Raw genomic sequence first — 57,671 nt, 5'->3', positions numbered from 1 at the left:
TTCCGCGCACCGGCGTACCACCGTGACCGGACCGTGCAGTCTTTCGAGACCCCCAACCAGGTCCTCACGGCTTTGGCCGACGGTGACGACGGGAATGTTCATCGGGCGCCGCCCGGGTTCCAGACGACGGATATCTTTGCCTCATTTGCCTGGGCGCCCAGCAAGGCAGGCATCTGCTTGTCCTCGACCAGGACCATGAGCACGGTGGTTTTCGACGACCCAAGCGCGGTGGACCCGTTGGCGACCTCTGCAATTTCCGCTCCGGGAAGGATGAGCTTGGGCTCGGTGAAACCGTTTTTCGCGTCGGGCTGGGCCACCCAGACGTCTACGCGGGCACCGGCGACTGCCTGCGAGGGCAAAGTCTGCTCGACATTGAGGGCAACGGGCTTTCGGTTCAGCTGGTCCACCGCACCAAGGCTCGCCCGGGGAACAAGCTGGTCCTTTCCAATCCTCTGCATGGCGACGACATCCTGGGGCAGGCCGGCCTCCACTGTGATGTAGTGCTGTTCCGTGTCGCCCAGCCGGACCTTGGCGCGCACCACATTCTCCGGCGTCAGGCGCTCGCCAACAGCAATGCCCTCCCGCGCGGCGTAAACCTCGGTGGTTCGGTCTGCGCTGCCCACCAGGAAGATGACCCCCGCGATGGATGCCAGGACCAGGAGGATGCCCACCAGCAGCCGCGGGTCCTTCCACGAAGGGCGCTTCAGCCGTGGCGCAGTGGTGCTTGAATCAGGAACCATACCGTTCTCCCCCTAGGTACACCGGACCTGCCCGCTCTGGCCGGACTTCTCATTGTTACCGCAAGGCCACGCGAACAAAAGTCAATTATCCAAATACCGCCAAACTGTGGATAACAGGCACATAAGATGCCAGTTGATGGCAAAATGGATGCATGCCAAGGTTCCTCACGCTTGCAGATGTCGCAGAGCAACTCCAGATCAACTCCCCTGCCGCATACGCCTTGGTCCGCAGCGGCGAATTGAAGGCCATCCAGGTCGGCGGCCGCGGGCAATGGCGGGTGGAAGAGAAGATGCTGGAGCAATACATCGAGGAACGCTACGCCGAGGCCAGCCGCATGATTCAGGAGTCACGCTCCAAGTCCGTTTGACGCCTCACCCCCTTCACAGGTCCACGGCCGGAGTCAGCCGGCCTTGGGCGACCTGATCATGGCCAGGACAGTGAAGGGGATTGCTGACACTTCACGGACACTCCGGCTCCTCCGCACCTCTCCGGGAGTGACCGAGGCCAGGTCTATATAGTCCCTGCCGACCCGGTCGATAACGCCGGCCAGCCGCAGTGCGCCGCCTCCCCCTGAAATGGTCACGGACAGTTCCGCACGGTCGCGGGCAAGGCCACGGAGGGCGTGGGCAAGCCCAATTGAGCGGCGGACCGGTGAGTTTTCCGGCAACGCGTGCCTACCGAGCCCGACGTACCGCGCCGCAGCAGCATAGGGGATGAGCACTTGGTGCTGATCTTCGTCGAGGACCAGTGCGTCCGCTCCGGCATGCCTGAGTTCCCCGCGCGCTGATTCTCCACAAAGCAGGTAAACGCCGATGCGGCACCCGACGGCCGCACGCAACCGGTGCTCGAGCGGAACGCTGACCATCTCAGCCCGGGTCCGCTCGTTGATCTCGCTGTCAAGCGCCAGTCGGTCGGCCTCCGCGAACTGGCTTTCCATGTCGTTGAAGAGAGCATCCCAGCGCATCCCGACAGAGTAGGGTGCCCTGCCCGGTCAGTCAACGGCTTCGCCTTTTCCTCTCCAACGTATGGACAAATGCCAATGGTTCACAGCAAACTTGGTCAAGTGGCATCAAACAGCATCAAACCGCATTAAAGGAGTAGTAATGGCACGTTCCAAAGAGGCGGGGTGGTCCAATGCCGTCATGGCTCTGGCCCTTCTGGCGTTGGGCATTCTGCTTTGCTTCCTGGGGGTTGGCCTGCTTGGACAGTGGCAGACCTCGGCGGCCCGCAACCAGGAAGCACCCGTCGGCGTTCTTTTAGGGGCGGCCGCGGCGGCGGCCGGCTTGGGCCTTCTGCTGTGGTGGGCCTTCTCGATCCTGGCCGCAGGTGCGTCGGTTTTGCTGGAACACCTCGGACGACGGCGTGCGGCGGCTGCCGCGCGCAGGCTGTCTCCCGCCTTTATGCGGCGGGCGGTGGTTGCCGCCCTGTCGCTGCAACTTGTGGCAGGAGCCGCGGCGAATGCCGCGCCGGCCACACCTGGGCCTGAGTGGACGCCGACCCAGGCATACGCAGCGTCAGTTCCATCGGACCCTGCGGCCCTGGGCACTGCTGAGGGGCGAGGCAGGACCCTTGGCGCTGGCGGTACGCAGGTCCCAACGCCAACGGTTGTTGCGGACGACGCGCCAGGAGCGCTTGAAGACCCTGCGACGGCGCGCAGTTCACGCAGTGAACCTCCTGACGCCACACTCGACCCCGGCTGGCAGCCAGCTCCCCCGATGGTGGAACCCGGTTTGCTGGTGGGACCGCAAACGAGAAGTACCTCCGGTCCAGACTCGGGTGGCGAGGGAACCGCAGTAACCGTAATCGCCGGCGACACGCTATGGGACATCGTGGCCACCTATCTGGGACCGGAGGCATCCGACGTGGACGTAGCCCTTGAATGGCCGCGGTGGTATGCAACAAACCGCGCCCTAATCGGCGGAAGTCCTGACGTCCTGCTTCCCGGCCAAATACTGCAGGCGCCTGCGGCGCCGTAACCAGGGCCACTCGGCCCGGGTGCCTTTCGCCAATTCCGGCCGGCGGCCTTACCGGCAGGCCTGCCACACTCCATCAAACGATTTGAACCAGGAGAACACAATGACTGCAGCGACATCTGTCGGGACCGTCCAGGGGATTGACGCCACCAGGGGAATCGGGGGGAGGGGCATGGTGCAAAGGCGCCCTGCGCCGGCACCGGGGGCCCAGCCTCCCGGGGTGAAGCCAGCTCTGCAGCCGGTCAATGAGGCGGCGGAAGTCAGGGCGATCACGAGGGGGACGATCCAGGCCGCCATGGAAGTCCTGGCCGGAATCCGACCCGTCCACCAGTTGGCGCGGCGCCTTGATCCCCGGTGCCTGGCGTCCCTGCAGCACCGGGCGGCACTGATCAGGCGCGAAATAACGAGGACTGGAAACCCTGCGCTGGCCCGGCTGCACCGGAACTCGACGGTCCGCTCGGTGCGGTTATGTGAGGTGGCCGACGGAATCTATGAGGCCAGCGCCGTGGTGGTGGATGATGTACGCGCCTGTGCCGTTGCTGTCCGGCTTGAGCGCAGCAAACAGGTATGGCGGATAGTTGAACTCGTCATCGGCTGATTCTTTTGGGGACGGGCATTGGCGGAGAACAACAGCGAGGCGGCAGCAAGCAGGGCAGGGACGCTTCCGTCCCTGCCCTGCTTGCTGCCGCCAATGCTTCCGGCGGGGTTGCCGGTGTTGCTAACGCTTTTTCTTCTTCGCCGGCCGTTTCGCGGCATCCTGGGCTGCTGCCTTGGCAGGGTTTCCGGAACGTCCGCCCCCGGACCGGGTTTCCACCCGGGTCTGCGTTCCACCGCTCTCAGAGGGAGCGGTGTACTGCAGTTGGGCAGGCTTCTCCGGAGCTTCCAGGCCGGCAGCGCGAACCTGGGGGTCCATGTGCTCGGTGTGGCCCCCCGCAGCGTCCTGCACAACCACATCCTGGGCAGGGGTCACTTCCACCTCAAGGTTGAAGAGGAAGCCAACACTCTCCTCCCGGATGGCTTCCATCATGCTTTGGAACATCGCGAAACCTTCGCGCTGGTACTCCACCAGCGGATCGCGTTGTGCCATGGCCCGCAGGCCGATGCCCTCCTTGAGGTAGTCCATCTCGTAGAGGTGTTCCTGCCATTTCCGGCCGATGACAGAGAGCACCACGCGGCGCTCAAGCTCGCGCATGCTTTCGGAACCAATGACCTCTTCCCGGGCTTGGTACACCAGGCGGGCGTCGGAAAGGATTTCCTCCTTCAGCATCTCCACGGTGACCCTGGACTTGCCGCCGGCCTCTTCGATGATGTCTTCGGCGGTAACGCTGACAGGGTAGAGCGTCTTGAGGTTTGTCCACAGCTGGTGGAAGTCCCAGTCGTCGCCGTTTCCTTCTGCGGTTGCGGCGTCGATGAGGGCCGTGATGGTGTCCTCGATGAAGAACTGCACCTTTTCGTGCAGGTCGTCGCCCTCAAGGATGCGCCGGCGGTCGCTGTAGATGGCCTCACGCTGGCGGTTGAGGACGTCGTCGTACTTCAACACATTCTTGCGCTGCTCGGCGTTGCGGCCTTCCACCTGTCCCTGGGCGGAAGCGATGGCCCGCGAGACGAGTTTGGATTCCAGCGCCACGTCGTCCGGGACGGAGCTGTTCATCAACCGCTCTGCGGCCCCGGAATTGAAGAGCCGCATCAGGTCATCGGTCAGCGAAAGGTAGAAGCGCGATTCGCCGGGGTCGCCCTGTCGGCCGGACCGGCCGCGGAGCTGGTTGTCGATGCGGCGTGACTCGTGGCGTTCGGTGCCAAGGACATACAGTCCCCCGAGGTTCAGGACTTCCTCGTGTTCATCCTTCACGGACTGCTTGGCTTCTTCGAGGGCAGCGGGCCAGGCGGCCTCGTACTCTTCCGAGTTCTCCTCCGGGTCCAGCCCCCGCTTGGCGAGCTCGGCGACGGCAGTGAATTCGGCGTTGCCGCCGAGCATGATGTCGGTACCACGGCCGGCCATGTTGGTGGCCACGGTGACGGCGCCCTTCCGCCCTGCCTGCGCGACGATGGCAGCTTCGCGTGCATGGTTCTTGGCGTTCAGGACCTCGTGCCGGATGCCCTCCTTGGCCAGGAGCTTGGACAGGTACTCGCTCTTTTCCACGCTGGTGGTGCCAACCAGGACGGGCTGGCCTTTTTCGTGCCGTTCGGCGATATCGCGAACCACGGCGTCGAACTTGACAACTTCGTTCTTGAACACCAGGTCCGACTGGTCGATCCGCTGCATGTCGCGGTTGGTTGGAATGGCCACAACACCCAGCTTATAGGTGCTCATGAACTCAGCTGCCTCAGTTTCAGCGGTACCCGTCATGCCCGAAAGCTTGCTGTACATGCGGAAGTAGTTCTGCAGCGTCACGGTGGCCAGCGTCTGGTTCTCGGCCTTGATCTCGACGCCTTCCTTGGCCTCGATCGCCTGGTGCATGCCTTCGTTGTAGCGGCGTCCGGCCAGGATGCGGCCGGTGTGCTCGTCAACAATGAGGACTTCGCCATCCAGGATGACGTAGTCCTTGTCCCGCTTGAACAGTTCCTTGGCCTTGATGGCGTTGTTCAGGAATCCGATCAGCGGGGTGTTCGCGGATTCGTAAAGGTTGGTGATGCCGAGGTAGTCCTCGACCTTTTCGATCCCGCTCTCCAGGACGCCGACGGTGCGCTTCTTCTCGTCGACTTCGTAGTCCTTCTCGGGCTGCAGCCGGAGCACGACTTTTGCGAATTCGCTGTACCAGCGGTTGGTGTCGCCCTGGGCCGGGCCGGAGATGATCAGCGGCGTCCGTGCCTCGTCGATCAGGATGGAGTCGACTTCGTCGACGATGGCAAAGTTGTGCCCGCGCTGGACGAGTTCATTCCGGTCCCAGGCCATGTTGTCGCGCAGGTAGTCGAAGCCAAACTCGTTATTGGTTCCATAGGTGATGTCTGCCGCGTACTGCTGGCGGCGTACGGCCGGATCCTGGTTGGCGAGGATAACGCCGCTGGTCAAACCAAGGAAACGGTACACGCGGCCCATGAGCTCGGACTGGTATTCAGCGAGGTAGTCGTTAACGGTGATCACGTGCACGCCCTTGCCGGTGAGGGCGTTCAGGTAGGCGGGAGCGGTCGCCACCAGGGTCTTGCCTTCACCGGTCTTCATTTCAGCGATATTGCCCAGGTGCAGGGCGGCGCCGCCCATCAGCTGGACGTCGAAGTGGCGCATCCCCAGGGTGCGTGAGGAGGCTTCCCGCACGGCGGCAAATGCCTCCGGAAGCAGGTCGTCGAGTTTCTCACCGTCCCGGTGGCGTTCGCGGAGACGATCGGTCTCCTCACGCAGCTCGGCGTCGGTAAAGGTCTTGAATGAGTCTTCGAGGGCGTTGATGGAATCGGCATAGTTCCGCAGCTGCCGGAGTGTTTTCTTGTCACCCGTGCGGAGAATTTTTTCGATAAGTGATGCCACGTGAAGATGCTCCCAGTCTGATGCCGCCGAATTCTGGCGTGTTCAGTCTACGGGAGAGACACGCAGCCGGTGCCCCTTTTCCCTCAGAGCGGATACTCCCTACAGGCGTGCCAGCTCCCGGGACAGAACCACGGCGAGGTCGCCTGCCTCCCCCACTTCCACCTCCGGCAGGCCAAGCCATTGGCCCATTAGCTTCAGCTCGGCAGCGAGTTCGACGGCGGTGTCCACCGGCGCGTCCGGCTCGGCAAAAGCGGACCTCACCAACAGCCGGCCGCCAGCCCTGTCCGCTTTCAGGTCGACCCGTGCCACGATGCGGTCCCGGAGAAGGAAGGGCAGGACGTAGTATCCGAAGCGCCGTTTTGGCTCGGGCGTGTAGATCTCGATCCGGTAATGGAACCCGAACAGTTCCCACAGGCGTCGGCGCTCGAAAACCAGGGAATCGAAGGGGCTCAACAGGGCACGGCCGGTGGCACGCCGTGGCAGTGTCGCTTCCACGTGCCGGAAGACGTCCCGCCCCCAGCCAGTGACCGTGACAGGTTCCAGCCTGCCTTGCTGCACGAGGTGCTCCACGGCCTGGGCGGTTGCTTTGACCGGGGTCCGGAAGTAGTCCGCGAAGCAGCGGATGCTTCCGATTCCGTGCGCCAGCGCGGCAGAATCGGTGAGCCGCTGGAGTGCTGCCGTTGGGTCCACGTCCCGGACTTCAGGAGCCGGGGACGGCAGGACCTTGGATGTCAGCGTGTACCTGCGCTCGAATTGCCCGGTCCTGGAGGCCGCCGATATCAGGCCTTCTTCAAAGAGGTCTTCCAGCACGCGTTTCACTGCATTCCAGTTCCAGCCCCAGTTAACCGACTGTTTTTCCTCCACGTGGCCAAGCCGGGCTGTCAGTTCCGAGGCGGTCATGGGCCGGGACCGGGCAAGGACTGCCAAGATCCGGGCAGCGACGTCAGCGCGGATCACGGGGTCCAGCCGGGAGGCGCCCACCCAGGACCGCTTCTGCCATGGAATCAGGTCGTGGTAATGCTCCGGCCGGATATAGCTCGCTTCGTGGGCCCAGTACTCCAGCATACGGCGGGGGTGGCTGGCTGACATGCGTTGCAGGATGTCGCGGTCGTAATTGCCAAGCCTGGAATAGAAGGGCAGGAAATGACTCCGGACCAGGACGTTGACGGAATCGATCTGGACGAGCTGCAGTCGGGCAAAAGTACGGCCCACCGTCCGTGCTGTCACGGGGCCAGTGGGCCGTCCTTTATGGAGTCCCTGTGCTGCCAGTGCGATCCGCCGGGCCTGGTCAAGGCTCAGCGTTGCTGACAATTGAGTCCTCTCTGGCGGTGGTTTAATCCACCTTATGCGTTAGCGGCGGCGTCATCCGAGCGGTAGGCCAGGACCTTTTCCTCCACGGCAGTGTCCCCTGGCTCGCATTCGTGGTCCAGGGTGATGACTCCGTAGGTCCAGCCGCGGCGGCGGTACACGACGGACGGCGTGTTGGTCGCCTTGTCCACGAAAAGATAGAAGTCATGGCCGACGAGCTCCATGTTGTCCACGGCATCGTCGAGGGTCATTGAAGCAGCGGGAAAGACCTTGCGCCGGATCAGTACCGGCGAACTCCCGGCCGGGATGTCATTCTCGACATCGTAAGGGGATTTTTCTTCCGGTGCCTGCGCGGTTTCGCTCCTGCGGTTGGCTTCAAGGTACAGCGGTTCGTGCGCGCTGGCTGGTTCAAGGGTGGCTGTTGCTTCACGGACAGCCTTGGGCGTGTGGCGGCCGTGGTGGACCTTCTTACGGTCCTTTGCCCGCCGGAGCCGTTCAAGCAGTTTGTTGTAGGCGAGGTCAAAGGCGGCAAATTTGTCTGCGGCGCTCGCTTCGGCACGAATTACGGGGCCCCGGCCCAGGACTGTCACCTCGACGGTCAACTGGTCGCCGGTCTGCCGGGCATTGGTCTCCTTGGAGACTTTCGTATCGACCCGCTGGATCTTGTCACCCAACGATTCGATCTTTGCGATCTTTTCCCCGGCGTATTCGCGGAACCGGTCTGAAACTGTCAGATTTCGTCCGCTGATCATAAACTCCATGGTGCCCTCCAAATGACTTCGGTGACACGACGGCGGCACTTCCATGGGCCGGGCTGCCTGACAGTCGAGCCCCTCTCCGAGCCGCCATCGAAAGGTACATTCTGTTCTTGGTACCCACCTCAGACGTTAGTTCATAGCCACCCGTTATTCATCCTTTCCCGGTTTATTTTTTTCTAAGTCATGGTGGTTCACTGGCCGTACCGCGGGTACCGCCTCCGGGTCCGGCGCGTCGGGTGGGCGTGTCGCCGCCAGCACGACAGCGCCCCTCACCTGGGCGCCGGCAAGGTGCAGCGCCCGGGCCGCTTCGCCAAGGGTGGCGCCGGTGGTCAGGACGTCGTCGATGAGGATGCAGGGGCGTCCTGCGACCTTTTCCCGGACAGTGGATCTGACCTGCATGGACCCCCGGACCCGTTGTGACCGGGCTCCCCGACCCAGCCCCTTTTGACCCCCCAACGCTTCCCGGCTGACAAGCCCCTTGCACCGGTCCGGAAAGCGGCGTCCGGATGCCGGGGCCTTACGCAGGACATCGGCGACGTCGAACCCCGGCAATTGCCGTGCCGCCTGCTTCAGCAAGAGGTGGACGGGACTGAAACCCCGGTTGACATACGCGGACGTGCTGGTGGGCACCGGAACCAACAGGAACCCGGTGCCGCCACGTGCTGCTGCCCTGACTGCCGAGGCCAGCGCGCGGCCAAGGCTTTTGGCAAGCTGGTGCTGCCCATGCCGCTTGAACGACAACAGCCCCTGTGCCAGTTCGTCGCGGTACACACCTGCTGCCACCACCGGCAGCATGACGGTCCCCGCAACGTCCATCAGGGCCGGCGCCCCCCTTTCGGCGCGGAAGGGCTGCCTGGTCAGCTGCCGGAGGCGGCCGGCGCAGGATGGGCAAAGGCTGTGGTCCTCCGATCCGCAGCACACGCAGTCCACCGGGACCGCCAAAGCGAGGAGTTCTTCCGCAGCACCGGTCACCCAGTCGAGAAGGCGCAGGAAGGCCGCCTGGTGCTCAGCGCGGTGCAGTGCCGCCGAGGGCGGCGGCGGGCAAAGATCGGGATCGATGACCCGCCTACGATTGCGGCCGCGATCGGCTGGATCCTTTCCTGGCTTCATACCGTCCACCGTCCCACTGTGGACCAGATCCAGGGGCAGCGGGCAGCCAGCCGGCGGCTATGTGGACAAGACGGGATCCCAACCCGACGAAGCGCTGCGCTGCCTGCACGTTGCCAGCTCGGGGGCAGAAGAGGATCAGCCCGGGAATGCCGGATCGATGGGCCCCTTGATTTGCGGCGACCAGCCATTGCCGAGGCGCTGGAAGATCCCTTCCCCGGACTGCACGTAGAGGTCGTCGGCGCCATTTCCGGCGCTGATGGCGACCAGGCCCGGCCAGGGAGCCAACTGCTGCGGCTGCCCGGAAGTCAGGGACAGAAGTTCCGGCGTGACATTCGTACCGGCGGCCCCCTTCATGACCGCCACGGTGGTGCCGTTCACCCAGACGCCTTGGTCGGGATCACTGGAAGCCACCAAGGTGATGGGCACCGTCAGCTCCCGCGGTGTGCCGTCCCCGGCCCGGATCACGCCCGCTACCTGTACCTTGGACTTGCCGTTTTGTTCGGAAATGACCAGGGCGCGCACCCCGTCGCGCGAGATACGGAGTTCCTTCACCGTGCGGCCGGCGAGCCAAGCGGGTGCCATCGTTACGGACGGGACTGCTGCTCCTTCCGCCACGCCGGCGGGGTGGAAGGCCACCACTTCGGTGGCACCCGTGGCGCCCGGCCCCGCTGTCCATACCCAGTCGCTAAGACTGATGGACGGCCGGCTGAGGGTGCTCCTGGTGGTCAGGGAACGCGCAGGTTGCCCTGGGCTGATGCTGTACAGCGTGGTTCGGCCGTCGTTGAGGAAGGCCGCAGTCTGCGAGACCGGAGACTCGGCAGGATACCGGGGATTGAGCGCTGAAACCGGCTGCATGTCCGGCAGCGGCGACACCCGGTTGTTCTCGTACCGCACCAGTTCATTACCGCTAATGGCGATCTGCCGCGACGGCACGGTCTTGTCCAGCACCGGCGGAAGGACACTCCCGTTGTCCTCCACCCGGACCAGGTCCTGGTTGGCGCGCAGCTCGACATTGACCACGTCGGGCTGGCTTCGGAACGTCAGCGTCAGCTGCATCTGCATGCGCAGCCGGTCCTCGGCCGATGTTTCCGTCAGTTCCTTGGCCGTCAGGTCCACCTGGGCCGCCCCGGACACGACGGGCACCGATTCACGGGCCAGCTTGATCCCGGAGGGAAAAGCGCTGGCGACGGCGCCGCGCAGGTATGGAGCAGGGCCGGCCAGCAATGCGCTAGTCATGGCCTTGACGGTCTTGTTCTTCAGGAACCAGCGGACGTCGGGGACGGCGTAAGTGAAGGTGGGGTCGTAAAAATAGATGGGGTAGGCGCCGTAGATCACCTTGAACGTTTCCTCCGCGATGGCTGTCCCGTCCGGAATCGCGGAGATCCGCCACTCCCCGTCCACCTGCGTCACCGTCACGGGAATACGTTCCACTGTTCCCGGCGGCGACTGCGTGGCGATGCCGTCCGCGTTCACCGTGTAGGAGACGTCCAGTTCGTAGTTGAAGACGTTCTCGGTGCCAGTGGGGACAACGCGGGCCTCCCGGTACACCAGGGCGCGCTTGTCCGGTTTCCAGGACACTGCCGATGCCTGCGTCAGGTATTGGCGGGCCACCGCGTAGTCGTCCTCGTAGCCGCTGCCGGCCCGGTAGAAGTAGTCGATGATGGTTTCCGGTGATGCGCCCGGTTGTGGCGCCGCCGGCAGGAACACCGGTGCACTGACGTTTCCCGCGCTGCTTTCGCTGCTCTTGCCCACCGGGCCGGACGTGGGGATCCGCGCGCAGCCCGACAGCAGGACGATCAGCAGCGCCAGCAGCGCCGCCGGGTACCTGGCGTGGCGCGCTGCCGCCTTCATGGTGTCTCCTCGGGTGCCCGCACCGGAGCAGGCCTGGCGGTGCCTGTTTGGAGCACCAGCATGTTCTTGTAGTCCTGTTCCGCCGGGATGCTTCCCGGCGCTCCCGGGATGGTGGCGTCCTTTGGTTCCAGTTGGACGGGCGACTCGGCGATCACGGCATCCTGCCGCAGCGGGAGGGTGAGCCGGAAGTTGGCACCATCCCCCTTCCTTCCCCAGGCCTGCAGCCAGCCGTGGTGCAGCTTTGTGTCTTCCATGGCGATGGACAGTCCCAGGCCACTGCCGCCGGTGGTGCGGGCGCGGGCGGGATCGGCACGCCAGAACCTGTCGAAAACCCGGGCAGCCTGTGCCTGGTCCATGCCAATGCCGTGGTCCCGGACCGCGACGCCGACGGCAGTTTCATTGGCCGCGACGGTGACCGTCACGGGTTTGCCCTCACCGTGCTCGACTGCGTTCAGGATCAGGTTCCGCAAAATCCTGTCAATCCGCCGCGCGTCCATTTCCACGATCATCGCCCCTTCGGGGGCAGCGAAAATGATTTCGGAGCCATACTCCGCGGCTACGGGTGCCGCTCCTTCAATGACGTGGGCGATCACCTGGAGCAGGTCCTCCGGCTCGGCATCCAGCATTGCCACGCCCGCATCGAAGCGGCTGATTTCAAGGAGGTCGGAGAGGAGGGACTGGAACCGCTCCACTTGGTTGTAGAGCAGCTCTGCGGACCGCTTGTTGATGGGGTCGAAATCATCACGCGCGTCATAGAGGACTTCTGCCGCCATCCGGACGGTGGTCAACGGCGTCCGCAATTCGTGCGAGACGTCGGAGACAAATCGCTGCTGCATCTGCGAAAGCGTTGCCAGTTGCGTGATCTGCTCCTGCAGGCTGGCTGCCATGTGGTTGAAGGAAGCGCCAAGGCGCGCCACCTCGTCCTCGCCCTTGACCACCATGCGCTCCTGCAACTGTCCGGCTGCCAGCTTCTCGGACACCATGGCGGCGTGGCTGACCGGGCTGACCACGTTGCGGGTGACGTACCAGGCTACGGCGCCGATCATGAGGACCAGCACGGCACCGCCGGCCCACAACACGCTCTGGATTTCGTTGAGCGTCTGCTGGGCGGTATTCAGGTCATAGATCAGGTAGAGCTCGTACACCGTGCCGTTGAAGGTCACTTTGTTCCCGACGGCGATTCCCGGCCGGTCCTCGGTGCCCACCGGGATGACCGTGGAGGCCCAGTACTGGTCCTTGCCGGAGTCCTGGACTGCCTTCCGCAGGTCCGCGGGGATGACACTGACGGTCAGCTGGTCGGAGGCGCGTGACTCCACCCAGCGGTTCCGGGGCTTGGTCTGGTTGGGCATCGCTTCGAAGACGTAGCGGCGCTGGATGACCGAACCACGGCCTTCCACGGCGCTCAGCGTGTCCGAAACCAAGGTGATAACGCTGGACTGGTCGGTGACCTGGGCGCCGTCGAACGTGTCCTGTACCTGCTTGACGTTGTAACGGGTCTCCGACTCTGCCTGGGTCAGCCGCTCCTGGAAGAGGTTGTTGGCGATCTGGTTGGACAGGTATGCGCCTACGACGGCAAACGAGGTCACGGCCAGCATGAGGGTGGTGAGGACGGTACGGAACTGCAGGGACCGGCGCCAGCGCTGCTGCAGGGCGCGGCCCAGGTACCTCAGGCCGGGAAGGAAGCGGCGGACGCCCGTGCGGACCAGGCGTGCCACGCGCAGGGCGACGATCAGGGCACGCCGCTGCCAAATCCTGGCCCTGAAGCCCACATGCCTGAGGACGGGAGTGATGCCATCCCGGGGACCGGGCGCGCCCTGTGAGCCAGCGTCCTGTGAGCCGGATCCCTGCGATGCAGCGTCGGGTGCGGCGCCGTCGCGGGGCGCGGTGTCCCCCGCGACGGCGTCCTGGCCCGCGGTGTTCCGGTCCATGCCGGCAACGACAGAGTGCGGGATTGTGCGCTGGTCCGGTTCCCCGTCCCGCGCGGAGGGGTCAGACCCCTGCTTTATAGCCGACACCACGCACCGTCAATACAACTTCCGGGGCTTCCGGGTCCTGCTCGATCTTGGACCGCAGTCGCTGGACATGGACGTTGACCAGCCTGGTGTCTGCAGCATGGCGGTATCCCCACACCTGCTCCAGCAGCAGCTCCCGGGTGAAGACCTGCCAGGGTTTACGGGCCAGTGCCACCAGGAGGTCGAATTCCAGCGGGGTCAGGGAGATCCGCTCATTGCCCCTGCTGACGGTGTGGCCGGCAACATCGATGGTGATGTCTGCGATGCGCAGTGTCTCGGGCGCCTTCTGGTCCCCGGGGCGAAGGCGGGCCCGCACGCGCGCCACCAACTCGGCGGGCTTGAAGGGTTTGGGCACGTAGTCATCAGCACCGGACTCGAGTCCGCGGACGACGTCGGAGGTATCCGACTTGGCGGTCAGCATGACGATGGGCACGTCCGACTCGCCGCGGATTTGCCGGCAGACCTCGATGCCGTCCATGCCGGGAAGCATGAGGTCGAGCAGGACCAGGTCCGGCCGCGATGACCGGAAGACGTCCAGCGCCTGGGCTCCGTCCGCGCAAAAGACCGGCTCGAAGCCGTCATTACGGAGGACAATTCCAATCATCTCGGCCAGCGCTTCGTCATCGTCTACCACCAGAATGCGTGCCTTCATAGCTATATATTCCCTTATCGAAATGGGTTTGTCCTGTTGAGCGGCTTCCGGCATGGCGGGAGTACTAGGCCGTCCGACGCCGGAACTATAGTCTTGGGGTCATGTCCCGCGCTGCCGGTGCGCACCTTCCGGCGGCTGGTACGGGGCGGGCAGACTGGTATTGGGGGAGGAATCAGTGTCACCACAGGAGTCGGGGCCCGGGGAACCCAGGCAGGAGCGGCCGCGGGATGCACCGGACGGCAGCACGCCCGTGTCGGCAGGCATGCCCGGACCGGAGACGCCAGGACCCGACGCGCCCAGGCCCGCAACGCCCAAACGAGGCGCGGGTGCATGGAACCAGCCGTGGGCGCCGCCCGGGCACCAACCCCACGAAGGCCAGCAATCACAGTCCGGGCAGCAGTCCCCTTGGGAGAAGCAGCAGCCATGGCAGCAACGGCCTCAAACACAGCCGTGGCAGCAGACGCCCGGCCAGCAACCGTCCGCGAATAACCCGTACGCCGGCGGCCCATACCCCGGCGCCTCCCCCTCTGGAAGCCAGACATACGGCGGGCAGACCAGCGGCGGGCAGCCGCCTAATGGTTCCCCTTACAACGGGTCCCAGTACAACGGCTCTGCCTATCCCGCTGCGCCTTATGGGGCATCGCCTTTCGGGGCATCACCGTATGGAGCAACCCCGTATGGGGCGTCACCATACGGGGCCTCACCCGGCGGTCAGCCGCGCTATGTAGCCCCGCCGAAGCCGGGGATCATTCCGTTGCGGCCCCTGATGTTCGGGGAAGTCCTCGACGGATCGTTCCAGGCCATCAGGCGCAATGCCAAGGCAATGCTCGGGGCCGGTTTGCTGGCGCAGTCATTGTCGGCCATCCTCGCTGCGGTAGTCACAGCGCTCCTTGCCACTTCGTCGGGCTCCGTCGGGGCCTGGGCTGAAACGGCCAGCAGCGCCGAACTCACCTCCCTTGGGATCGGTATGATGGCTGGCTTTGCCCTCCTGTCCATCTTGTCGGTGTTCATTTCCGCCATCCTCCAAGGCGCCATGGTGGTGCCTGTGGCGCGTTCCATCCTGAACCGGCCCACCGGCTTCCGGCGCATGCTGTCGCTGGCGCGGCCAAGGTTCGGCGCACTGGCCGGGCTGGCGGCGCTGATGGTGGCGGCGGTTCTGGCCACCATGGCGCTCTTTGTCGCCATCATCGTTTTCCTGTTCTCCAACGTCCGGGGCGCGGCCGTGCTGCTGGTATTCCCCCTCATGCTGGCTTTTGGCGTCGCGGTTGCGTGGGTGGCGGTCAAGGTCGTGGTGGCGCCTGCCGCCGTCGTCATCGAAGAGGTTGGAGCCTTTGCCGGAATCCGTCGTTCCTGGGAATTAACCCGGGCTAACTGGTGGCGGATCCTGGGCATCACCTTGGTGGTGGCGGTCCTGGTGGGGGTAATCACCCAGGTGGTCCTGATTCCGGTAAGCCTCCTGCCCACGTTCGTGTCCGGTGTGGTCTCGCCGCACGGCGGCAGCGGGCAGGACGCCACAATGGGCGTTGTCATGGGTGTGGTCACCGCGGTGATCGGTGCCCTGGTGGGCGCGGTGGCTTACGCCTACCAGACATCCGTGATGGCGCTGCTCTATATGGACCTGCGGATGCGCAAGGACGGCCTGGACATCGCGCTGCTGCGCCAGCTGGAGACCGGTGCTGATCCTGACAGCGTCCCGGGCAGGGGGACGCAGGCAGGCAGGAGCACGCCGTACCCCGGGTATGGGACGGCGCCAGGGTCACCAGGGGCATGGCCGTATGGCCGCTGAGCCTCCGGTGCTCCCGGATTCGGCGGAGGCACGGCGCTGGGCGGCAGAGGAGCTGGCCAAACCGGAATACCGGGACGCCGCCCCATCCTGGGTGGACACCCTCTGGCGGAACTTCCTCGACTGGTTGCAGTCCCTGGACGGCTCCTCCGGGGACTCAACAGCTGTGCCCAGCCCGGTCATCGCCCTCGTCATTGCGGCCATCATCGCAGCTGCCATCATCCTCGCGCGCCCCCGGCTGAACGCCCGCGCCCGGAAGGCCAAGGACGTCTTCGAACGGGAAGCGGCCATGTCAGCGATCGACTACCGGAACCGCGCAGAAGCCGCAGCCGCGGCCGGAAAGTGGGGGGACGCCGTCGTCGACCGCTTCCGTGCCGTGGTCCGTAGCGCTGAAGACCGCACCATCCTGGACCCGCAGCCGGGCCGTACCGCCGATGAAGCGGCGCGGGCACTGTCCGTGTCCTTCAACGCTGAGTCCGGGCGATTGCTGCGGGCGGCGGCCGTCTTTGACGGCATTCGGTATGGGAACAGGTATGCAGGCAGCGCCGACTACCAGGAGATGGTGGGCCTGGACTCCGACTTGGATGCCACGAAGCCGGTTCCATCCGGCAGCGCGGTACGGCTGCCATGAGCGGCTCCGCTACTGATACCAGGCATCCGGGTCCTGCCGCTGACCGGGAGGACATCCCGGAAGCCGTGTCCGCGCCACCGACCTCCCGCCCCGGGTGGTTCCTCGCCTGGCTCCGGCAGCACCGGGGACTTACGGCAGCGGGTGTTGTGGTGGCCGCCGCGTTGGCGCTGGTGATCGGCACGCAACTCGCTCCCAAGGGCGACACGATTCCCCTCTCCGTCCACAATGCCGGGCCGGACGGGGCCAGGGCGTTGGGCGAGATTCTGGGCCGGCACGGAGTCTCCGTCCACACGCCCGCACGTTTCGACGCAGCCTTGGATGACCTGCGCTCCGGCTCCTCCCCCACGCTCCTGCTCTATGACAGGAACGGCATCCTGGGTGAGCCGCAGCTGGCCGCACTTATGTCGGCCGCTGACAAAGTGGTGGTGGTTTCGCCCAGGCTGGAAACCCTCACCGCCCTTGACAGCGGGATCCGCCAGGCCGGTGTGGTTCCCGATGGCTACCCGGTCCTAAACCCCGGCTGCGACCAGCCGGATGCGGAGGCAGCGGGACAGGTCACGGGCCAGGGCGGCTTCGTCTACGACGGCGGGACGGCCTGCTACCGGGCAGCCGGAACCGCCGGGATGTTCGCCGTCAGCGACGACGGACGCCTGGCCGTGCTGGGCAACCGGGCGGTGCTGGGCAACGACAAGCTGGATGAACTGGGCAACGCCGCGTTGGCAGTCCGGATGCTGGGCGCATCGCCGGACCTGGTCTGGTACCTGCCCTCGCTGGAGGACGTCGCAGTGACCGGATCCGGAAAGACACTGGATGACCTTGCACCGGACTGGGCCCGTTTCCTGGGCCCCTGGCTGCTCCTGGTGGCATCGGCCGCCGTCCTGTGGCGGGGGCGCCGCCACGGCCCGCTGGTGTTCGAGCCGCTGCCGGTGGTGGTCAAGGCTGTTGAGACTGCGGAAGGGCGTGCCCGGCTCTACCAGGACTCCCGCTCCATCGGCCAGGCCCGGGACAACCTGCGGGCCGGGCTGCTTGTGCGGCTTTCCGGAAAGCTCCGCCTCGGCCCAGGTGCCACAGCCGAGGACACCATAGCCGCGGTGGCCAGGTACCTCGGCACGGACGCCACCGGCATCCGCGAACTGATAAACGAACGCCCCGCAACCGAAGCCCGGCTGGTGGCCTGGTCACAGTCGCTGGACAAACTCGAGAAAGAGGTCATGACCCGATGAGCGAACAGAGCAGTGGCCCGGCAACCCTTAATGCCATGGACTCAGGCAGCTACATGGACGACGACGGCGCACGGCAGGCACTGCTTGCTGTCCGGCAGGAGGTGGCAAAGGCAGTCGTGGGACAGGACGCCACGGTCACCGGCCTCCTGATTGCCCTGCTTTCGCAGGGGCATGTGCTGCTGGAGGGCGTGCCCGGGGTTGCCAAGACCCTGCTGGTCCGCGCGCTCTCCTCCGCCTTGAGCCTGGACACCAAACGGGTGCAGTTCACCCCCGACCTCATGCCCGGCGATGTCACCGGCTCCCTGGTTTACGACTCCCACACCTCCGAATTCAGCTTCCGGGAGGGTCCCGTCTTCACCAACCTGCTGTTGGCTGATGAGATCAACCGCACGCCGCCAAAGACCCAGGCGTCACTCCTCGAAGCCATGGAAGAACGGCAGGTATCGGTGGACGGCACCTCCCGGCGGCTTCCGGCGCCTTTTTTGGTGGCGGCCACCCAGAATCCGGTGGAGTACGAGGGCACCTACGCCCTGCCGGAGGCCCAGCTGGACAGGTTCCTGCTCAAGCTCACCATGCCGCTGCCCGAACGCGGGGACGAAATCGAAGTCATCCGCCGCCATGCCGCCGGTTTCGATCCCCGGGACCTGGTGGCGGCCGGGGTCCGGGCGGTGGCCGGCGCGGAGGACCTGGAACGGGCGCGGGAGGCAGTGGCGCGCGTGGCGGTGGAACCGGAAATCATTGGCTACATCGTTGACCTTGTGCGGGCAACCCGGGCCGCCCCTTCATTCCAGCTGGGAGTGTCACCGCGCGGTGCCACTGCACTCCTCAACACGTCACGGTCCTGGGCATGGCTCTCGGGGCGTCCCTTCGTCACCCCGGACGACGTCAAGGCGCTGGCCCTCCCGTGCCTGCGGCACCGTGTGGCGCTGCAGCCCGAAGCCCAGATGGACGGCGTCCGCGTGGACGACGTCCTGGGCAGCATCCTGGCGTCCGTCCCCGTTCCCCGCTGATGGCCATCTCGGGGCGCTTCGTTGCGCTGGTGCTGCTTGGCCTGGTGCCGGTGCTGCTGTCCCCCGGGTGGCTGACCGTACTTGCCACCGCCGCCGTGCTCGTGGCCCTGTTGGTTGCGGACCTGGTCTTCGCGGCATCCCTCCGCCGGATCAATGTGGTGCGTGCGGATCCGGAGAACGTGACGCTTAACAAGTCGGTGGACGCCATCCTCACGGTGCGCAACGGCGGTGCCCGCCCGCTCCGCGGCTCGCTGCGGGATGGCTGGCAACCCTCCGCCGGGGCGCAGAACCCGGTCCAGGCCATCGACGTACCGGCCGGGGAAGGAAGGCGGTACCAGGTCAAGCTCCAACCTGTCCGGCGTGGCGACCTGGCAGCGCGGCACGTGACGATTCGCTCGTTCGGGCCCCTGCGCCTGGCCGCCCGCCAGCGCACCATCGATTGCCCCGGCTCAGTGCGGGTATTGCCGCCCTTTCATTCCAGGCGGCACCTGCCCTCCAAGCTGCGGAAGCTGCGCGAACTCGACGGAAAGGCCGCCGTCCAGATCCGCGGCGCCGGCACGGAGTTCGACTCCCTGCGCGACTACGTCCGCGGTGATGACGTGCGCTCCATCGACTGGCGCGCCACGGCCAGGCGCTCCGCGGTGGTGGTCCGGACGTGGCGCCCGGAACGGGACCGACGGGTGGTGGTGGTCCTCGATACGTCCCGCACGTCCGCGGCCAGGATCGGTGACGAAACGCGCCTGGACACCGGGATCGAAGCGGCGCTCCTCCTGGGTGTCCTGGCTGAACGCGGCGGAGACCGGGTGGACTTCGTGGCGTTTGACCGCAGGACGCGGGCGCGGGCCGGCTCGGCCGGGCAGGGCACCATCCTGGGCCGGCTGGTCCAGGCAATGGCACCCCTTGACGCGGAACTGATTGAGATGGACTGGCCTGCCGTCCCGGCGCAGGTCCGTGCCGTATCCGCGCACCGGTCGCTCGTGGTGCTGCTGACGTCGCTGGACAGCGGGGCTCCGGAGGAAGGCCTGCTGCCGGTGGCCGAGCGGCTGGCAAGCCAGCACGTCGTGGTGGTGGCAGCCGTCCGCGACCCCCAGCTGGGCGCCATGCTCAGGGAACGTCACGATGCCACCGGAGTCTTCCGTGCTGCTGCGGCTGAACGCGCGCTCCTGCAGCGTGCGGCGGTGACTGCCGAGCTGCGGCGCTACGGAGCGGAGGTGGTGGACGCCGAGCCCCACGAACTGCCGCCCCGGCTTGCGGACATGTACATCCGGCTTAAGGCTGCCGGTAGATTGTGAACCCGGAGACAGTCAGCCCCGAACAGCAAGACGGCATAGGCAACAGGAGGTCCATTTGATGAGCGTCCCCGTTTACCGGCAGGTCCTGGGCAGGGAGTTCTCCCGGTTGCAGCCCGAGCTGCAGGAGTATTTCTCGCTGGCACCGGGGTCCGGGCACTACGGCGTGGGGGAAGGAACGTTCGACGTCGTTGGGTGCCGCCAGCGGTGGCTGCGCCCCTTGCTGCGGCTCACCGGGGGCGAAGAAGCTTTCTTTCCCGAGTACGGTGAAAACATTCCGTTCCGGATCGAGAACCACGCGCACCAGGATCCGTTCGGCCGCTCCAGCCTCACCGCCCGCCGGGAGATACGGTTCCCGGAACGGACCCGGCTTTTCCAGGACACCACGAGCGCCATCACCCGGGCCGGCGTCACCCGGCTGGTGGACTACGTGGGACGGTACCGGCGCCTGGTGACGGATCTGAACCTCAGCGTCACCCTGGACGGCAGGCTGCGCGGAGTATCAGAAGCTTCCCGGCTTTTCCTGGGTGCCCTCCGGGTACCCCTTCCGGCAGCCCTGGACGCCAAGGCCTATGCCGAACAATGGTGGGACCCGGCGGAGGGCAGCAACGGGCGGCACCGCATCCAGGTCAAGGTCATCCAGCCCCAGATCGGTCTGGTCCTGGTGTACGCCGGTACCTTCGACTACCGGCTGCGCCCCTACACCGGCGGCAGTTCCGCGCAAAGCTACCTGCCCCGCTATGCGCAGCCGGATCGCTGGGAAAACAGGGTCTGACGCCTACCCCAGTACCAGCTGGTTGAGGCCGTCAGCCACCTGGGTGAGCCTGCCGAGCACCGCGGTGGCCTGTGAGGGTGTGAGATTGGCCAGTCCTGCCGAGGGCGTCACCCTGGTGGCGGCAAGCAGAGACGCCGGAAGGCCCAGCTGGCGCCAGGGACGCCATACGGACTCGATGCAGTCGGCAACCTTGGGCATTGGGCCGCCCGAGACCTCCAGGGCGCCTGCCCAGAACTGTTTTCCGGCCTCCACCGCTCCGGCCACCTGCTCCCACTGGCGGTTGGTCAACGCCTTCAACGGCAGTGCAACACCGTCGGCGCCTGCGGCCAGGACCAGTTCGATCGGTGCCTCGATCTCCGGAAACGACACCACCACGTCCGCGGCACCGGCTTCGCGCAGGGCATCCAGGACCAGCCGCCAGGACTCCCGCGCTTCCGATGCCGGTACCGCGCGCAGGGTGCGGTAGCCGCTGGCGGTGGGTATGGTTCCGGCCAGCACTGAGGCGATGGCGGGCTCATCCACCTGTACCACCAAACGGGCGCCGGGAACGGCCGCTGCCACCCGCGTGAGGTAACTGCCCACTCCTGCTGCGAGGGAAGCGGCCAGGTCCCGCCGCGCGCCGTAGTCCAGCAGCGCGCGCTCACCGTTGTGCAGGTGCAGGCCTGCCGCAAGGCTGAGCGGGCCTACCAACTGAACCTTGAACTCTGCAGGGGAAACGTCCTCCGCCCCCGCCACGTCGGCGAGCACGTTCAGGTCGGTGGAGAGCGCCGACGCGGCACGCCGCATGTCCTTGCCGGGCCGGTCCACAAGCCGCCACCCGTGCGGCTGCACGTCCACCGCCAGCTCCTCAAGGAGGGACGCGGTACGGCCCAGGGCGTCGGAACCCACCCCGCGGTCCGGAAGCTCGGCAAGGAACGGCAGGTGTGGGCTGCCGAGCTCGCCGCGGATAATCCGGGTGGCTTCGAGCGGGTCTTCGCCTGGCCACGGACCCAGCGCCGTGGCCGTTACTTCCGGGGCTTCGAATGAAGTGTCCGCAGCGTTGGCCGGACCCGGGGCGGAGCCCCGTTGGTACTGTTCCCGGCTCACGCCAGTGCGGAGGTCTGGGACTGTTGTCCGGATGACGCCTGGTGGTCCTCGGCGATGGCCTCGTGGTGGCGGATTACCTCGCCGATGATGAAGTTGAGGAACTTCTCGGCGAACGCCGGGTCAAGGTGGGCGTCCTCGGCAAGGCGGCGCAGGCGTGCGATCTGGGCGGCTTCCCGTCCCGGATCACCGGCGGGCAGGCGGTGGGTTGCCTTGAGGAACCCCACTTTCTGGGTGGCCTTGAAGCGTTCAGCCAGGAGGTACACCAGGGTGGCATCAATGTTGTCAATGCTGGAACGGATGGACAGCAGTTCAGCCATCACCGAATCGTCCACTTGACCTGCCAGGGAACTGGCGGAGGGGTCGAAATCATCGGAGCCAGGAGGGATGGGGTTGTGCTGCGTCATGGCTCCAGTCTATGGGAGCGGACGGAGTCACCGCGGGTGTGAAGCGCCGGTGCCGGCACACTGCCGGCACCGGCGCTTTACGGTAACGACTTTCCGGGTCAGATGCCCAGGAGCGTCCGGTGCTCCTCCCTGCGTTTCGCCTGTTCGGCCGGATCAGGCACCGGCAGGGAGGCAATCAGCCGCCGCGTGTAGTCATGCTGCGGGTTGCCCATGACCTGGCTGCCGATCCCCTGTTCCACCAGCTTGCCCTTGTACAGGACGCCGACCCAGGAGGACAGTATGTCCACCACTGCAAGATCGTGGCTGATGAACAGGCAGCCGAAGCCAAACTCCTCCTGGATGTCCCGGAACAGCTCCAGGACCTTCGCCTGCACCGAAACGTCCAGGGCCGACGTCGGCTCATCCGCTATCAGCAACCGGGGGTTCAGGCTCAGGGCACGCGCCAGCGACGCCCGCTGCCGCTGGCCGCCGGACAGTTCGTGCGGGTACCGGCCCGCGTACGACGCCGGCAACTGGACTGATTCAAGCAGCTCACCAACGCGCTTGCGCGCCTGGGCATCGCTTGGCCGGGTGTGGATAACCATGGGCTCGGCGATGCACTCTCCGATGGTCAACTGCGGGTTGAAGGAGGCAGCCGGGTCCTGGAACACGAAGCCAATATCCTTGCGCAGCGGCTTGAACGTGCGCTCGCGAAGGTTCAGCATCTCGTAGCCCAGCACCTTGAGGCTCCCGCCGGTAGTGCGGTTGAGCCCGGCAATAGCGCGGCCGATAGTGGTCTTGCCGGACCCCGACTCCCCCACCAAGCCAAACACCTCCCCCCTGGACAAGGTGAAACTGACACCATCCACGGCTTTGAAGGCAGGCGTCCCAAGCCGCCCCGGGTACTCGATCTCCAGGTTGTCGGCAGCCACCAGCACTTCCTCATCCTGGTGGCGGCGTTCAGTCAGGCCTGCCGACGCCGAGTTGCGACCAAGGTGCGGCACCGCGGCAAGAAGGCTGCGCGTGTAGTCCTGCCTGGGTTCGGCGAACAGCGTCTTCGCAGGGGCTTCCTCCACGACGTCGCCCTGGTACATCACCACCACGCGGTCCGCCAGGTCAGCCACCACGCCCATGTTGTGCGTAATCAGCACGATCGAGGTGCCGTACTTGTCCCGCAGGTCCCGGAGAAGTTCCAGGATTTCGGCCTGGACGGTGACATCCAGGGCAGTGGTGGGTTCGTCGGCAACAATAAGACCTGGATTCAGCGCCAGTGCCGCCGCGATCACGACCCGCTGCTTCTGCCCGCCGGAGAACTGGTGCGGGTAGTAGTTGACGCGGTGTTCGGGATCGGGGATGCCCACCTTGCCCAGGGCCTCGATGGCGCGGGCTTTGGCTTCCTTCGCCGACACCCGTCCCCCGCCGTTTGCTCCCGCATGGGCACGGATGCCTTCGGCGATCTGCCACCCCACCGTGAACACAGGGTTCAGGGCGGTGGACGGCTCCTGGAACACCATGGCCACGTCGCGGCCGCGGATCTGGCGCAGCCGACCCGGGCTGAGGCTGATGACGTTGGCGCCGTTGATCAGCACCGCACCCGAACTCACGGCCGTTTCCGGCAGCAGGCCAAGGATGGTCTTCGCCGTCACCGTCTTGCCGGACCCGGACTCGCCCACGATCGCCACCACCTCGCCGGCCCTGACCTCCAGGCTGACATCCTTGACGGCACGCACGTCACCGCCGTCCGTAGCGAAGGTGACTTCCAGGTGGTCGATATCCAGGACTGTTTTCCGGTCCTGCTGGTCTGACAGGTAACCGAGATTTTCGCTCACGGGTTGCTCAATTCTGTTTCGGGGCCGGACCCGCCGGGAGCGGCGGTTGCAGCGGGAGCGGCGGGCGTGGCACCAGCGCCCTTGCGGCCGCTGCGCTTACGGCCGCGGAGGCGCGGATCGTTGAGGTCGTTGATGCTTTCGCCCACCAGCGTCAGCCCAAGGACTGTCCAGACGATGGCCAGGCCGGGGAAAAGGCCCGTCCACCAGATGCCCGATGTGGTGTCCGCAAGCGCCTTGTTCAGGTCGAAGCCCCACTCGGCCGCAGAGCTTGGTTCAATGCCGAAGCCCAGGAAGCCGAGTCCGGCCAGGGTCAGGATGGCTTCGGAGGCGTTGAGGGTGAAGATCAGCGGCAGGGTGCGGGTGGCGTTGCGGTAGATGTGCCGGGTCATGATCCGGATGTTCGATGCACCCACCACCTTGGCCGACTCAACGAAAGGTTCTGCCTTCAGCCGGATGGTCTCTGCCCGGATCACCCTGAAGTACTGCGGGATGAACACCACCGTGATGGAGATGGCCGCCGCCAGGATCCCGCCAAACAGGCTGGACTGGCCGCCGCTGATGACGATGGCCATCACGATGGCCACCAGCAGTGACGGGAACGCGTAGATCGCGTCGGCCACCACTACGAGGACGCGGTCCAGCCAGCCGCCGATGTAGCCGCTCACCAGGCCGAGGATGACGCCGGCGAAGATGGAGAGGACCACGGCCACGATGATGACCAGCAGCGCTGTCTGGGTACCCCAGATGACGCGTGACAGGACGTCGTAGCCGCCCACGGTGGTGCCCAGGAGGTGTTTGCCGCCCGGGGCTTGCTGGGTGGGGAAACTGCCGTCGGCGTCGGACAGTTGCGCGAAGCCGTAGGGCGCCAGCAGCGGTGCGGCCAGCGCCGTGAGCAGGAAGATGCCGGTAAGGACCAGGCCCACCACCAGCATGAAGCGCTGCAGGCCGACGCTTTTGTTGTAGTGCGACACAACCGGCAGCCGGCGGATGAAGGATGCCCGCGGGTTGGCGACAGGTTCGAGAGTGGTTTCGGCGGTCATGTCAGTACCTCACGCGTGGGTCGATCAGCGCGGCGAGGATGTCCACGATGAAGTTGGTGACGGCGACGATGACGGCCAGCAGCACCACAATGCCCTGGACGGCCACGAAGTCGCGCGCCGTAAGGTAGTTGGCCAGCTGGAACCCGAGGCCCTTCCATTCGAAGGTGGTTTCGGTGAGCACGGCGCCGCCGAGCAGCACCGCGATCTGCAGGCCCATGACGGTGATGATGGGGATCAGCGCCGGCTTGTAGGCGTGCTTGGTGACCAGCCGGAACTCGCTGACGCCACGTGAGCGGCCGGCCTCGACGTAATCCTTGCCGAGGGTACCGATGACGTTGGTGCGGACCAGCCGCAGGAAGACACCTGCCGTTAGGAGGCCCAGTGCCAGCGCCGGAAGGACAGCATGGGACATGACGTCGCTGAAGGCCGCCATGTTCCCGCTGCGGAGGGCGTCCAGCCAGTAGATGCCGGTTGGAGCTTCCAGCGCGGTGAGGGACAGCTCGGTCCTGGTGTTGGCACGGCCGGCTACGGGAAGCCAGCCCAGCCACACCGAGAACACCAGCTTCAGCAGCATGCCGGCGAAGAAGACCGGGGTGGCGTAGAAGAGGATGGCCAGGATTCGGAGCACGGCGTCCGGCAGGTGGTCACGCCGTTGCGCGGCGACCATGCCGAGCGGGATTCCCACCAGCAGGGCGACGATGAGGGCGTTGATGGCCAGCTCCAGTGTGGCCGAGCCGTAGGTGGTCAGCATCTCGGTGACCTGGCGGTTGTCCGAAAGCGTTGTGCCGAAGTTTCCTGTGACCAGCTGGCCCAGGTATTCGAAGTACTGCACGAGCACGGGCCGGTCATAGCCGGCGGCATGGATACGTTCCTGCAACTGGTCCGGGGGCAGCCGGCCGCCCATGGCGGCCGTGATGGGATCCCCGGTGATCCGCATGAGGAAGAACACCATGGTGACCAGGATGAGGATGGTTGGGAAAATCAGCAGGAAGCGGACCAGGATGTACTGGCCCAGCCCTCCGCCTGCCTGCTTTTTCTTGGGCGGAAGGAGTGCGTCCGCGTCACTGGGTGGCGCTTCAATCAAAGATGTCATCGGTACCTGGATTCGTGGTGACCGGGAGCCAGCATTCCCCTCGGTGCTGGCTGATGACCGGCAAAAGGCGGGACACCGTTTCGGCGTCCCGCCTCTGGCCTGTCAGAGCCCGATGGGGGTGGAGTGCTTACTTGGAAAGGACGCCAAGACGGGTCTTGAAGGAAGGATCAAGGGTCTTCTCGACGCCCTTGACATCCTTCCCGGCCACCAGCAGCTGCGAGCCCTGGAGAAGCGGCAGGGTGGAAAGGTCCTTGGCCACAGCTGTCTGGACGTCGCCGATCAGCTTCTGCCGCTCGGTCTTGTCCGGGGTGGTGAGCTGCTTCTGCACCAGGTCCGTGACGGTCGGGTTCTCGTAGTGGTTCTTCAGGAAGTTGCCGGGGATGAAGAACGGCGTGAGGTAGTTATCCGCATCGGAGTAGTCCGGGAACCACCCCAGCTGGTACACGGGGTAGGCGTCAGCAGTGCGTGCCTTGGAGTAGGTCACCCATTCGGTGGACTGCAGGTCCACGGTGAACAGCCCTGACTTCTCCAACTGCTCCTTGACCATGGCGTACTCGTCACCGGAGGACTTGCCGTAGTGGTCCGGGTTGTACTGCAGCTTGATGTTGACCGGACCGGTGATGCCGGCGTCGGACAGGGCCTTCTTGGCCTTGTCCACGCTCGGCTTGCCGCTGCCGTCGCCGTACATCTCCTTCATCGGCTGGGTTGCGCCGGGCAGGCCGTCAGGGACAACCGAGTACGCCGGGACGTAGGTGCCCTTGTAAACCTGGTCCGAAATGGCCTGGCGGTCCACGATGTCGGCCATGGCCTGCCGCACCGCGAGGGCCTTGGCAGGGTTGGCTTCCGGCGTCTTGGCGCCGAAGGGCATGGTGTCGAAGTTGAAGACGATGTACCGCAGTTCGCCACCGGGGCCCTTGTAGACCTTGACCTTGGAGTCCTTGTCCAGGTCCGCGGCATCGGTTGCGGTCAGGCTGCGGCCGGCAACGTCGATGTTTCCGCCCTGAACGTCCAGCTTGAGGTTGTTGGAATCGGCGTAGTACTTGATGACGGCACTGTCATTGGCCGGCTTGCCCAACAGCCCGTTGTAGTCCGGGTTGCTCTTGAGGCTGACCAGTTCGTTCTTCTTGTAGGAATCGATGGTGTACGGGCCCGCGAAGGGCTTGCCGGCAACGATGTCTTCGTCGCTCATGACTTTGTCGGCCGGGAACACTTCCTCATCGACGATGGGGCCCGTGTTGGTGCCCAGGACGCTGGGGAACACCTGGTCGTTGGCCTGCTTGAGAGTAAAGACGACCGTGGTGTCGTCCTTCGCCTCAACCGACTTGAGGTTGGACAACAAGGACGCCGGACCGTTGGGGTCGTCGATCTTCACCACGCGGTCGTAGGAGAATTTCACGTCCGAGGCGGTCAGGGCATGGCCGTTGGCGAACTTCAGGTTCGGTTTCAGCTTCACGGTGAACTCGGTGGGTGCCGTGAAGGAGGCTGACTCCGCGACATCGGGGCTGACCTCCGCAGAGCCGGGCTTGGAGTTCATCAGGAAGGGGTAGACCTGGTTCATCACCAGGAAGGATCCTGCGTCGTAGGAGCCGGCGGGGTCGAGGGTGACGACTTTGTCGGTCGTTCCGAAAGTGATGGCACCGCCACCGGCGCTGCCGCCGCTGGACGTTCCACCGCCGCCGCCCGATGGCCCGGTGCAGGCTGTCAGGGCCAGGGCGGAGATGCCTGCCAGCGCGATGGCGCGGTGCAGGCCGGTTGTGCTCTTGATCATCTGTGAACTTTCTGTCCGATGAGTACGCGCACGCCGGAGACACGGGCAATGTTGGCCCCTGCCCCGGCGAGCAGTGCTGATCCCTAGATTCAATCAGAGAGTCAGTCCTCAATACGGCCAATTCCGTGACTTGAAACACAAAATTTATCTCATTGGTACTGCTGCCCACTGGCCGGACAGATTCTGCTGGCGCCGGGCGGCATCAAAGTTCCGGGGACAGCAAAGCACTGCCCCGGCAATACCCGGGACAGTGCCTTGGATCAAACAGGCTAGAGGGGGGCCCGCTGGAGCGAACGCGCCGCGTCGATGGTTGCCTGGCCCAGCACCCTGGTGCCCTGGTAAAGGACCACGGTCTGGCCGGGCGCCACCCCGCGCAGCGGGGTGGTCAGTCGGACCACCAGCTGGCCTCGGCCATTACCGTCGGCGGCGGGCTCCATCCAGGCAGTGGCCGGAACCGGGTCCCCATGTGCCCGGACCTGCGCGTAGCAGTCGAATTCGGCTCCGGTTTCCACCTCGTTGATGGGAAGTCCTGCCCAGGAAACCTTGATGCCGCGGATCTCATCAATGGCCAGCAGGGCCTCGGGTCCCACCACCACCTTGTTCTCCTTGGGCCTGATTTCCAGGACAAAGCGCGGCTTTCCGTCGGCAGCAGGCGTGCCGAGCTTGAGTCCCCGCCGCTGGCCTACGGTGAAGGCGTTCGCCCCGGGATGTTCCCCTACCTTGGCGCCGGTCTCATCCACGATGTCACCGCTGGCCATGTCGATTTTCTCGGCGAGCCAGCCCGCAGTATCGCCGTCGGGGATGAAGCAGATGTCATGGCTGTCCGGCTTGTTGGCGACGGAGAGGCCGCGCCGCTCCGCCTCGGCCCGCACCTCGGCCTTCGACGGGGTGTCCGCCAGCGGGAACATCGAGTGCTTGAGCTGTTCGTGGGTGAGCACGCCAAGGACGTAGCTCTGGTCCTTGGCCCAGTCGGCAGCGCGGTGCAGTTCCCGGTTGCCGTCGGCGTCCTCGATGACCTTGGCGTAGTGGCCGGTACAAACTGCGTCGAAGCCCAGGGCGATGGCCTTCTCCAGCAGGGCGGCGAACTTGATGCGTTCGTTGCAGCGCATGCAGGGGTTGGGCGTTCTGCCGGCCGCGTATTCGTCGATGAAGTCCTGGACGACGTCTTCCTTGAAGCGCTCGGAAAAATCCCACACGTAGTAGGGAATGCCGAGGACGTCGCAGGCACGCCATGCGTCGCGGGAGTCCTCGATGGTGCAGCATCCACGGCTGCCCGTGCGCAAGGTTCCGGGCATGCGCGAAAGGGCCAGGTGGACACCGACGACGTCGTGCCCGGCTTCCACCGCGCGGGCGGCGGCAACAGCGGAGTCAACTCCGCCGCTCATGGCTGCTAGTACTCGCATGCTGGCTTTCTGTTGGGGGATGCTTGTTTTCCGGGGCCGTGCTGGTTGCAACGGCGGCGGAAACGATGTTCGCCTATCCATTCTACGGCGGCAGGCAAATCGGCCGGACAGGTCAGGCCTGAGGGTCAGGCGCCGCCCAGCACCTGCCGCGCCACGGTACCCGCGGTCTGGATCGAGGACTCATGCCCGGCCATGCCCGCCTGGCGCGCCCGTGCGTACGCCTCGGGGAGTGCAGCAAGAAGGGCATCGACGTCCGCCTCGGTGGACGCGTGCCCCAGGCTGAACCGCTGGGCTCCACGCGCCGTTTCCTCGTCCAGCCCCATGGCCAGCAGCACGTGGGACGGCCGGGGCACGCCCGCGGTGCAGGCCGAACCGGTTGACGATTCGATGCCCGCCAGGTCAAGGAGGAACAGCAGCGAGTCCCCTTCGCAGCCGGGGAACGTGAAATGGGCGTTGCCAGGAAGCCGGCCGTCGCCGGGCGCGCCGCGAAGGACCGCTTCCGGTACCCGTTCGCGGACGCCGTCGATCAGACTGTCCCGAAGGGCAGCAATGCGGGCCGACTCCGTGGGAAGCGCAGCGGCGGCCGCTTCCGCAGCTGCGGCGAAGGCAGCAATGGAAGCGGTGTCCAGCGTGCCGGAGCGGACGTCGCGCTCTTGCCCCCCACCATGCTGCACTGGTGTCAGCTTCACCGCCCGCCCCAGCAGAAGTGCCCCCACCCCGACGGGACCACCAATTTTGTGCCCGGAGATGGACATGGCATCCAGGCCGGAGTCCTTGAAGTGCACCGGAACCGAACCGAATGCCTGGACGGCATCGGAATGCATTGGGACGCCGGCGCCATGGGCAAGTTCAACGATCTGCGGGATCGGCTGAATGGTGCCCACCTCGTTGTTGGCCCACATGACGGTCACCAGCGCCACACTCCCTGGATCGCGCGAAAGCTCGGTTTGGAGCACGTCGAGGTCCAGAACTCCTTCGCCGTCGACGGGCAGCCAGGTCACCTCCGCACCTTCGTGGCGCTCCAGCCATTCCACAGTGTCGAGAACCGCGTGATGTTCGACGGCGGAACAGAGGATGCGCCGCCGCTTGGGGTCTTCTGCCACCCGGGACCAGTACATACCCTTGACGGCGAGGTTGTCCGACTCGGTGCCTCCCGAGGTAAAGATCACCTCCGAGGGGTGGGCTCCCGCCGCTGCGGCGATGGCCTCCCGCGCATCTTCCACGGCACGGCGGGCACGCCGGCCGGACCCGTGCAGCGATGAGGGGTTACCGGTCCGCGCGAGTTCCCGGGTCAGGGCGGCGAGCGCAGCGCCCGAAAGCGGCGTGGTGGCGGCATGGTCGAGGTAGGCGGGCATCCTCCAATTCTATCCCTGCAGGCCACAGCTCCCCGGCGGTTGCGGTCAGCCCGCACCCTTGATCCGTGCGCAGCAGTGACCGGGTCCGGTAGCCTCGGCAACACGGTCCTCGGGGCTGCCGCAGCCAACCGCCGCCCCCCGCAGGAAGGCGCCGTTCATATCGCAGACCACTGTGGCGTGGGCCCGGGAAAGCCGATGAAAGGGGCAGTTGGGTAGCAGGTAGCCGCCGTCGCCGTCGGTTTGCGGCTGGTAGCCCGCCTCCGCCAGGAACTCCTCCAACCCACCGGCCGATTCTGCGAGCTCCTGCCCCTTCCGGAACGCAATTGCGCGCAGGGACTCCCCCACCGGCCCACCGTCGGCCTGCGAGGTCTCGATGGCAGCGGCCATCAGTTCCCCGGCAAGGTCATAGTTCCGGTCCGGCACGGAGGCTCCCACTTCGCCGCCCATCGGCCGGTACATCTTGGCCGGACGCCCCGAGCCCGGCCCCACCCTGCCCGCGGGCTTGTGGAACTCCACGGCCAGCAGCCCGTCCTGGACCAGCCTGTCGAGGTGGAAGGAAACGGTGCTCCGTGCCATGCCCGCAGCCTCGGCCACCTCGTCGCGTCCCACGGGCCGGAGCGATGCCGCAACCAGCTCGAACAGCTGCAGCCTCTTCGCATCCGTGAGTGAGGCGACGGCTGCGATCCTGTCGGCCCAGGGAAGTCGGTACATGGTGCCTCCCAAATCCAAAGTCAAGATCTCTTGATTATAGATCATCAGCTTTCTAAAATTACGTTACCTACTTTTAGAAGGAGTACGCCATGAAATCAGCATCGGCAGTGCGCGCCCAGCATGTATACACAACCGTGCCGGCAGCCCGGCAGGCCTTCCTGCTTCTGCGCACTGTCTTTACCGTCGCACCCATCCTTTTCGGCCTGGACAAGTTCACGAACATCCTTACGCAATGGACCGTGTACCTGGCGCCCCAAGCCACTGCGGTGGTGCCGCTGCCACCCCAGACCTTCATGTATGTGGTTGGGGTCGTGGAGATCATCGCCGGCGTCGTAGTGGCGGTGCGTCCGAAACTTGGCTCGTTGCTGGTGGCCGCCTGGCTGGTCGGGATCATCATCAACCTGCTGCTGCTGGGAAGCTTCTACGACGTGGCCCTGCGCGACTTCGGGCTCCTGGTGGGCGCCCTGGCCCTCAACCGGCTGTCAACGGGGACCAGCGCCGCCGCTGCGTAGCCCTTTCCTGTCCGCGGAAGCGGGCGCTCCGTGCAAAGTATCCGCCGGCAGCTGTGCCCTCCAGCCGCCGGCGGCCTTGCGCCAACTGGTCGACGCGCCAACTGGCCCAGCGGCCAACCGGCCGGCTCAAGCAGTGGGAGGGAGCAGCGGCAGGTAGCGGCGGACGTCGTTGCGCGCTGACGCCAGTGCTGCCGGATTGGGGCAGGACACCGTTATATAGGCCGACGAATCCGCCGTGCCAAAAACCCTCGCCAGCACCACAGTGGACCTGCCGCCCGGAGCCGGCTGCTCCAGCGCCAGCACTTCCACGTTCCTGCCGGGCGCATCCGGGGCACCGCCCCACTGCAGTGTTTCCGTCTTCAGGTACGAAGGCTGGATGGTGCCGTCCAGGTACTGGAAAAGAGCAACGGTGGATTCCCTGTCCCCGCCTTGCGCCAAGGGGGCCTGTCCTGTACTGACCCGTGCCGCCACAACACAGCCATCCGTCTTTGCGTATTGGCTGGCACCGGCCACGTTTTCCTTTTCGAGCTTCCAGCCCGGCGCGCCTTTCAGCTCATCAGAGATGCCCACCGGAACTCCGGGCGCAAGGGTCCCACCGGCGGAGAAGGGCAGGTCGCGCGCCGCCACTGCGGCGGCATCGTGTCCCGGGGTGATGGTGGGAGTGGCCAGCACCGGAGTGTTCGGAGTTGCAGCCAGCACGGAAGGATCCGGAACGCCTACGCTGCATCCGCCCAGAAGCACAACGCCCAGGCATGCAAAGGCAAGCGGCACTCCCGTGCGCCGCGTCCTGCCGGGCCGCCCAGCCGTCGTCGGCATTTCCATTTCCACCCCTGCCTGTTTCCTTCCGGCTGTTGTTCTTCAATTTGACCGCCGGCCCGGGTCACCGCTCTCACGGTTTTCCTGTGTGACCGTTCAGCCGCGCAGGCACGAGTCTAGACTCCAGTGCCCCGGGAACCCGCAAGCACCCGGCGTTCGTTGTCACGGTGAGGCCGCCACAAGCGCTGGCTAGACTGGGCGGGCAGCCGTTTCCCTGACGAAAAACAGGAAGCCGCGCATGATGAAAAGGAAGAATGCTTGACCGAGAGCAGCAGCTCCCACTACCAGGTCCTGCGCGTGGCTGTCACCGCCACCGAGAAGGAGATCAAGGTGGCCTACCGTCGCGCTGCGAGGATTGCCCATCCAGACCACGGTGGTGACGCCGCAACCTTCCGGCGCGTGACTGCTGCCTACGAGACCCTGATCGATCCGCAGCGGCGGAAAGCCTACGACCGGTCCTATGGCGCCGGATCAGTCCGCGGCGTTGCGCCCGACGACGGCGCCCACTTTGATGCCCCGGCCGCCGGAAGCAGGGCGTCGGCCACTGTCCGGAGGCCGGACAACGGCAGGAACACCGCAGGCGACCCGCCGATCTACGTGCCGCCGTACGAGGGAAGCGGTGTTCCGCTCATCCCCCTGGCCCAAGCGAGCCAGCAGGTTCACGGGATGCCGCGGAAACGCGGCATCTTCGGCGCTGAGGCCCGCATCCAGCGCGAGATGCGCACCGTCCAACTGCTGACCCGGCAGGTGCTGCCGGCAATTCCCGCCGCCAGGCTCATCAACGGCCTGCAATCCCCGGCGGACAACAGCCACATCGATCATGCGGTCCTGTCCGGCTACCGGCTGGCCCTGGTCAATTCCATGCTCCTGCCCAAGGGCGCCTACGCCTGGGACGGCAGGACCCTCAACCATGGCGGCCGCTCCGTGGCGCCTCCGCAGTTGGCCCGGGTGGTGTGGGCCATGCAGGAGATCTTCCCGGAGCTCAACGTCACCGGATGGACCGTGGTGCATGGCCCGGACGGAAACCTCCACGAACCCGTAATCGACCACCACAGGCGGCCGTCCGGAGCCTTGGAGACTGTCCACATCGTCAACGCGGCGGGCATGGTGCGAGGCCTAAAGGAGTTCCTGGCCTCCGGGCCCGCCCCCAACACTGTGAACGTCCCGGTCCTGGCCAGGCTGCTGCGCGGCATGCACTGACGGCGGTAGCTAGGATGGAAAGGTGTTCCGCATCCTTTTCCATGAACCAGAGATTCCCGGCAATACCGGCAACGCCATCCGCCTCGCCGCCATCACCGGCGCCGAACTGCACCTTGTGGAACCCCTTGGCTTCGACTTTTCCGACGCCAAGCTGCGCCGGGCCGGGCTGGACTACCACGACCTCGCCGTCGTGACCGTCCACAAAACCATCGAGGACGCCTGGCAGCACCTCCAGCCCGAGCGCGTTTACGCCTTCACCTCTGACGGCACCACCAGCTATACAGACATTGCCTACGCTCCGGGGGACGTCCTGTTGTTTGGCCGCGAATCTGTCGGACTGCCGCCCGAACTGAAGAAGGATGCGCATGTGACTGCCACGGTGCGACTGCCCATGTTGCCGGCCCTGCGTTCCCTTAACCTTGCCAACGCCGCCTCCATCGCGGTCTACGAGGCCTGGCGCCAGCAGGGATTCGCGGGGGCCACGCTTTAGGATCCCCTGCTCCGCCCCACGGAAAATCTTCATCCGTTGTCCCATCCGCGCCCTGCCCTGCGCCGAATAGCTCCTGTAAGCATTCGAGCGGACCAGGACCGAGGAGCGGCAGGTGACACTACTGGAGGCACCATCCAGGCCGGACAGCCGCAACCGGCACGGCACTGCTGAGGATTCCCCGCCCGGAGACTTATGCTTGGACGTAATGGAAACTCCCAACGCGCCCAATTCCGAAGGCTCGGCCGCGGTGACTGACCCACCTGCTGACCTCAGTCAACGCCTCTCGGTCCTGCTGGCGGGCATCGCCCGAGGGGACCAGGCGTCGTTTGCTGAGTTTTACCAGCTCACGTCCCGGCGGGTCTTCGGCATGGCGCGCCGTGTCCTGATCGATCCCGAACTCAGCGAGGACACCACGCAGGAAGTCTTCCTGCAGGTCTGGCAGAACGCCGCGAAGTTCGATCCGCAGGCAGGCAGCCCGCTCTCCTGGCTGATGACCATCTCGCACCGGCGGGCCGTGGACAAGGTGCGCTCGTCGCAGTCCTCCACTGACAGGGAAGCCAAGTACGGTGCCAGCACCCAGGACATCGACCATGACACCGTTTCCGATGAAGTGGGCAGCCGCCTGGAAGCGGAGGCGGTGGTCCGCTGCCTCGGCACGCTGACTGAAACACAGCAGGAATCCGTCCGCCTGGCCTACTACGGCGGCCTTACTTACCGTGAGGTGGCAGAGCGGCTGAATGCGGCAGTACCCACTATCAAGTCCCGCATCCGCGACGGACTGATCCGATTGAAGACCTGTTTGGGGGTGAGTTGAGATGAGCGGAATGGATGAAGGCCGCAACAGCCGGTCAAGGTCCTTCGGGGACACGGTGGCGATGGATCTTGCCGCAGGCCGCGCCGTGGACCTCGCCGAACTCTACGCTCTTGACGCGGTCACGGAGCAGGAACGCGATGCCATCGACCAGTACATCTCGACCGCCCCGGAGCCGGAGCGGCTGGCCTTCCTTGCGCGCGTCCGGCAGTCCCGGGAGGCGCTGGCCCGCACTTTCCGGGTAGAGGAGGAACCGCCGTCGGACCTGTTTGAGCGGATCGTCGCCCAACTTCCTGCCCAATTCCCCAGCCAGGGTGGACCGGGCGCCGGCGACGCACCGGCACCGGCCGGAAGCACGCCTCCGGCCCATCCGATGGGGACTCCAGGCGGGTCCGACCCACAGGATGAGCTGGCGCAGGCCCGCAAGCGCCGCGAGGAGCGCCGAGGCACATCCGGCACCCGACGCTGGCTGGTGGGCGTGGCCGCAGCAGCGGCCATCGCCCTGGGCGGTGTGGGCGTGGGTGCCTACATGGCTGACCAGAACGATCCCGTCAACCAGGTGGCCAGGGCCGGCGACCTGCGCGAGGCGTCGGTGAACGTGGCCGGCGGCGGCAAGGCGACCCTGCTGATTTCAGCTTCCGAGGACGCGGCCGTGGTGAAGATGAGCGGCGTGCCCGCTCCCCCTGCCGGCAAGGTCTACCAGATGTGGCTGATCCCCAAGGACGGTTCGGCGCCGGTGTCGCAGGGGCTGATGGATGAGCAGGCCCTCTCCAAACCTGCCGTGGTCCAGGGCATCCACTCGGCTGCGTCGCTGGGCATCACCGTTGAGCCGGCCGGTGGATCCAAGGCCCCCACGCTGCCCACGGTGGCGGCGGCTCCGCTGGGAGCCTAAGGTCGCCAGTCCCGGCGACAGGAAAACGCCCCCGGTTCCTTGATCAAGGAACCGGGGGCGTTTTCACCGTCCTAGAAACCCGCGATGGTGCCAGGTCCGTTAACGGCCACCACGTGGAAGGCCTCCGCGCTGCGCCCTTCCGGCAACCCTGCCCTGCCGGCATTGAGTTGCATCCCCCGGCGGACGGTGGTTTCCATCGCCGCGACGTCAGGGTGCTGGCTGACATGGACATGGATCGCGGCCAGCTTGGCTTCCACCTGGTCCGTGACGTCCACAAAGTGGTTTTCCCGTTCCTCGGGTCCCGCGTACAGCCACAGCCACGGCAGCTTGTAAGCCTCGAGCCCGGCGTCGGCCAATTCAGGGTAGGCGAAGGGGTTTTCGAGTGCCGGATACACGGCCCGTGTCACCGACTCCCCCACGGCCAGATGATCCGGGTGGCTCTTTTGGATGCGCTTCCAGTTCCGTTCCGGATGCATGGCAAGGACGACGTCGGGACGGACCTGGCGGATCAGCCGCACCACTTCCTTCATCACCTCGTGCGACGGCTCAAGGTAGCCGTCCCGCTGGTGAAGGTAGTGAATGTCGGTGACACCGACCAGCTTCGCGGCCCGGCGCTGTTCGGCGTCGCGCATGGCGATGATGTCCGCACGGTGGGCGGGGTCGAAGCCGCCCGCATCGCCGTCGGTCATGATGCAGTAGCTGACCTGCACGCCGGCCGCCGTCCAGGCGGCGACGGTTCCGGCCGCGCCAAAGTCGATGTCGTCAGGATGGGCCGCAAAACAGAGCACCCGCCCAACCCGGTGCGTATCCGGGTTGAACGGGCTCCCTGCCTGCCCAGTGGAGGCAGTCAACGATTCAGCCCTTGCGCTTCTTTATCTCGGCGGCCGCCTGCGGCAGGACATCGAAGACGTCGCCGATGATGCCGAAGTCCGCAATTTCGAAGACCGGGGATTCGGCATCCTTGTTCACCGCGACAATGACCTTGGACGTCTGCATGCCGGCCTTCTGCTGGATGGCGCCGGAGATGCCCGCGGAAATGTACAGCTGCGGGGAAACGGTCTTGCCGGTCTGCCCCACCTGGGCGTCGTGGCTGATCCAGCCCGCGTCCGTGGCGGCCCGGGAGGCGCCGACGGCCGCGCCAAGGGCATCGGCGAGTTCTTCGACAGGACCGAAGTCGCCGTCCATGCCACGTCCGCCGGCCACCACGATGCGGGCATCGGTGAGGTCAGGCCGGCCGCTGGCCACCTTCTGCTGCCGCTCCGTGATGCGGGCCGCTGCGGCTACCGCGGGAACCTCCACCGTGGCGGTCCCGGGAGTTGTTGGGGCGGCTGCAGGCTCCGGGGTGACATTGTTGGCCTTCAGGGTCAACACCGACACCGCGGTGCTGGCCTTGCAGGCGGTGTTGTAGGAACCAGCCAGCACCGATTTGTGCGCAGTGCCGTCCGGGTCCACGGCGACGACGTCAGTGATGACGCCGGCGTTCAGGCGAATGCCCACACGTGCAGCGATTTCCTTGCCCTCGGGCGAGTTGTCCAGCAGGACGATGGCGGCACCGGCGGTTTCGGCGGCGGCGGCAACGTAGGCGGCCTTTGGTGCCACCAGGAAGTCGTCCAGGTCCTGGACGGACGGGCGCAGGATGCCGGCCACGCCGTATTCGGCGAAGGTGGCAGCGACGCCGTCGGCCAGTTCGCCGTTGAGCGCCACTGTGCTCTCGCCCAGGGAACGCGCCAGGGTCAGCAGTTCCAGGCTGCTCTTCTTGAGCGACGCGCCGGGGTTGTCGATGAATACAAGTACTTTTGCCATGTCGGTGTCCCTCTTAGAGCAGCTTCTGGGCGGCCAGGAAGTCAACCAGCTTGATGCCGGCGTCGCCCTCGTCGGTGATGATGGTGCCCGCGGTCCTGGGCGGCCGCTGCTCCGCATTGGTCACGCTGGTCCAGGAACCGGCGAAGCCCACCTGCGCCGGCTCCACGCCGATGTCGGCCAGGGACAGCGTGGTGATGCTCTTGCGCTTGGCGGCGATGATGCCCTTGAAGTTGGGGTACCGGGGTTCGTTGATCTGGTCGGTGACGGACACAACGGCGGGCAGCGGTGCCTCCACCGTTTCAGACGACGTGTCGGCATCGCGGCGGGCCGTCAAGCGGCCGCCGTCCACCTGGAGCGTGGACGCGAACGTGACCTGCGGCAGCCCAAGCCGCTCGGCCAGCTGGGCCGGAACAAGGGAGGTCTCGCCATCTGTGGAGGCCATGCCGGTGATGACCAGGTCCACGTCGCCCAGGTGCCGCACTGCTGCGGCGAGCGCAAGTGAAGTGGCCGCGGCATCGGATCCGGCCAGGGCATCGTCCGTGAGGTGCACGCCTTCAGTGGCGCCCATTTGCAGTGACTTCTTGACCGCGTTGACGGCACCGGCAGGTCCCATGCTGAGGGCGATGACCAGGTTGCCCGCTTTGCTGCCGCCACGCGCCTCCGCCAGTTGCAGCGCTGCTTCAAGGGCGTACTCGTCAAGCTCGGACAGAATGCTTTCGTCGCGGTCCACGGTGTTGCCGTCCCCGTTGAGGTGGCGGTCGAACTGGGCGTCCGGTACATGTTTGACCAGGACTACGATCTTCAATGTCTCTTCCACTGTGTTTACAGCAGCCTTCCATGCTTGTGGACAGCCAGCCGGGTGGGCATGGCCGCGGAATGCCCGGCAGGCGGGTAGCTCCTAGCTAACCATATCGGCGCGTCCCCGCGCCCTCTTCCGTTAACGCCTGTTTCAGCGCCGTTTCCCAAGCAGGGAATGACGACGGCGGCGCCCCCTTTGGTGGGGGACGCCGCCGTCGTCATGGCTTGCGTTAGTCCTGCTGTGCCTAGCTGGCTGCAGCGCCCAGCGTGACGTCGAACGTCTGCTCACTGCCGCCGCGCTGCACGGTGATCTTCACCTTGGATCCTGCCGGCTGTTCCCGGACCGCCGCGGTCAGCTGGTTCGGCTCGCCGATGGTGAGGTCGTTGAACTTAGTGATGACGTCGCCCGCCTTGATGCCCGCTTTTCCTGCTGCCGAGTTGGCCTCAACGGTGGCGACGTCAGCTCCCACCGAGAATTCGGAGGCCGCGCCAGACGTGGTCTTGGCCTTGACGCTCACGCCGAGCTGGCCGTGGGAGGCCTTACCGTTGTCGATGATCTCCTGGGCCACACGCTTGGCGTTGTTGATCGGGATGCTGAACCCGACGCCGATATTGCCGCTTTGGGAGGTGGAGGTGCCTGAACCGGCGGACGCGATGGCCACGTTCACGCCGATGATCTCGCCCTTGCTGTTCACCAAGGCGCCGCCGGAGTTGCCGGGGTTGATGGCCGCGTCTGTCTGGATCACGTTGATGGCGATGGAACCTTCACTGGAGTTCTGCTGGCTCTGCCCGCCGCCAGGAGGGGCGAACTGGAATCCCTGGTCGCCGCCCTGGCTGTTGTCGCCCCCCTTGGGCGCTGCCGATGATGCCACGCTGATGGTCCGGTTGAGGGTGGATACGATGCCGTCCGTGACGGTCCCGGTCAGGCCAAGCGGGGAACCGATGGCGATGGCAGTGTCCCCTACATTGAGCTTGGAGGAATCACCAAGGGTGGCGGGGGTGAGCCCGGAGGTGTCGTCAACCTTGATGACGGCGAGGTCGGACAGGGGATCGGTTCCCACCAGCTTTGCCGGCAGGACCTTGCCGTCGCTGGTACGGATCTCAAGGGTGGCGTTGGCGGTCTGGCCGTCCAGGGTCACCACGTGGGTGTTGGTCAGGATGTGCCCCTGGTCATCGATGACAATGCCGGAACCGGTGCCGCCGGAGCTGCCGCTGGTGGCGCTGATGGTGACAACGCTGGGCGAGGCCTTCACCGCAGCTGCCGTAATGGCGTTGACGTCGTCCTTGTTGTTGACGATGACCGTGCCGGGCTGGCTGTTGCTGCCGACGGTGGAGGTGCTGGACGCGTTGTGGCCGGAGAGCTCGCCCGCACCGACCGTAGCCACTCCGCCGCCCACCAGGCCTGCTGCGAGGATGCTGGCCACAAGGGTGCCGATACCGAATGTCGCCTTCCGGCGCGGGGCGTCCTTGGGATTCGGAGCCAGGCCGACACTCCCGTTGGGTGCGCCGTGGCCGGTGCCGTGCGTGGGCTGGCCATTCTGGTACTGCTGCTGGCCGTAGTATCCGGACTGGCCGTCCTGGTGCTGACCGTAATTGGCGGACTGGCCATAGAACGGCTGCCGCTGCGGGTAGACCGGGCGTGGTGCGCCCGGCAGTTCCTGGGTGTGGTGGTCACGCGCCTGCGGGGGGTCCAGCCGCTCGGTGTTGTTCTGTGGGCCGGCTTGGTTCTGGGGGCCCGTGTGGTCCTGGGCGCCCGGGTTGCCTTGAGGGGTGCCGGGTCCGCCCGCGTTCCCATACTGAGTTTCCGTCTGGCGGTCTCCAGGCTGTTCCGCGCCCTGCCGGTCCCACGGGTTCCGGCTTTGCCCGCGGTTGTCCTCAGGGACCGGTCCTGGGGTTTGATTCTCAGTCATGAGACTTCCTTTCATCCTCGTCTGCCATTAACTATGACCCGTTCCGCTGGAACAAGCTCGGATGTTTGCTGAGAGCTTCCTGAACGCTTCAGGCAAGGGTCTCCGGCAGCAAGGCGTTTCGCTGGAGGCATATTCGGTCGCATGGACTGCCTGTGGGGTGCACCATAGAATCAAGATGAAATGCCACAGCGACCTGCGGCTTCACACCAAGCGTGGGGGCGCTGTGGATTCGACGACTGATTCGTCCCGAATCGGTGTCAGGCATGCTGAAGGGTTGCACATGCGGTCAAAGTTCAGACGTATCCTCGCCGTGATCGGCCTTGCCGGGCTGCTGGCGGTACCCGCCGGCGCCGCTTGGGCCGAAGACCCGGTCCCCATCCCCTCCGGGACCAACATCGTTGACGACGCCAACGTGCTGGGCAGCCGGAAGGGCGAAGTCCAGGATGCGATCCAGAAGCTGCTGAAGGACCACAAGTACAACCTGTACGTGGTCACCGTGAAGACGTTCACCAACCCCACCGATCCCAAACAATGGGCTCAAGCCGTTGCGACCAAAAAGGGCATGGGCAAGTCAGACGTCATCCTGACCATGTCCGATGACGGTCACTACTACTTCGCACCCAACTCAGCCAGTTCGATCGCGTCGAAGACCAGTAGCATTTCCCAAAACGCCATTGTGCCCAACCTCGGAGCCGGCAAGCGTGACTTCGCCCAAGCTGCCATTGACACCGCCGCCGCGGTTGGCGACGCCGCCGGCGGCGGCAGCGGCAACGTCTCGTCCGGGAACGGAGCCGGCGCCGGCGTCCTGGTGGGTGCGGGCGTAGTGGTCGCAGGAGGCGGGGCGTACCTGTACTACCGGAACCGCCGGAAGAAAGCCGCCGGCCAAGCGGCCTCCAGCGGAAGCTACGGCCCGCAGGGCGCAGAGCTGGACCCGCTGGCGTCACTCAGCGTTGAGGAACTCCGCCGCAAGAGTGGTTCCCTGCTGATCGAAGCCGACGACGCCATCAAATCCAGCGAGCAGGAACTCGGTTTCGCCCAGGCGCAGTACGGGGATTCCGCCGTCGGGAACTTCACCAAGGCCCTGGCGGAAGCGAAGGCCCACATGGCGGAGTCCTTCAAGCTGCAGCAGCAGCTCGATGACCACATCCCGGATACCGAGGAACAGCAGCGGACTTGGCTGGGTGAGATCATCCGCCGCTCGGAGGCAGCCCTGGAATCGCTCCAAGAGCAAAAAGCGGACTTTGACTCGCTGCGTGAGCTGGAGAAGAACGCTCCGCAGGCCCTTGCGGCCGTCAACGCGGGAGCCAGCGAGGCTGACGCCAAGATCTCCAGCGCTGAACAGTCCCTGGCGGCCATGCGGTCCAAGTATGCCGACAGCGCGCTGGTGCAGGTCTCGGACAATATCGTGCAGGCCAAGGAACGCCTGGCCTTCGTGCAGAACGCATCCGAGACGGCGCGGCAGAAGCTGGGTGAGGGCGAGGGCAGCCTGGCCGCGGTAGCCGTCCGTGCGGCCGAGGAAAGCCTGCACCAGACCAACGTCCTCCTGGACGCGATCTCCAAGGTAGCCGGCAATCTCGACGAGGCCCGCAACGGCCTCGAAGCAGCGGTTGTGGACACTTCCCAGGACCTGGCCCAGGCAAAGGCCATGATCCAGTCCGGAGCACACACCGAACTGGCAGGTCCGGTGGCCGCGGTGGAAGCGGCGCTGGCCCAGGTGAAGACCGAGATCCAGGGTGGGAAGATCGATCCCATCGCCACCCTTCAGCGGGTGGAGACGGCCCACCAGTCCCTGGACCAGGCCCTGACCGGCATCCGCGACCAGCAGGAGCAGGCGAGGCGGGCACAGGCGTCACTGCAGCAGACCATCATGTCCGCACAGGCCCAGATCAGCGCCACCTCCGACTACATCACCGCCCGGCGCGGCGGTGTGGGAACCGAGGCACGGACCCGGCTGGCAGAGTCCCAGCGGAACCTCGACTACGCGCTGTCCATCGCGAGGACCGATCCCGTCACCGCGCTTACTTACGCGCAGCAGGCGCATGCCCTCGCGGCGCAGGCGGCGCAGCTGGCCCAGGCCGACGTTGAGCACTTCGACGGCTACGCAAACTCGGGCTTTGGGCGCGGCGGCATGTTTGGCGGCGGAGGCGGCGGCGGACTGGGCGGCGCCATCCTGGGCGGGATCCTAATCAATTCCATCCTTCATGGGGGCCATGGCGGTTGGGGCGGCGGCGGTGGCTGGGGCGGCGACGGCGGAGGCGGCTTTGGCGGAGACTCGGGCGGCTTCGGCGGCGGGGACTTTGGCGGCGGCGATTTCGGCGGCGGCGACTCCGGCAGTTTCTAAAGACTTCCGCCGGACACGCTGGAAGATCCCGGCGGGGCGGAGAGACGAAGTACACCACTGTGCACCGGTTCCAGTGGTCAACAAAGAGCAGGATGAAAGGCAAACACCATGGTTAAGCAGTCCATTTTCGGCCGGATCGCGCAGCTGGCAAAGGCAAACATCAACTCTTTGCTGGACAACGCCGAGGACCCCCAGAAGATGCTGGACCAGATGGTCCGCGACTACACCAATAACATCGCCGAAGCCGAGTCCGCAGTGGCGCAGACCATCGGCAACCTCCGCATGCTGGAAGACGACTACAACGAAGACGTCAAGAATGCCCGCGATTGGGGCAGCAAGGCGTTGGCCGCCTCCCGCAAGGCTGACGAGTTCCGTGCTGCCGGCGACGTTGCCGACGCAGAGAAGTTCGACAACCTGGCAAAGGTCGCCCTGCAGCGCCAAATGGCTGCCGAGAACGAAGCCAAGGGCGCAGAGCCTGCCATCGCCTCCCAGCGGGAAGTGGTGGACAAGCTGAAGACCGGCCTGGACCAGATGAAGAACAAGCTCAACCAGCTGACCAGCAAGCGCAACGAGCTGGTGGCCAGGTCCAAGACAGCAGCCGCTCAGTCCCAGGTCCACGACGCGATCAAGAGCATCGACATCATGGACCCGACCAGCGAGGTGGGCCGCTTCGAGGAGAAGATCCGCCGCGAAGAGGCCAAGGTCCGCGGACAGCAGGAGCTCGCGGCATCCAGCTTGGACGCACAGTTCAACCAGCTGGAGGACTTGGGTGAGCAGACCGAGATCGAAGCCCGCCTGGCGGCGCTCAAGGCCGGCGGCAACTCCAAGCCTGCCCTGGGTGCGGCAAGCCCGGCTTCGTCTGAATCAACGGTCGAGGAGGCAGACTTCGACAAGCTGTAAGGCCCGCCGTCACGTCGGCGGATGATACACGGCCATGGCCGGGACCGCGGTCCCGGCCATAGTTGTATCCGCTGTGTAGCGTGGGGCCATGGCTTCTTCTGAAGGAACGTCCCTGGTCTGGCTTCGCGACGATTTGCGGCTGGACGATAACCCGGCCCTGTCCGAAGCGGTGCACCGGGGCATGCCGCTCACGGTGGTGTACGTCCTGGATGAGGAGTCCCGCGGCGTCCGGCCCCTCGGCGGCGCCGCCCGCTGGTGGCTGCACCACTCCCTCGCCGCACTCTCCGCGGATCTCGAAAACCGCGGATCACGCCTGGTCCTTCGTCGAGGCCCTGCCGGAGAGGCCATCAGGACGCTGGCCTCCCAGACGAAGGCAAGCCACCTGTTCTGGAACCGCAGGTACGGGCAGCCGGAACGGAGCATCGACGCCGACCTCAAGGAGTGGGCCGGCGGCAACGGGATGCAGGCATCCAGCTTCCAGGCGAACCTGCTCTTCGAGCCCTGGACCGTCAAGACCGGGGCGGGCGGCCCCTACAAGGTCTATTCCCCATTCTGGCGCGCCTGCCTCGCGTCACAGGACATCCGGGATCCCTTCGAGGCGCCGGAGACGCTGCCCCACCCCGCTCCTGCCGGACGCGGGCTGCCGGCCAGTGACAGCCTGGCCAGTTGGAATCTCCTGCCCTCCTCCCCCGACTGGAGCGGCGGACTGGCTGCCACGTGGCGGCCAGGCGAAATGGGCGCCCAGCAGCGCCTGGAAGACTTCCTGGACAGGCCCATCGAGGAGTACGGAACCGGCCGCAACCTGCCCGGCACCGAGGGCACCAGCCGGCTGTCGCCGCACCTCCGGTTCGGGGAGGTCAGTCCGTTCCGCGTGTGGCGCGAGATCCGGCGCCGGCATCCGCGCACGGTCCCTTCCGACGTCGGTATCTACCGGGCCGAACTGGGCTGGCGCGAATTCAACTGGCACCTGCTGTACCACAACCCGGATTTGGCCACCCGCAATTTCCGGCCGGCCTTCGACAACTTCCGCTGGGCCCCCACCAACCGCGAAGAGCTTGCCGCCTGGCAGCAGGGAAACACGGGCTACCCGCTGGTGGATGCCGGGATGCGGCAACTGTGGCAGACAGGCTGGATGCACAACCGGGTGCGGATGGCCGCTGCATCCTTCCTGGTCAAAAACCTCCTCACCGACTGGCGGATCGGGGAGGAATGGTTCTGGGACACGCTGGTGGATGCGGACGCTGCCAACAACCCGGCCAACTGGCAGTGGGTGGCAGGGTCCGGGGCGGACGCCTCGCCCTACTACCGGATCTTCAATCCCGTCACGCAGAGCAAGAAATTCGACGCCGACGGCACCTACCTGCGGACCTTCATTCCGGAGCTCCGGGACGTCCAGGGCAAGAAGATCCACGAGCCTTGGACGGCCGACGTTGACCGCTACCCCGCACCGCTTGTGGACCTGGCAGAGTCGCGGGAACGCGCGCTTGAGGCCTACCAGCAGATCAAGAACGCCTGACCACTGCTGGCGGCGCCAGGCTTAGCGGCTGACCTTGCCCATCAGGGAGGCGATGGGCCGCAGGAAGATGGGACGGGCCAGGAACCAGGCAGCCACCATCACGGCGACGGAGGCGAGAAACACCCAGAAACCGAACCAGCCGTCGTCGTCGCGGACCCCGTACATGTGGTTCAGGTTCCGCAGGGCACCGGTGGTAAGCACCAGGAAGACGTGGACCACAATGAAGGCCACGAAGTAGATCATCACCGGGAAGTGGACGGCGCGGGCCCACTCGATCGGGAACGCCTTGTTGAGGCCGGCGGCCTTCTTGGGCCAGGCCCCGGACATCCGGAGGCCGGTGATAAACGCCAGTGGCGCGGCGATGAAGACGGTCACGAAGTATGCCAGCAGCTGCAGCGCGTTGTAGTTGATCCAGCCGTCCTCCGTGGGCCAGTCAAGCGAGGCGTACTGCAGCGCCGCCGAGAGCGCGTTCGGGAAGACGTCCCAGCTGGTGGGGACGATGCGCGTCCACTGCCCGGTGGCAAACAGCAGGACGGCGAAGATGAGCCCGTTCAGGATCCAGAGGGCATCCAGTGTCAGGTGGAACCAGAGCTCAAGGCTGATCTTGGCGGGCGCGTTCCTGGTGCGGATCAATCCCTTGTTGTTCCTGGTCCAGTGGCCGCTGGGCCGCGTGGTGGTCCGCACCTGCCAGCCGGTTCGGATGATCAGGAGCAGGAAGAAAGCGTTGAGGAAGTGCTGCCAGGCCAGCCACGCGGGAAATCCCACCGGGGCATTGGCCGGCAGCTTCGACTGGCCCGGGAAGTCGCTGACGAAGGAAGCCACGGCCGGAAGCCCCATGAGCAGCTTGGCGACCAACACCACCACGACCACGGCCACGAGGACGGCGGGAACCATCCAGTAAAGCCGGGACCGCTTGCCCGTCGCGGTGCCGGGCTTCTTCGTGGGTGTGGCCATCGAACAACATACCTCTCAGGAATGACTGGGGCTGCCCACAGATCGCGGGGCCCTTCGAAAGAGAATACTAGGAACTGGGCCCATCCAAGGAAACGGAAAACCCCGACCGGCGTAACTGCCGGTCGGGGCCTTCATAAGTTGCGGGGACAGGATTTGAACCTGTGACCTCTGGGTTATGAGCCCAGCGAGCTACCGAACTGCTCCACCCCGCGTCGCTTGATCAACACTACCCTACTTTTGCCGGCGGACTGACCACCCAGCGCGGCCACTCGGGATCCAACTCCTGACCGGGCACCCTGGTCCCGTCCGCCGCTATGGCAAAGTTCGACGGCGGTGCTGCCGCGGCTGCGGGGGACAGCAAAAAGGCCCGGACACTGTTTCCAATGTCCGGGCCTTTCCTCAGTTGCGGGGACAGGATTTGAACCTGTGACCTCTGGGTTATGAGCCCAGCGAGCTACCGAACTGCTCCACCCCGCGTCGCAAGAACTACTCTACCGGGAGGTGAACCGCAGGCCAAATCAGAGCGGCGTGACGTCCGTTACGCCAGCCCGGCATCTGCTCCCGTGGGCGCAGATACCGGGCTGGCGACGTCATACTACCGACCCGCTGACGCGGACGGTGAAGGCGTGGCCGAAGGCGCGGCGGAGGCTGCGGGGGCCGGGCTGGCCTGCGGGGCAGTCGCCGGGATCTTGGCCTCCGCGTCCATGGCCTTCTTCAGCGCCGCGGCAATCTTCTTCTGCGCGTCGCCGTAGGCAGCGAAGTCGCCGGCTGCAAGCGCGCTCTGGCCGGCCTGGATGGCCGAGTTCGCCTCATCCAGCGCCGCCTTCAACTGGGCCTTGGCATCCGCCTCGGCGGGGGTGGCAGGCGCTGCCGGACCTGCCGGAGTCTGTCCGTTGTTGGCGGAGTCACCCGCTGCCGCACCCGAATCCCCACCGAAGAGCTGCTTGAGCGCAGCGTCCAGGGTAGGCGCGAAGCCCACCTTGTCGCCGAACGCCACCAGGACGCGCTGCAACGTTGGGTAGGATGTCTCACCCGTCGACTTGAGGTAAACCGGCTGGACATAGAGGATGCCGCCGCCCACGGGCAGGGTGAGCAGGTTGCCGTTCAGGACGTCCGATGCTCCCTGCCGCAGCAGGTTGAGCGCCTGCGACACGGTGGGATCGGAGTTGAACTTGTTCTGCGCCTGGCCGGGACCGGGAACCTGGGTCTCCGGCGGGATCTGCAGCAGCCGCAGCTTGCCGTAGCCGTCCGCCTTCACGCCGGCCTGGTTGCCTGCATCGGAGTCGGCGGCGAGGAAGCCGTACAGCACGTTGCGGGCATTTCCGTTGACGATCTGCGGGATGAATGAGGACGTCAGCTGGAAGGCCGGCTTCTCCTGGTCAGGCATCTGCAGCGACATGTAGAACGGCGGCTGCTTCACATCCGTACTCACGGTCGGGTCAGCCGGGGTGCTCCAGGCATCGTTGTTCTTGTAGAAGCTGGTGGGATCCGTCACGTGGTATTGCCCCAGCAGTTCACGCTGGACCTTGAACAGGTCCTCCGGGTACCGGACGTGGCTCATCAGGGCGCCGGACATCTCGGAGTACGGCTTCAGCGTCGACGGGAAGACCTTCTGCCAGGCCTTCAGGACAGGATCGGTGTCGTCCCAGGCATACAGGGTGACCGAACCGTCATAGGCATCCACCGTTGCCTTCACCGAATTGCGGATGTAGTTCACGGTGCTGTTGGGCAGGGCCACGGCGCGGCCGGAAGTAGTCTGCGAATCAGCGGTGGCATCGGACAATGACTTCTGCTGTGAGTATGGGAAGTACTGGCTGGTGGTGTAGCCGTCCACGATCCACTTGACCCGGCCGTCCACGACTGCCGGATACGCACCGCCGTCAACGGTCAGGTAGGGGGCCACCTTCTGGACCCGCTCGCGCGGGTTGCGGTCGTAGAGGATCTGCGACTCCGGGTTCACGCCGTCGGACAGCAGCAGGTCTGAGGACTGGAATTTGATGGCGTAGAGGATTTTGTTGAAGAACGAGCCAACGTTGGGGCCACCGTTGCCCTTGAAGGTGTACTGGGTCTCCCCCTCCCCTTCCTTGCCGGAAGGCCGGTCCTGCTCGCGGGGCGTAGCGCCGTCGGGGGCGCCCACGATCGAGTACTCAGGGGAGGACTCGCCGAAGTAGATGCGGGGTTCGTAAGTGTTGTCATTGCCCAGCACGCCTGTCGACGGGATACCGGACTGAAGGAATTCGGGTTTGCCGTCAGCCGTGAACTTGTTGCCCTTGGCAGCCACAACCCCATAGCCGTGCGTGTACACCACGTGCTGGTTCAGCCAGCCCTGCTGGTTGGTGGCCACGTTCGTGGGGTTCAGTTCACGCACCGCGATGACGGTGTCCTGGATCTTGCCGTCCACCTCGTAACGGTCCACATTGAGGGCCTTGGGGAACTGGTAGTACGGGCGGTACTGTTCCAGCTGCGCAAAGGCGTCTGAAATGAGGTTCGGGTCCAGGAGGCGGATGTTGGCCGTGGTCTGCGCATCGGGGGCCAGGGCGCCGGTGTTGGCGGTGTTGGTGGCCTCGTACCGGGTTTCCTCGATACCGTCCAGGCCGTAGGCCTTGCGCGTGTTCTCGATGTTGCGCTTGATGTATTCGCTTTCCAGCGTCTGCTCCGATGGGCGGACCTGGAACTGCTGGATGACCCAGGGATAAACACCGCCGGCCAGGATGGACGTGATGATCAGCATTGCCGTGCCGATCACCGGCAGGCGCCAACGGCCGATTACGGCCGCCACGATGAACAGGATGGCCACCAGCACGGCGGCCACGGCGAGAATGGCCTTGGTGGGGATGACGGCGTTGACATCCGTGTAGAGGGCACCGGCCCAGCGGCCGCCGTTGTTCTGCACGGAAGAGTAACGGTCCAGCCAGAAGTTGACGCCCAGGAGCACCAGGAACGCGGCGCCGGTCACTGCGATGTGGATCTGCGCGGCGCGGCTGGTGAACACGCCGCGCTCCATTAGGCGGATGCTGCCGTAGAGGTAGTGGGTGAGGATGCCGGCGATGCCCGCAATCACCACCACGCTGATCAGGAATCCGGTTACAAACCCGAGGAACGGCAAGGTCATCAGGTAGAAGCTGATGTCCATGTTGAACTGCGGATCGGCCTGGCCAAAGCCCACCTGGTTGAAGAACAGCAGGACTTTCTGCCACTGGCTGGCGGCTGCGCTGCCGGCAAACAAGCCAAAGAGGACGGGCAGGCCAATCATGACAATCCTGCGGACAGGCTCCAGCTGTGCCTGGTACCGGTTGAGGTTGTCCCGGACCTCCGAGTCAGGCGCGTAGACCGGCCTGGCGTTGTAGGCAATGCGGATCGAGAAGAAGACGGCCGCGAACATGATGGCGAAGCCGGCCACGAAGGTTGCGATCTTGGCGAGGTTCTCGGTGACGAAGACCTCGACGAAGCCCAGCTGCCGGTACCAGAGGACATCGGTCCAGACGTTGGCGAAGAAAATGAAGCCCACTACCACCAGGGCGACAACGATCAACGTGGGCGTCAGGGCGCCGCGTCGTGAAGGGGGTCTGCCTGTGGACATGGTGCTGGCGGGACGGGACAAACTGGGTACCTCATAGCTGGTCGTCGAGATTCGAAGCGTGCGAGCGACGTACGGTACCGGTCAAACGGCTGGTTTCGTCCGTCATCTGTGCCACGAGTGGCGGTGGAGCTTAGTTCCTGTCGAGTCTAGTTGGGCTCAGTCTAGTGCTGGCGCAGGTGCTATTTGCCGGTGCAGGCAGGAAGTGCGGAGGTATCCTGCCCGCTTCCGGCCAGCTCCACTGCGTGCCGGGCCTCGGCCAGGTTCTGCACCCTGACTACTTGGAGTCCGTCGGGAACGTGGCCGGCAACCTCGTCACAGTTGCCGGCGGGCGCTAGGAAAAGGGTGGCACCGGCGGAGCGCGCACCCCGCATCTTCTGGCCGATGCCACCGATCGGGCCCACCGTTCCTTCCGGGGAGATGGTGCCGGTGCCGGCAATGTGCTTGCCGCCCGTGAGGTCACCGGGCGTGACCGTATCGATGATGCCCAGCGAGAACATAAGCCCTGCGCTGGGGCCGCCCACCTTGTCCAGGGAGATCTGCACCTGGAAAGGGAAAGTGAAGAGATATTTCAGCATGACACCCAGGATGAAGCGGCCCTGGCCATTGTCCTTGGGAGTGATTTGGACAGTGACCGGCTGGCCTGCACGCTCAACTGTCACCGTTGCCGGGACCCCCTTGCCCTCGGCCAGTTCATCCTGGACAACGGAGAGCGAGGTGATGTCCTTGCCGTTGATGGCCTTGAGGATGTCCCCTTGCTGGATCTTGCCTGCCGACGCCGAATCCTTGGACAGACCCGCGGCCTGCAGCTGCTGTCCGAACGGGATCTTCAGTTCGTTCAGTGCGGAGGCCACGGCATTCTCCTGCGACGTGGCCATGGCCACCGCGCTCTGTTCCTGCGCCTCTTCCTTCGTGGTGCCGGTCGGATAGATCAGTTCCACCGGATAGACGGACTTGGAGCCGTCCAGCCAGGCGGAGAAGGCACTGAGGATGCTGACGGAGCCGGTGGGGCCGCCGTCAACGTAGACGGTGGTCAGGTCCAGGCTCCCGGCAGCGGGATACGTTTCATGGCCGCTCACATTAATCACGGGGTGGCCCTGGCTCTCCCCCAGCGTGTTGTAGGTGGGGCCGGGCGACTCGATGACGTAAGGCACCGGCAGTGTACCCACCGCAATTCCCAACCCCAGCGCAGCCAGCCCGGCGATCATCATGGTGGACAGCCGCCTGCCGGGACGTCCGCCGTCGGCCGCTTCAACCCCGCGGTCCGCCTCCACGGCGTCGCCGCTTCCGGCGCTTTCCGGCGTGCTGCCAGGGCCAAAGGGGCCGGCAGCGGAGAAGGGGGAAACGTCGGGAACGTGGTCCTCGGAGGGATGTCCGCCACGGGTTGTAGTCACCCCACCAACACTACGCGGTGACGGCTCGCCGGGGGCGCTTTGCCTACAGCGAACGACGGCGGCGGGCGGCAGACAGCCGACCCGCGCCGGGGTACCGTGAAGGTTGATCAACAGTCACACCAGCGATCGGCGGGACCATGACCTCCAACCCACTCAATCCGTCCAACGGCGACGACAATCCGAAGGATCCGTTGACCGAAATGCTGCAGAACCTGATGGGCGGCAAGGGGATGGAGAACTTCGACCCCGCCGAACTGGCCAAGGCGGCCGGGCTGCCGGACGACCCCAACCTGCTGGCACAGATGTTCTCACAGGTGCAGGCGATGATGAGCGCCCCGTCGGAGGGCCCCGTCAACTGGACCCTGGCCCACGACAATGCCCGCCGTGTGGCCGCAAGCAGCTCTGATCCGTCGGTCACGGCGCAGCAGTCGCGGGATGTGGACGAAGCCCTACGCCTCGCTGAGCTGTGGCTGGACCCCGTCACCGATTTGCCCTCCACCGGCCTGATCGGCAAGGCGTGGTCGCGCGCCGAATGGGTGGAAGCCACACTGGGGACCTGGAAGCGGCTCACGGAGCCCGTGGCCAACAGCATCGCCAACGCCCTCTCCTCCGCCATGACGGAGCAGATGCCCGAGGAAATGAAGGCCATGATGGGCGGCGCCTCGTCCATGCTGCAGAACATGGGCGGCGCGATCTTCGGCATGCAGCTGGGGCAGGCCATCGGCGCGTTGTCCCAGGACGTGGTGAGCTCCACCGACATCGGTGTGCCGCTCGCCGACCTTGAAATGGCGCTCCTGCCAACAAATGTCGCCGCATTCGGTGCAGGCCTGTCCCTGCCCGAGAACGACATCCGGCTGTTCCTTGCCGTGCGCGAAGCCGCGCACGCGCGCCTCTTCGTGCAGGTCCCGTGGCTGCGCGGACACCTGCTGGGCGCCATAGAGGCCTACGCCCGTGGCATCCACATCGACACCTCACGCATTGAGGAGCTTGCCCGCGACCTGGACCCCAGCAATCCCGAGGGCATCCAGGAGGCCCTGTCCCAGGGCGTCTTCATGCCGCAGCGGACCCCCGCCCAAGAGCAGGCGCTGGAGAAGCTCGAGACCGCGCTGGCCCTGGTGGAGGGCTGGGTGGATGAACTGACCGCTGCTGCCACGGAGAAGGTCCTGCCGTCCGCCGCCGCGCTGCGCGAAACAGTGCGGCGCCGGCGCGCAACCGGCGGGCCCGCCGAACACGCCTTCGCTTCCCTGGTGGGACTTGAGTTGCGCCCGCGCAGGCTCCGCGACGCCGCCACCCTGTGGGCCACCCTGAAGGAGGAGCGGGGCATCGAGGGCCGTGACGCCATCTGGCACCACCCCGACCTGCTGCCCACTGCCGAGGACTTGGATGACCCCAAGGGCTTCAGCTCCCGCCGTAAGCTGGCCGAGGCCAGCGACAGCGAGGTGGACGATGCGCTGCAGAAGCTGCTCAGCGGCGGCTTCGAGGACACCAACGATACTGACAACAGCGCCGGGGGCGGCGACTCCGGAGGCGAGGACTCCCCAGGCCAGGACGACGACGGCGGTACAGACCAGCCAAGGGGCTGACACTTTGCTGGCGGGCCAGGATTCCCTGGCCCGCCAGCGTGTTTAAGGACCGGGAGCCGTGTTGAAGGTCCGGGAGCCGTGTTCAAGGACCGGGAGCAGGGGCGGAGTGCCCGGAAAAGTCCTAGTCGGCGTCGTCGGACCACTCGCCGGGCAGCTGCCCAGTGCCTGTCTGGCTCTCCGCCGCGTCCCCTTTGTCCAGACCCCGGGGCGCCAGGCCGCGGGACGTTGCAAACGAGACGCCCTCAAGGAACGCCTTGGCCCGCTGGGTTTCCGGATAGGCCTCCAGCAGCTTCCAGAAAGCCGCGTTGTGCGAGGCCACCAGGAGGTGGGCAAGCTCGTGGAGCAGGACATAGTCGATGACCCACTGCGGCATGGGCTGTAGCTTGTCCGACAGTCGGATGGTTCCGTCGGCCGGGGTGGCGGACCCCCACCGGGAGTTCTGGTTGCCCACCCATCGGACGGCAGCAGGACGTGACCGGCCTCCAAGATACTGGGCGGACAGCTCTGCCGCATGGGCTGCAAGGGCCTCATCAGTGGCAGGACGCCGCCGGCCGGATGCAGCGTGCCGCTCCCCTTGTTTGTGCAGTTTGGCCAGCATGCGGTGGACCCACTCGCGCTCCTGGGCTGCCGTGAACCGGGCCGGGATGGCAACCACCGCCGTCCCGTCCTCCCAAAACGCAGCAACCGTGCGGGTGCGCCGGGCAGACCGCCGCACCTCCACGGGGGAACCGTCCGCTGTGGTCAGGGCCGCGGCCGGCCGGGGTGCTGCCTGCCGGGCAGGTGCCTGCCGCGAGCTGCTGTTGGGGCTGCGCCTCACAGGACCGAGCTTTCGGCCAGGACCCGGAGGACGTCTTCCCCGTACCTTTCCAGCTTGGAGGGACCCACGCCGGCGAGTCCCGACAGTTCCTCCATCGACGCGGGCCTGGCTTCGGCGATGGCAGTAAGGGTGGCATCGGTGAAGACCACGAACGCCGGAACGTCCGCTGATTGCGCCACTTCCCGGCGCCAGCTGCGCAGGGCGTCGAAGGTCTGTTCCTCATAAGTGGGCGGACACGCATTGCAGCGGCCCACCTTCCGTTCAGCTCCCGTGGCAAGCATGCTGCCGCAGACCCGGCAGACGGCGGGGGCGGCAGCCTTGCGGCGCGGTACGGTTCCCTTTGCGCGGGTGCTTGAACTTGCCACCGAGTCAGGCCGCAGGCCGTCAAGGAACCGGGACGGCTTGCGGTTGGCCCGGCCCCCTGGTGTCCTTGCCGTGCTCCACGAGAGGGACAGGTGTTCCCGTGCACGGGTGATGCCGACGTACAGCAGCCGCCGCTCTTCATCCACCGATTCAGGCGAATCGGCGAAGGAGATGGGCATCAGCCCTTCGCTGAGGCCCACCAGGAAGACGGCATCCCATTCCAGGCCCTTGGCAGCATGGAGGGAAGCGAGCGTAACGCCCTGCACGGTGGGCGCGTGCTGGGCGAGGGAGCGTTCCTGGAGTTCGTTGACGAAGTCCCCCAGGCCGAACTGGGCTCCGCGGTTCTGCACGAGTTCATCGGCCAGCGCCACGAGTGCCGCCAACGACTCCCAGCGTTCGCGCAGGGCCCCGCCGCTGTGCGGCGCGGAATCGGTGTAGCCCAGGGAGGAAACGATGTCGCGCACCAGCTGCCCGAGAGGTTCCGGGGCATCCGTTGGGGACACAGCCCTGGTGGCCGCGCGCAGCTGGAGGATGGCGTCCCGGACTTCCTTGCGGGCAAAGAAGCGCTCACCGCCGCGGAGCTGGTAGCCGATGCCCGCCGCTGCCAATGCCTGCTCGTACGCCTCAGACTGCCCGTTGGTGCGGAAAAGGACGGCCACCTGGCTGGCCGGAGTGCCGGCGTCGAGCAGTGCCTTGATCTTCTGCGCCACGGTGGCGGCTTCCGCTTCATCATCCGTGCACTCCGTGAACTGCGGTGCAGGCCCGGCTGGACGCTGGGCCACAAGCTGCAGGGGCGCGGCCCAGGCGGCGTCAGCGGTGGGCCCTCCGCTGGGGCGGCCGGCCAGCAGGTCATTGGCCAGCTTCACCACCTGAGGCGTTGAACGGTAGTCCCTGATGAGTTTGACCACGTTGGCCTGCGGGTAGCGGGCCTTGAAGTCCAGGAGGTGCCGGGGCGATGCGCCGGTAAAGGAGTAGATGGTCTGGCTGGCGTCACCCACCACGCAGAGTTCGTCCCGCCCGCCGAGCCAGAACTCCAGGAGCCGCTGCTGCAGCGGTGACACGTCCTGGTATTCGTCAACCACGAAGTGCCGGTACTGTTCGCGAACGGTGGCGGCTACCCTTTCGTCCTCCTGCAGGATGCCCACCGTGATCAGCAGGACGTCCTCGAAGTCAATCACGTTGCGGTCGGTTTTCACATCCTCGTAGGACTGGAAGACACGCGCCACCGCTGTGAGGTCGAACCCGCCGGGTGCGCCCCTCCCCTGGGCGTTTTCCAGGTAGTTGGCAGGGGTCAGCATGGATACCTTGGCCCACTCGATTTCCGAGGCAAGGTCGCGGATGGACGCCCGGTCGGTGCTGAGCCTGAGCCGGCGGGCCGCCTCCGCAAGAAGCTGGGCCTTGTGGTCCAGCAGGTTGGGCAGTGTGCCGCCCACAGCCTGCGGCCAAAAGAACTGCAGCTGGCGCAGGGCGGCAGCATGGAACGTCCTTGCCTGCACATTTCCCGCGCCGAGGTCCCGCAGGCGGCTGCGCATCTCAGCGGCCGCGCGGGCGGTGAAGGTGACTGCGAGAACGCGCTGCGGTGTGTAAACCCCGGAGTGCACGCCGTAGGCGATGCGGTGGGTGATGGCGCGGGTCTTCCCGGTTCCCGCCCCGGCCAGCACGCACAACGGACCGTTCAGGGTGCTGGCCACCTCACGCTGTTCGTCGTCCAGCCCTCCAAGGATCCGGTCCTCAAGGGAACCGGATCCATCAAAATTCTCTGTAGTCACTTCTGCTGCTTTGTTTCTCGACTACCGCGTGCTGGTGTCTGGTGAATGGAATAACTTAGGCGTCGGCCAGGTCCTGGATCCGGCCGCCGTACCAGTGCTCGATCAGGGAACGGGCGATGGAAAGCCTGGTGGAAATGGTGATCTCCCCACTGAGCACCGCATCCTGGAGTTCCCCGCGGCTGAACCAGCGGGCCCTGGTGACCTCCACGCCGTCGGGCGTTGCTTCGGCGTCCTCGGTAACGGCGGTAAATCCAAGCATAAGGGAGGCCGGGAACGGCCACGACTGGGAGCCCAGGTACTGGCAGGCGGTGACGCGCACCCCCACCTCTTCCTGGATCTCGCGGACTACGGCTTCCTCGAGCGACTCTCCTGGCTCGACGAAGCCGGCCAGGGTGGAGTAGTTCCGGGCTTCCGGAGGGCCGCCGCCGCCCAGGAGCAGCCGGCCGTCCGGTCCTACCACCGTGACAATGATGGCGGGATCAGTCCGGGGAAAATGTTCTGAATTGTCTGCCGGGCACCGGCGCACCCAGCCGCCGGCTTCCACCTCTGTGGGTGTCCCGCAACGGGGGCAGTGGGTGTGGGCTGCGTGCCAGTTGGCGATGGCGCTGGACTCGACGAAAAGGGCAGTGGAGGTGGCGGTCAATCCTGCCGCGACCTCCCGGAACCCGGCCCAGGCTGCGTCGGCAGGAATCCCGGCGGTGCCAGGTTCCGGGGGTTCAGGCAGCACGAACAGCAACAGCTCGGTCCCGGCTGGGAGATCGGCGGGGGGCAGGGCCGACCCCAGGTATACGACGAGCTCCGGCGCGAATCCTGCCGCATTGAGTTCCGCAAGGAGGTCCCTGGCCCCAGTCAGGACCAGGCTGCTCCCCCGCACCAGCCCCTGGCGCCGGGACACGACTGCGGCCACAGCCTCCGGACCGGCCAGCAGCTCATCCACCATGCCGGGCCTGCCGCGCACGGCAGATCCGCGGTCCACCAGGGCCGGCCTCACCGGAAGCAGGGTGTCCACAAGGTGGTTTGCCGGCAGTGGTGCGGGCACGGCCTGATGGACGGGTGTTACGGACTCCGCGTGGCTCATGGTTCCACCGTACTGACTGCCACCGACATTTCACATTTCCCGGGCGTCCGTCCGGGTTGGTTTCCGGGATTTGCAGCTATCTCAAGACTCGCCGCGGCCGGACCGCCTTCTGGGACGGCGCGCAACTTACCGTGGAACGGTGAGAAGAAAACCGATTGAACTGGCGGCGATTGCAACCGCGGCAGTCCCCGGACTGACCCCGACGGCCGTTAGCTCTGCGCCGGATGACCCAGCGGACTTCGACTCAGCCCTGCTCCTTGACTCCGAGGGAAAGCGCTGGCGGGTACGGTCGCCGCGGCACGCCGAAGCCAGCGCCCGGCTCGAAACGGAGTTCCTCGTGCTGCGTGCTTTCGCGCCGGGGGTCCGGGCGGAACTGCCGTTCCTCATGCCGACCGTGGCGGGCAGCGTCCGGTTGGGGGCCCTAACCACTTTCGTATACTCGCACCTGTCCGGCAGCACGCGCAGCGTCGAGGAATTAACGTCCGGCCCCGCCGCGCTGGGCCGCGAAATCGGTTCCGCCCTGGCTGCAATCCATGACCTGCCGCGGTCACTGGTCAGCAACGCCGATCTTCCCAGCTACACCCCCAACGAGTTCCGCCAACGGAGGCTGAACGAACTGGACCAGGCTGCAACCACCGGGAAGATACCCGCCACCCTGCTGCGCCGGTGGGAACACGCCATGGAGGATGTTTCGCTGTGGCGGTTCAACCCCTGTGTGGTGCACGGCGACCTGCACGAGGACAACCTGCTGGTGGAGTCCGGACGTGTTACCGCAGTCACCGGCTGGACGGATCTGCGCATCGGCGACCCTGCCGACGACTTTGCCTGGTTGGTGGCATCCAACGAGCAGGACTTCATCGACACGGTGCTGGCCGCCTACACGTCCAGCCGGCGCGACGTCCC

At 65.9% G+C, this 57,671-nt stretch carries 49 protein-coding genes and 2 tRNA genes (2 of these 51 cut by a window edge); 19 read left to right on the top strand and 32 right to left on the bottom strand.

Annotation, left to right across the window (positions count from 1 at the left end):
- On the bottom strand, window positions 1-102 hold the 5' end (the start) of the coding sequence (locus tag ACETK3_RS01020) for a P-loop NTPase (protein ID WP_237428519.1). It extends 1,203 nt beyond the left edge of the window; 102 of the gene's 1,305 nt are visible here — the first part of the coding sequence; it begins with the start codon at window positions 100-102; the stop codon falls past the left edge of the window.
- On the bottom strand, window positions 99-740 hold the full coding sequence (locus tag ACETK3_RS01015) for a hypothetical protein (protein ID WP_236820069.1): 642 nt from the start codon (window positions 738-740) through the stop codon (window positions 99-101). The genes ACETK3_RS01020 and ACETK3_RS01015 overlap by 4 nt, the downstream gene beginning before the upstream one ends.
- Before the next feature lie 152 nt (window positions 741-892).
- Here ACETK3_RS01015 and ACETK3_RS01010 point away from each other — a divergent pair, with 152 nt between their 5' ends.
- Complete coding sequence (locus tag ACETK3_RS01010) at window positions 893-1,108, top strand: helix-turn-helix domain-containing protein (RefSeq protein WP_018768505.1); 216 nt, start codon at window positions 893-895, stop codon at window positions 1,106-1,108.
- A 33-nt stretch (window positions 1,109-1,141) separates the two neighbouring features.
- Here ACETK3_RS01010 and ACETK3_RS01005 read toward each other — a convergent pair whose 3' ends face one another.
- Window positions 1,142-1,705 (bottom strand): hypothetical protein, encoded by a 564-nt coding sequence (locus ACETK3_RS01005; protein WP_236820071.1) that lies wholly within the window; start codon window positions 1,703-1,705, stop codon window positions 1,142-1,144.
- Between the two features lie 139 nt (window positions 1,706-1,844).
- Between ACETK3_RS01005 and ACETK3_RS01000 the strand changes: the two genes are divergently transcribed.
- Together ACETK3_RS01000 and ACETK3_RS00995 are read left to right on the top strand one after the other, a co-directional pair.
- The gene (locus tag ACETK3_RS01000; RefSeq protein ID WP_237428520.1) at window positions 1,845-2,717 is read left to right on the top strand and encodes a LysM peptidoglycan-binding domain-containing protein; all 873 of its coding nucleotides are present in this window, start codon (window positions 1,845-1,847) and stop codon (window positions 2,715-2,717) included.
- A 217-nt stretch (window positions 2,718-2,934) separates the two neighbouring features.
- Entirely contained in the window at window positions 2,935-3,312 is a 378-nt protein-coding gene (locus ACETK3_RS00995; RefSeq protein WP_373992379.1) for an Rv3235 family protein, read from the top strand.
- A gap of 120 nt (window positions 3,313-3,432) precedes the next feature.
- Here the strand turns inward: ACETK3_RS00995 and secA are convergent, their stop codons facing one another.
- The 7 genes from secA to mtrA form a co-directional block, all read right to left on the bottom strand.
- Complete coding sequence (gene secA / locus ACETK3_RS00990; protein ID WP_236798915.1) at window positions 3,433-6,174, bottom strand: preprotein translocase subunit SecA; 2,742 nt, start codon at window positions 6,172-6,174, stop codon at window positions 3,433-3,435.
- A gap of 99 nt (window positions 6,175-6,273) precedes the next feature.
- On the bottom strand, window positions 6,274-7,485 hold the full coding sequence (locus ACETK3_RS00985) for a winged helix-turn-helix domain-containing protein (protein WP_237428521.1): 1,212 nt from the start codon (window positions 7,483-7,485) through the stop codon (window positions 6,274-6,276).
- A 32-nt stretch (window positions 7,486-7,517) separates the two neighbouring features.
- Window positions 7,518-8,243 (bottom strand): ribosome hibernation-promoting factor, HPF/YfiA family, encoded by a 726-nt coding sequence (gene hpf, locus ACETK3_RS00980; RefSeq protein ID WP_236798917.1) that lies wholly within the window; start codon window positions 8,241-8,243, stop codon window positions 7,518-7,520.
- Between the two features lie 144 nt (window positions 8,244-8,387).
- Window positions 8,388-9,350 (bottom strand): ComF family protein, encoded by a 963-nt coding sequence (locus ACETK3_RS00975; RefSeq protein ID WP_237428522.1) that lies wholly within the window; start codon window positions 9,348-9,350, stop codon window positions 8,388-8,390.
- Window positions 9,351-9,485: 135 nt separating this feature from the next.
- Window positions 9,486-11,201 carry an LpqB family beta-propeller domain-containing protein gene (locus tag ACETK3_RS00970; protein WP_237428523.1) on the bottom strand — a complete coding sequence of 572 codons (1,716 nt, stop codon included), beginning with the start codon at window positions 11,199-11,201 and terminating at the stop codon, window positions 9,486-9,488.
- Window positions 11,198-13,129 (bottom strand): MtrAB system histidine kinase MtrB, encoded by a 1,932-nt coding sequence (gene mtrB / locus ACETK3_RS00965; RefSeq protein ID WP_237428524.1) that lies wholly within the window; start codon window positions 13,127-13,129, stop codon window positions 11,198-11,200. Before mtrB ends, ACETK3_RS00970 begins: the two co-directional genes overlap by 4 nt.
- A gap of 61 nt (window positions 13,130-13,190) precedes the next feature.
- A complete protein-coding gene (gene mtrA, locus ACETK3_RS00960; protein WP_018768515.1) occupies window positions 13,191-13,865 on the bottom strand; it encodes an MtrAB system response regulator MtrA in 675 nt (224 codons plus the stop codon).
- 754 nt (window positions 13,866-14,619) lie between these two features.
- Between mtrA and ACETK3_RS00955 the strand changes: the two genes are divergently transcribed.
- Genes ACETK3_RS00955 through ACETK3_RS00930 form a run of 6 tightly spaced genes read left to right on the top strand, consistent with a single transcriptional unit; the run spans window position 14,620 to window position 20,576 of the window.
- Window positions 14,620-15,651 carry a hypothetical protein gene (locus tag ACETK3_RS00955; protein ID WP_373992378.1) on the top strand — a complete coding sequence of 344 codons (1,032 nt, stop codon included), beginning with the start codon at window positions 14,620-14,622 and terminating at the stop codon, window positions 15,649-15,651.
- Window positions 15,641-16,279: a DUF4129 domain-containing protein gene (locus tag ACETK3_RS00950; RefSeq protein WP_373992377.1), complete on the top strand. Its 639-nt coding sequence runs from the start codon at window positions 15,641-15,643 to the stop codon at window positions 16,277-16,279. Before ACETK3_RS00955 ends, ACETK3_RS00950 begins: the two co-directional genes overlap by 11 nt.
- Window positions 16,276-17,502: a DUF4350 domain-containing protein gene (locus tag ACETK3_RS00945; RefSeq protein ID WP_373992376.1), complete on the top strand. Its 1,227-nt coding sequence runs from the start codon at window positions 16,276-16,278 to the stop codon at window positions 17,500-17,502. Before ACETK3_RS00950 ends, ACETK3_RS00945 begins: the two co-directional genes overlap by 4 nt.
- Window positions 17,503-17,537: 35 nt before the next feature.
- Window positions 17,538-18,512: a MoxR family ATPase gene (locus ACETK3_RS00940; protein WP_236822043.1), complete on the top strand. Its 975-nt coding sequence runs from the start codon at window positions 17,538-17,540 to the stop codon at window positions 18,510-18,512.
- Complete coding sequence (locus ACETK3_RS00935) at window positions 18,512-19,804, top strand: DUF58 domain-containing protein (protein ID WP_373992375.1); 1,293 nt, start codon at window positions 18,512-18,514, stop codon at window positions 19,802-19,804. The genes ACETK3_RS00940 and ACETK3_RS00935 overlap by 1 nt, the downstream gene beginning before the upstream one ends.
- A gap of 58 nt (window positions 19,805-19,862) precedes the next feature.
- Window positions 19,863-20,576 carry a DUF4166 domain-containing protein gene (locus ACETK3_RS00930; protein WP_373992374.1) on the top strand — a complete coding sequence of 238 codons (714 nt, stop codon included), beginning with the start codon at window positions 19,863-19,865 and terminating at the stop codon, window positions 20,574-20,576.
- 3 nt (window positions 20,577-20,579) lie between these two features.
- On the opposite strand, the gene ACETK3_RS00925 is transcribed toward ACETK3_RS00930, so the two are convergent.
- From ACETK3_RS00925 to ACETK3_RS00885, 9 genes are all read right to left on the bottom strand, one after another.
- On the bottom strand, window positions 20,580-21,662 hold the full coding sequence (locus ACETK3_RS00925; protein WP_373992373.1) for a hypothetical protein: 1,083 nt from the start codon (window positions 21,660-21,662) through the stop codon (window positions 20,580-20,582).
- Window positions 21,659-22,066, bottom strand: coding sequence for a chorismate mutase (locus ACETK3_RS00920; protein WP_236798925.1), 408 nt, complete (start codon window positions 22,064-22,066; stop codon window positions 21,659-21,661). Before ACETK3_RS00920 ends, ACETK3_RS00925 begins: the two co-directional genes overlap by 4 nt.
- 98 nt (window positions 22,067-22,164) lie before the next feature.
- Window positions 22,165-23,874, bottom strand: a complete 1,710-nt coding sequence (locus ACETK3_RS00915; protein WP_373992372.1) for an ABC transporter ATP-binding protein — start codon at window positions 23,872-23,874, stop codon at window positions 22,165-22,167.
- On the bottom strand, window positions 23,871-24,914 hold the full coding sequence (locus ACETK3_RS00910; protein ID WP_373992371.1) for an ABC transporter permease: 1,044 nt from the start codon (window positions 24,912-24,914) through the stop codon (window positions 23,871-23,873). The genes ACETK3_RS00915 and ACETK3_RS00910 overlap by 4 nt, the downstream gene beginning before the upstream one ends.
- A gap of 1 nt (window position 24,915) precedes the next feature.
- Complete coding sequence (locus ACETK3_RS00905) at window positions 24,916-26,007, bottom strand: ABC transporter permease (protein ID WP_373992370.1); 1,092 nt, start codon at window positions 26,005-26,007, stop codon at window positions 24,916-24,918.
- A 127-nt stretch (window positions 26,008-26,134) separates the two neighbouring features.
- Window positions 26,135-27,775, bottom strand: a complete 1,641-nt coding sequence (locus ACETK3_RS00900) for an ABC transporter substrate-binding protein (RefSeq protein WP_236820112.1) — start codon at window positions 27,773-27,775, stop codon at window positions 26,135-26,137.
- Window positions 27,776-28,044: 269 nt separating this feature from the next.
- A complete protein-coding gene (gene mnmA / locus ACETK3_RS00895) occupies window positions 28,045-29,178 on the bottom strand; it encodes a tRNA 2-thiouridine(34) synthase MnmA (RefSeq protein WP_236798930.1) in 1,134 nt (377 codons plus the stop codon).
- 125 nt (window positions 29,179-29,303) lie between these two features.
- Window positions 29,304-30,533: a cysteine desulfurase family protein gene (locus tag ACETK3_RS00890; protein ID WP_236798931.1), complete on the bottom strand. Its 1,230-nt coding sequence runs from the start codon at window positions 30,531-30,533 to the stop codon at window positions 29,304-29,306.
- Window positions 30,534-30,578: 45 nt separating this feature from the next.
- Entirely contained in the window at window positions 30,579-31,244 is a 666-nt protein-coding gene (locus tag ACETK3_RS00885) for a helix-turn-helix transcriptional regulator (protein ID WP_373992369.1), read from the bottom strand.
- An 89-nt stretch (window positions 31,245-31,333) separates the two neighbouring features.
- On the opposite strand from ACETK3_RS00885, the gene ACETK3_RS00880 reads away from it, so the two are divergent.
- Window positions 31,334-31,756, top strand: coding sequence for a hypothetical protein (locus ACETK3_RS00880; protein WP_373992368.1), 423 nt, complete (start codon window positions 31,334-31,336; stop codon window positions 31,754-31,756).
- Window positions 31,757-31,882: 126 nt separating this feature from the next.
- Here the strand turns inward: ACETK3_RS00880 and ACETK3_RS00875 are convergent, their stop codons facing one another.
- A complete protein-coding gene (locus tag ACETK3_RS00875; protein WP_373992367.1) occupies window positions 31,883-32,455 on the bottom strand; it encodes a hypothetical protein in 573 nt (190 codons plus the stop codon).
- A gap of 375 nt (window positions 32,456-32,830) precedes the next feature.
- On the opposite strand from ACETK3_RS00875, the gene ACETK3_RS00870 reads away from it, so the two are divergent.
- The 4 genes from ACETK3_RS00870 to ACETK3_RS00855 all read left to right on the top strand — a co-directional run bounded on the left by ACETK3_RS00870 (window position 32,831) and on the right by ACETK3_RS00855 (window position 35,965).
- Window positions 32,831-33,772 (top strand): J domain-containing protein, encoded by a 942-nt coding sequence (locus ACETK3_RS00870; RefSeq protein ID WP_373992366.1) that lies wholly within the window; start codon window positions 32,831-32,833, stop codon window positions 33,770-33,772.
- 22 nt (window positions 33,773-33,794) lie between these two features.
- Window positions 33,795-34,262: a tRNA (cytidine(34)-2'-O)-methyltransferase gene (locus ACETK3_RS00865; protein WP_236798936.1), complete on the top strand. Its 468-nt coding sequence runs from the start codon at window positions 33,795-33,797 to the stop codon at window positions 34,260-34,262.
- A 205-nt stretch (window positions 34,263-34,467) separates the two neighbouring features.
- A complete protein-coding gene (locus ACETK3_RS00860) occupies window positions 34,468-35,076 on the top strand; it encodes a sigma-70 family RNA polymerase sigma factor (protein WP_142133266.1) in 609 nt (202 codons plus the stop codon).
- 10 nt (window positions 35,077-35,086) lie between these two features.
- Window positions 35,087-35,965, top strand: coding sequence for an anti-sigma factor domain-containing protein (locus ACETK3_RS00855; RefSeq protein ID WP_373992420.1), 879 nt, complete (start codon window positions 35,087-35,089; stop codon window positions 35,963-35,965).
- Window positions 35,966-36,036: 71 nt separating this feature from the next.
- Here the strand turns inward: ACETK3_RS00855 and ACETK3_RS00850 are convergent, their stop codons facing one another.
- The 4 genes from ACETK3_RS00850 to ACETK3_RS00835 all read right to left on the bottom strand — a co-directional run bounded on the left by ACETK3_RS00850 (window position 36,037) and on the right by ACETK3_RS00835 (window position 40,476).
- Window positions 36,037-36,816: a PIG-L deacetylase family protein gene (locus ACETK3_RS00850; protein WP_373992365.1), complete on the bottom strand. Its 780-nt coding sequence runs from the start codon at window positions 36,814-36,816 to the stop codon at window positions 36,037-36,039.
- 4 nt (window positions 36,817-36,820) lie between these two features.
- Window positions 36,821-37,768, bottom strand: coding sequence for an electron transfer flavoprotein subunit alpha/FixB family protein (locus ACETK3_RS00845; RefSeq protein WP_373992364.1), 948 nt, complete (start codon window positions 37,766-37,768; stop codon window positions 36,821-36,823).
- A 13-nt stretch (window positions 37,769-37,781) separates the two neighbouring features.
- Window positions 37,782-38,573 carry an electron transfer flavoprotein subunit beta gene (locus ACETK3_RS00840; protein ID WP_373992363.1) on the bottom strand — a complete coding sequence of 264 codons (792 nt, stop codon included), beginning with the start codon at window positions 38,571-38,573 and terminating at the stop codon, window positions 37,782-37,784.
- 238 nt (window positions 38,574-38,811) lie between these two features.
- Complete coding sequence (locus tag ACETK3_RS00835) at window positions 38,812-40,476, bottom strand: S1C family serine protease (protein ID WP_373992362.1); 1,665 nt, start codon at window positions 40,474-40,476, stop codon at window positions 38,812-38,814.
- A gap of 280 nt (window positions 40,477-40,756) precedes the next feature.
- Between ACETK3_RS00835 and ACETK3_RS00830 the strand changes: the two genes are divergently transcribed.
- From ACETK3_RS00830 to ACETK3_RS00820, 3 genes are all read left to right on the top strand, one after another.
- Window positions 40,757-42,817: a TPM domain-containing protein gene (locus tag ACETK3_RS00830; RefSeq protein WP_373992361.1), complete on the top strand. Its 2,061-nt coding sequence runs from the start codon at window positions 40,757-40,759 to the stop codon at window positions 42,815-42,817.
- Window positions 42,818-42,925: 108 nt separating this feature from the next.
- Window positions 42,926-43,717, top strand: a complete 792-nt coding sequence (locus ACETK3_RS00825; RefSeq protein ID WP_236820118.1) for a PspA/IM30 family protein — start codon at window positions 42,926-42,928, stop codon at window positions 43,715-43,717.
- 88 nt (window positions 43,718-43,805) lie between these two features.
- Window positions 43,806-45,233: a deoxyribodipyrimidine photo-lyase gene (locus ACETK3_RS00820; RefSeq protein WP_373992360.1), complete on the top strand. Its 1,428-nt coding sequence runs from the start codon at window positions 43,806-43,808 to the stop codon at window positions 45,231-45,233.
- Window positions 45,234-45,254: 21 nt separating this feature from the next.
- Here ACETK3_RS00820 and ACETK3_RS00815 read toward each other — a convergent pair whose 3' ends face one another.
- From ACETK3_RS00815 to ACETK3_RS00795, 5 genes are all read right to left on the bottom strand, one after another.
- Complete coding sequence (locus tag ACETK3_RS00815) at window positions 45,255-46,187, bottom strand: cytochrome b/b6 domain-containing protein (RefSeq protein WP_373992359.1); 933 nt, start codon at window positions 46,185-46,187, stop codon at window positions 45,255-45,257.
- Window positions 46,188-46,325: 138 nt separating this feature from the next.
- Window positions 46,326-46,399, bottom strand: a tRNA-Met gene (locus ACETK3_RS00810).
- Between the two features lie 191 nt (window positions 46,400-46,590).
- Window positions 46,591-46,664 (bottom strand) — tRNA-Met (locus ACETK3_RS00805).
- A gap of 118 nt (window positions 46,665-46,782) precedes the next feature.
- The gene (locus ACETK3_RS00800) at window positions 46,783-49,767 is read right to left on the bottom strand and encodes a UPF0182 family protein (protein WP_236798944.1); all 2,985 of its coding nucleotides are present in this window, start codon (window positions 49,765-49,767) and stop codon (window positions 46,783-46,785) included.
- 179 nt (window positions 49,768-49,946) lie between these two features.
- On the bottom strand, window positions 49,947-51,158 hold the full coding sequence (locus ACETK3_RS00795; RefSeq protein WP_373992358.1) for a PDZ domain-containing protein: 1,212 nt from the start codon (window positions 51,156-51,158) through the stop codon (window positions 49,947-49,949).
- 137 nt (window positions 51,159-51,295) lie between these two features.
- Here ACETK3_RS00795 and ACETK3_RS00790 point away from each other — a divergent pair, with 137 nt between their 5' ends.
- Window positions 51,296-52,741, top strand: a complete 1,446-nt coding sequence (locus ACETK3_RS00790; protein WP_373992357.1) for a zinc-dependent metalloprotease — start codon at window positions 51,296-51,298, stop codon at window positions 52,739-52,741.
- A 121-nt stretch (window positions 52,742-52,862) separates the two neighbouring features.
- Here the strand turns inward: ACETK3_RS00790 and ACETK3_RS00785 are convergent, their stop codons facing one another.
- From ACETK3_RS00785 to nudC, 3 genes are all read right to left on the bottom strand, one after another.
- On the bottom strand, window positions 52,863-53,486 hold the full coding sequence (locus ACETK3_RS00785; RefSeq protein WP_373992419.1) for a YgjP-like metallopeptidase domain-containing protein: 624 nt from the start codon (window positions 53,484-53,486) through the stop codon (window positions 52,863-52,865).
- A gap of 68 nt (window positions 53,487-53,554) precedes the next feature.
- Window positions 53,555-55,690: a UvrD-helicase domain-containing protein gene (locus ACETK3_RS00780; RefSeq protein ID WP_373992356.1), complete on the bottom strand. Its 2,136-nt coding sequence runs from the start codon at window positions 55,688-55,690 to the stop codon at window positions 53,555-53,557.
- A gap of 55 nt (window positions 55,691-55,745) precedes the next feature.
- Entirely contained in the window at window positions 55,746-56,768 is a 1,023-nt protein-coding gene (nudC, locus tag ACETK3_RS00775; protein WP_373992355.1) for an NAD(+) diphosphatase, read from the bottom strand.
- A gap of 139 nt (window positions 56,769-56,907) precedes the next feature.
- Between nudC and ACETK3_RS00770 the strand changes: the two genes are divergently transcribed.
- Window positions 56,908-57,671, top strand: the 5' portion of a protein-coding gene (locus ACETK3_RS00770) for a phosphotransferase (protein ID WP_373992354.1). 631 nt of this gene lie beyond the right edge of the window; 764 of the gene's 1,395 nt are visible here — the first part of the coding sequence; its start codon is at window positions 56,908-56,910; its stop codon lies beyond the right edge, outside the window.

Origin of the sequence: Arthrobacter sp. E44, assembly GCF_041877125.1 — a bacterium.
In the GTDB taxonomy this organism is placed as follows: domain Bacteria; phylum Actinomycetota; class Actinomycetes; order Actinomycetales; family Micrococcaceae; genus Arthrobacter.
The sequence above is the reverse complement of the archived record's forward strand: the minus strand, read 5'-3'. Positions and strand labels throughout refer to the sequence as shown.

Coding starts and splice junctions, on each gene's coding strand:
- ACETK3_RS01015 (WP_236820069.1), bottom strand. CDS start 740: ATGGTTCCTGATTCAAGCACCACTGCGCCACGGCTGAAGCGCCCTTCG.
- ACETK3_RS01010 (WP_018768505.1), top strand. CDS start 893: ATGCCAAGGTTCCTCACGCTTGCAGATGTCGCAGAGCAACTCCAGATC.
- ACETK3_RS01005 (WP_236820071.1), bottom strand. CDS start 1,705: ATGCGCTGGGATGCTCTCTTCAACGACATGGAAAGCCAGTTCGCGGAG.
- ACETK3_RS01000 (WP_237428520.1), top strand. CDS start 1,845: ATGGCACGTTCCAAAGAGGCGGGGTGGTCCAATGCCGTCATGGCTCTG.
- hpf (WP_236798917.1), bottom strand. CDS start 8,243: ATGGAGTTTATGATCAGCGGACGAAATCTGACAGTTTCAGACCGGTTC.
- ACETK3_RS00975 (WP_237428522.1), bottom strand. CDS start 9,350: ATGAAGCCAGGAAAGGATCCAGCCGATCGCGGCCGCAATCGTAGGCGG.
- ACETK3_RS00970 (WP_237428523.1), bottom strand. CDS start 11,201: ATGAAGGCGGCAGCGCGCCACGCCAGGTACCCGGCGGCGCTGCTGGCG.
- mtrB (WP_237428524.1), bottom strand. CDS start 13,129: ATGGACCGGAACACCGCGGGCCAGGACGCCGTCGCGGGGGACACCGCG.
- mtrA (WP_018768515.1), bottom strand. CDS start 13,865: ATGAAGGCACGCATTCTGGTGGTAGACGATGACGAAGCGCTGGCCGAG.
- ACETK3_RS00950 (WP_373992377.1), top strand. CDS start 15,641: ATGGCCGCTGAGCCTCCGGTGCTCCCGGATTCGGCGGAGGCACGGCGC.
- ACETK3_RS00945 (WP_373992376.1), top strand. CDS start 16,276: ATGAGCGGCTCCGCTACTGATACCAGGCATCCGGGTCCTGCCGCTGAC.
- ACETK3_RS00940 (WP_236822043.1), top strand. CDS start 17,538: ATGGACTCAGGCAGCTACATGGACGACGACGGCGCACGGCAGGCACTG.
- ACETK3_RS00935 (WP_373992375.1), top strand. CDS start 18,512: ATGGCCATCTCGGGGCGCTTCGTTGCGCTGGTGCTGCTTGGCCTGGTG.
- ACETK3_RS00930 (WP_373992374.1), top strand. CDS start 19,863: ATGAGCGTCCCCGTTTACCGGCAGGTCCTGGGCAGGGAGTTCTCCCGG.
- ACETK3_RS00920 (WP_236798925.1), bottom strand. CDS start 22,066: ATGACGCAGCACAACCCCATCCCTCCTGGCTCCGATGATTTCGACCCC.
- ACETK3_RS00910 (WP_373992371.1), bottom strand. CDS start 24,914: ATGACCGCCGAAACCACTCTCGAACCTGTCGCCAACCCGCGGGCATCC.
- ACETK3_RS00905 (WP_373992370.1), bottom strand. CDS start 26,007: ATGACATCTTTGATTGAAGCGCCACCCAGTGACGCGGACGCACTCCTT.
- ACETK3_RS00900 (WP_236820112.1), bottom strand. CDS start 27,775: ATGATCAAGAGCACAACCGGCCTGCACCGCGCCATCGCGCTGGCAGGC.
- mnmA (WP_236798930.1), bottom strand. CDS start 29,178: ATGCGAGTACTAGCAGCCATGAGCGGCGGAGTTGACTCCGCTGTTGCC.
- ACETK3_RS00890 (WP_236798931.1), bottom strand. CDS start 30,533: ATGCCCGCCTACCTCGACCATGCCGCCACCACGCCGCTTTCGGGCGCT.
- ACETK3_RS00885 (WP_373992369.1), bottom strand. CDS start 31,244: ATGTACCGACTTCCCTGGGCCGACAGGATCGCAGCCGTCGCCTCACTC.
- ACETK3_RS00880 (WP_373992368.1), top strand. CDS start 31,334: ATGAAATCAGCATCGGCAGTGCGCGCCCAGCATGTATACACAACCGTG.
- ACETK3_RS00860 (WP_142133266.1), top strand. CDS start 34,468: ATGGAAACTCCCAACGCGCCCAATTCCGAAGGCTCGGCCGCGGTGACT.
- ACETK3_RS00855 (WP_373992420.1), top strand. CDS start 35,087: ATGGATGAAGGCCGCAACAGCCGGTCAAGGTCCTTCGGGGACACGGTG.
- ACETK3_RS00845 (WP_373992364.1), bottom strand. CDS start 37,768: ATGGCAAAAGTACTTGTATTCATCGACAACCCCGGCGCGTCGCTCAAG.
- ACETK3_RS00835 (WP_373992362.1), bottom strand. CDS start 40,476: ATGACTGAGAATCAAACCCCAGGACCGGTCCCTGAGGACAACCGCGGG.
- ACETK3_RS00830 (WP_373992361.1), top strand. CDS start 40,757: ATGCGGTCAAAGTTCAGACGTATCCTCGCCGTGATCGGCCTTGCCGGG.
- ACETK3_RS00825 (WP_236820118.1), top strand. CDS start 42,926: ATGGTTAAGCAGTCCATTTTCGGCCGGATCGCGCAGCTGGCAAAGGCA.
- ACETK3_RS00820 (WP_373992360.1), top strand. CDS start 43,806: ATGGCTTCTTCTGAAGGAACGTCCCTGGTCTGGCTTCGCGACGATTTG.
- ACETK3_RS00815 (WP_373992359.1), bottom strand. CDS start 46,187: ATGGCCACACCCACGAAGAAGCCCGGCACCGCGACGGGCAAGCGGTCC.
- ACETK3_RS00800 (WP_236798944.1), bottom strand. CDS start 49,767: ATGTCCACAGGCAGACCCCCTTCACGACGCGGCGCCCTGACGCCCACG.
- ACETK3_RS00790 (WP_373992357.1), top strand. CDS start 51,296: ATGACCTCCAACCCACTCAATCCGTCCAACGGCGACGACAATCCGAAG.
- nudC (WP_373992355.1), bottom strand. CDS start 56,768: ATGAGCCACGCGGAGTCCGTAACACCCGTCCATCAGGCCGTGCCCGCA.